Source organism: Maribacter sp. MMG018, from assembly GCF_018100785.1.
In the GTDB taxonomy this organism is placed as follows: Bacteria; Bacteroidota; Bacteroidia; order Flavobacteriales; family Flavobacteriaceae; genus Maribacter.
Window position 1 is genome coordinate 1,326,444 of sequence record NZ_JAGJEC010000001.1, and the last position, 57,671, is coordinate 1,384,114.

51 protein-coding genes and 1 tRNA gene (2 of these 52 cut by a window edge) are annotated in these 57,671 nt (G+C 37.8%); 33 read left to right on the plus strand and 19 right to left on the minus strand.

What is annotated here, in order from left to right; all coding sequences use genetic code 11:
- Together J8L85_RS05685 and J8L85_RS05690 are read right to left on the minus strand one after the other, a co-directional pair.
- Positions 1-429 carry the 5' end (the start) of a BspA family leucine-rich repeat surface protein gene (locus tag J8L85_RS05685; RefSeq protein WP_211015399.1) on the minus strand. Its footprint begins 3,009 nt before the window's first position, so the window shows 429 of its 3,438 coding nt (coding positions 1-429); it begins with the start codon at positions 427-429; its stop codon lies beyond the left edge, outside the window.
- A gap of 674 nt (positions 430-1,103) precedes the next feature.
- The gene (locus J8L85_RS05690) at positions 1,104-2,006 is read right to left on the minus strand and encodes a helix-turn-helix domain-containing protein (RefSeq protein ID WP_211015401.1); all 903 of its coding nucleotides are present in this window, start codon (positions 2,004-2,006) and stop codon (positions 1,104-1,106) included.
- Between the two features lie 709 nt (positions 2,007-2,715).
- Here J8L85_RS05690 and J8L85_RS05695 point away from each other — a divergent pair.
- From J8L85_RS05695 to J8L85_RS05760, 14 genes are all read left to right on the plus strand, one after another.
- Positions 2,716-3,702, plus strand: a complete 987-nt coding sequence (locus J8L85_RS05695) for a TIM barrel protein (protein WP_211015404.1) — start codon at positions 2,716-2,718, stop codon at positions 3,700-3,702.
- A 139-nt stretch (positions 3,703-3,841) separates the two neighbouring features.
- The gene (locus tag J8L85_RS05700) at positions 3,842-4,336 is read left to right on the plus strand and encodes a nuclear transport factor 2 family protein (RefSeq protein WP_211015406.1); all 495 of its coding nucleotides are present in this window, start codon (positions 3,842-3,844) and stop codon (positions 4,334-4,336) included.
- Between the two features lie 192 nt (positions 4,337-4,528).
- Positions 4,529-4,837, plus strand: coding sequence for a hypothetical protein (locus J8L85_RS05705; protein WP_211015407.1), 309 nt, complete (start codon positions 4,529-4,531; stop codon positions 4,835-4,837).
- 246 nt (positions 4,838-5,083) lie between these two features.
- Positions 5,084-7,459, plus strand: a complete 2,376-nt coding sequence (locus J8L85_RS05710) for a TonB-dependent receptor (protein WP_211015410.1) — start codon at positions 5,084-5,086, stop codon at positions 7,457-7,459.
- 60 nt (positions 7,460-7,519) lie between these two features.
- Entirely contained in the window at positions 7,520-8,296 is a 777-nt protein-coding gene (locus J8L85_RS05715) for a DUF4625 domain-containing protein (RefSeq protein ID WP_211015412.1), read from the plus strand.
- Positions 8,297-8,354: 58 nt separating this feature from the next.
- Positions 8,355-8,834, plus strand: coding sequence for a DUF4625 domain-containing protein (locus tag J8L85_RS05720; protein ID WP_211015414.1), 480 nt, complete (start codon positions 8,355-8,357; stop codon positions 8,832-8,834).
- A 395-nt stretch (positions 8,835-9,229) separates the two neighbouring features.
- Complete coding sequence (locus J8L85_RS05725; RefSeq protein WP_211015417.1) at positions 9,230-12,070, plus strand: helix-turn-helix domain-containing protein; 2,841 nt, start codon at positions 9,230-9,232, stop codon at positions 12,068-12,070.
- Positions 12,071-12,480: 410 nt separating this feature from the next.
- Complete coding sequence (locus tag J8L85_RS05730; RefSeq protein ID WP_211015419.1) at positions 12,481-12,990, plus strand: outer membrane beta-barrel protein; 510 nt, start codon at positions 12,481-12,483, stop codon at positions 12,988-12,990.
- Positions 12,991-13,011: 21 nt separating this feature from the next.
- Positions 13,012-13,887, plus strand: coding sequence for a DUF4412 domain-containing protein (locus J8L85_RS05735; RefSeq protein WP_211015421.1), 876 nt, complete (start codon positions 13,012-13,014; stop codon positions 13,885-13,887).
- 154 nt (positions 13,888-14,041) lie between these two features.
- Complete coding sequence (locus J8L85_RS05740) at positions 14,042-14,635, plus strand: hypothetical protein (RefSeq protein WP_211015423.1); 594 nt, start codon at positions 14,042-14,044, stop codon at positions 14,633-14,635.
- Positions 14,636-14,690: 55 nt separating this feature from the next.
- Positions 14,691-15,044 (plus strand): hypothetical protein, encoded by a 354-nt coding sequence (locus J8L85_RS05745; protein ID WP_211015425.1) that lies wholly within the window; start codon positions 14,691-14,693, stop codon positions 15,042-15,044.
- Between the two features lie 430 nt (positions 15,045-15,474).
- Positions 15,475-16,344 (plus strand): SMP-30/gluconolactonase/LRE family protein, encoded by an 870-nt coding sequence (locus J8L85_RS05750; protein WP_211015427.1) that lies wholly within the window; start codon positions 15,475-15,477, stop codon positions 16,342-16,344.
- 982 nt (positions 16,345-17,326) lie between these two features.
- Positions 17,327-20,524 (plus strand): TonB-dependent receptor, encoded by a 3,198-nt coding sequence (locus tag J8L85_RS05755; RefSeq protein ID WP_211015430.1) that lies wholly within the window; start codon positions 17,327-17,329, stop codon positions 20,522-20,524.
- Positions 20,525-20,575: 51 nt separating this feature from the next.
- Complete coding sequence (locus J8L85_RS05760; protein ID WP_211015431.1) at positions 20,576-22,339, plus strand: RagB/SusD family nutrient uptake outer membrane protein; 1,764 nt, start codon at positions 20,576-20,578, stop codon at positions 22,337-22,339.
- Between the two features lie 473 nt (positions 22,340-22,812).
- Here the strand turns inward: J8L85_RS05760 and J8L85_RS05765 are convergent, their stop codons facing one another.
- Positions 22,813-24,606, minus strand: a complete 1,794-nt coding sequence (locus tag J8L85_RS05765; protein ID WP_211015434.1) for a helix-turn-helix domain-containing protein — start codon at positions 24,604-24,606, stop codon at positions 22,813-22,815.
- A gap of 276 nt (positions 24,607-24,882) precedes the next feature.
- Between J8L85_RS05765 and J8L85_RS05770 the strand changes: the two genes are divergently transcribed.
- From J8L85_RS05770 to J8L85_RS05780, 3 genes are all read left to right on the plus strand, one after another.
- On the plus strand, positions 24,883-25,464 hold the full coding sequence (locus tag J8L85_RS05770) for a DUF4202 domain-containing protein (RefSeq protein ID WP_211015436.1): 582 nt from the start codon (positions 24,883-24,885) through the stop codon (positions 25,462-25,464).
- A gap of 87 nt (positions 25,465-25,551) precedes the next feature.
- Positions 25,552-26,145, plus strand: a complete 594-nt coding sequence (locus J8L85_RS05775) for a bifunctional precorrin-2 dehydrogenase/sirohydrochlorin ferrochelatase (RefSeq protein ID WP_211015438.1) — start codon at positions 25,552-25,554, stop codon at positions 26,143-26,145.
- Positions 26,135-26,506, plus strand: coding sequence for a hypothetical protein (locus J8L85_RS05780; RefSeq protein WP_211015440.1), 372 nt, complete (start codon positions 26,135-26,137; stop codon positions 26,504-26,506). Before J8L85_RS05775 ends, J8L85_RS05780 begins: the two co-directional genes overlap by 11 nt.
- Before the next feature lie 63 nt (positions 26,507-26,569).
- On the opposite strand, the gene J8L85_RS18050 is transcribed toward J8L85_RS05780, so the two are convergent.
- The 3 genes from J8L85_RS18050 to J8L85_RS05790 all read right to left on the minus strand — a co-directional run bounded on the left by J8L85_RS18050 (position 26,570) and on the right by J8L85_RS05790 (position 28,711).
- Entirely contained in the window at positions 26,570-26,692 is a 123-nt protein-coding gene (locus J8L85_RS18050; RefSeq protein ID WP_262493342.1) for a hypothetical protein, read from the minus strand.
- Between the two features lie 503 nt (positions 26,693-27,195).
- Entirely contained in the window at positions 27,196-27,459 is a 264-nt protein-coding gene (locus J8L85_RS05785) for a hypothetical protein (protein ID WP_211015442.1), read from the minus strand.
- 16 nt (positions 27,460-27,475) lie between these two features.
- Entirely contained in the window at positions 27,476-28,711 is a 1,236-nt protein-coding gene (locus J8L85_RS05790) for a glycosyltransferase N-terminal domain-containing protein (RefSeq protein WP_211015444.1), read from the minus strand.
- 92 nt (positions 28,712-28,803) lie between these two features.
- Here J8L85_RS05790 and J8L85_RS05795 point away from each other — a divergent pair, with 92 nt between their 5' ends.
- From J8L85_RS05795 to J8L85_RS05810, 4 genes are all read left to right on the plus strand, one after another.
- On the plus strand, positions 28,804-29,958 hold the full coding sequence (locus J8L85_RS05795) for a DegT/DnrJ/EryC1/StrS family aminotransferase (RefSeq protein WP_211015446.1): 1,155 nt from the start codon (positions 28,804-28,806) through the stop codon (positions 29,956-29,958).
- Positions 29,959-29,997: 39 nt separating this feature from the next.
- Positions 29,998-31,014, plus strand: coding sequence for a UDP-glucose 4-epimerase GalE (gene galE / locus J8L85_RS05800; protein ID WP_211015448.1), 1,017 nt, complete (start codon positions 29,998-30,000; stop codon positions 31,012-31,014).
- A gap of 78 nt (positions 31,015-31,092) precedes the next feature.
- Positions 31,093-32,364, plus strand: coding sequence for an amidohydrolase family protein (locus J8L85_RS05805; protein ID WP_211015450.1), 1,272 nt, complete (start codon positions 31,093-31,095; stop codon positions 32,362-32,364).
- A 60-nt stretch (positions 32,365-32,424) separates the two neighbouring features.
- Complete coding sequence (locus J8L85_RS05810) at positions 32,425-32,778, plus strand: hypothetical protein (protein ID WP_211015452.1); 354 nt, start codon at positions 32,425-32,427, stop codon at positions 32,776-32,778.
- Between the two features lie 45 nt (positions 32,779-32,823).
- Here the strand turns inward: J8L85_RS05810 and J8L85_RS05815 are convergent, their stop codons facing one another.
- Positions 32,824-33,927 (minus strand): heparan-alpha-glucosaminide N-acetyltransferase domain-containing protein, encoded by a 1,104-nt coding sequence (locus J8L85_RS05815; protein ID WP_211015454.1) that lies wholly within the window; start codon positions 33,925-33,927, stop codon positions 32,824-32,826.
- Between the two features lie 26 nt (positions 33,928-33,953).
- On the minus strand, positions 33,954-34,469 hold the full coding sequence (locus J8L85_RS05820; RefSeq protein ID WP_211015456.1) for an alpha-ketoglutarate decarboxylase: 516 nt from the start codon (positions 34,467-34,469) through the stop codon (positions 33,954-33,956).
- Between the two features lie 118 nt (positions 34,470-34,587).
- Here J8L85_RS05820 and J8L85_RS05825 point away from each other — a divergent pair, with 118 nt between their 5' ends.
- Positions 34,588-37,392, plus strand: coding sequence for a 2-oxoglutarate dehydrogenase E1 component (locus J8L85_RS05825; RefSeq protein WP_211015458.1), 2,805 nt, complete (start codon positions 34,588-34,590; stop codon positions 37,390-37,392).
- A gap of 20 nt (positions 37,393-37,412) precedes the next feature.
- Positions 37,413-38,654, plus strand: coding sequence for a 2-oxoglutarate dehydrogenase complex dihydrolipoyllysine-residue succinyltransferase (odhB, locus tag J8L85_RS05830; RefSeq protein ID WP_211015460.1), 1,242 nt, complete (start codon positions 37,413-37,415; stop codon positions 38,652-38,654).
- Positions 38,655-38,727: 73 nt separating this feature from the next.
- Here odhB and J8L85_RS05835 read toward each other — a convergent pair whose 3' ends face one another.
- Positions 38,728-39,171: a retropepsin-like aspartic protease gene (locus tag J8L85_RS05835; protein WP_211015462.1), complete on the minus strand. Its 444-nt coding sequence runs from the start codon at positions 39,169-39,171 to the stop codon at positions 38,728-38,730.
- A gap of 94 nt (positions 39,172-39,265) precedes the next feature.
- Between J8L85_RS05835 and J8L85_RS05840 the strand changes: the two genes are divergently transcribed.
- The 8 genes from J8L85_RS05840 to J8L85_RS05875 all read left to right on the plus strand — a co-directional run bounded on the left by J8L85_RS05840 (position 39,266) and on the right by J8L85_RS05875 (position 44,417).
- Positions 39,266-40,033 (plus strand): TatD family hydrolase, encoded by a 768-nt coding sequence (locus J8L85_RS05840; protein ID WP_211015464.1) that lies wholly within the window; start codon positions 39,266-39,268, stop codon positions 40,031-40,033.
- A 23-nt stretch (positions 40,034-40,056) separates the two neighbouring features.
- Complete coding sequence (locus J8L85_RS05845) at positions 40,057-41,085, plus strand: asparaginase (protein WP_211016315.1); 1,029 nt, start codon at positions 40,057-40,059, stop codon at positions 41,083-41,085.
- A 69-nt stretch (positions 41,086-41,154) separates the two neighbouring features.
- Positions 41,155-41,242 (plus strand) — tRNA-Ser (locus J8L85_RS05850).
- Positions 41,243-41,319: 77 nt separating this feature from the next.
- On the plus strand, positions 41,320-42,069 hold the full coding sequence (locus J8L85_RS05855; RefSeq protein WP_211015467.1) for a MotA/TolQ/ExbB proton channel family protein: 750 nt from the start codon (positions 41,320-41,322) through the stop codon (positions 42,067-42,069).
- Between the two features lie 24 nt (positions 42,070-42,093).
- Positions 42,094-42,525 carry a hypothetical protein gene (locus J8L85_RS05860; RefSeq protein WP_211015469.1) on the plus strand — a complete coding sequence of 144 codons (432 nt, stop codon included), beginning with the start codon at positions 42,094-42,096 and terminating at the stop codon, positions 42,523-42,525.
- Between the two features lie 14 nt (positions 42,526-42,539).
- Positions 42,540-43,145, plus strand: coding sequence for a biopolymer transporter ExbD (locus tag J8L85_RS05865; protein WP_211015472.1), 606 nt, complete (start codon positions 42,540-42,542; stop codon positions 43,143-43,145).
- Positions 43,146-43,168: 23 nt separating this feature from the next.
- A complete protein-coding gene (locus J8L85_RS05870; protein WP_211015473.1) occupies positions 43,169-43,651 on the plus strand; it encodes a biopolymer transporter ExbD in 483 nt (160 codons plus the stop codon).
- A gap of 76 nt (positions 43,652-43,727) precedes the next feature.
- Positions 43,728-44,417 carry a porin family protein gene (locus J8L85_RS05875; RefSeq protein WP_211015475.1) on the plus strand — a complete coding sequence of 230 codons (690 nt, stop codon included), beginning with the start codon at positions 43,728-43,730 and terminating at the stop codon, positions 44,415-44,417.
- Here J8L85_RS05875 and J8L85_RS05880 read toward each other — a convergent pair.
- From J8L85_RS05880 to pyrH, 6 genes are all read right to left on the minus strand, one after another.
- Positions 44,412-45,017 (minus strand): hypothetical protein, encoded by a 606-nt coding sequence (locus J8L85_RS05880; RefSeq protein WP_211015478.1) that lies wholly within the window; start codon positions 45,015-45,017, stop codon positions 44,412-44,414. The genes J8L85_RS05875 and J8L85_RS05880 overlap by 6 nt on opposite strands.
- Positions 45,017-46,474, minus strand: a complete 1,458-nt coding sequence (gene rpoN, locus J8L85_RS05885; RefSeq protein ID WP_211015480.1) for an RNA polymerase factor sigma-54 — start codon at positions 46,472-46,474, stop codon at positions 45,017-45,019. Before rpoN ends, J8L85_RS05880 begins: the two co-directional genes overlap by 1 nt.
- Before the next feature lie 38 nt (positions 46,475-46,512).
- Positions 46,513-47,946 (minus strand): asparagine--tRNA ligase, encoded by a 1,434-nt coding sequence (asnS, locus tag J8L85_RS05890; protein WP_211015482.1) that lies wholly within the window; start codon positions 47,944-47,946, stop codon positions 46,513-46,515.
- Positions 47,947-48,044: 98 nt separating this feature from the next.
- Positions 48,045-50,432 (minus strand): efflux RND transporter permease subunit, encoded by a 2,388-nt coding sequence (locus tag J8L85_RS05895; protein WP_211015483.1) that lies wholly within the window; start codon positions 50,430-50,432, stop codon positions 48,045-48,047.
- Positions 50,433-50,574: 142 nt separating this feature from the next.
- Positions 50,575-51,129: a ribosome recycling factor gene (frr, locus tag J8L85_RS05900; RefSeq protein WP_211015485.1), complete on the minus strand. Its 555-nt coding sequence runs from the start codon at positions 51,127-51,129 to the stop codon at positions 50,575-50,577.
- Between the two features lie 41 nt (positions 51,130-51,170).
- Positions 51,171-51,878: a UMP kinase gene (gene pyrH, locus J8L85_RS05905; protein ID WP_047246399.1), complete on the minus strand. Its 708-nt coding sequence runs from the start codon at positions 51,876-51,878 to the stop codon at positions 51,171-51,173.
- A 172-nt stretch (positions 51,879-52,050) separates the two neighbouring features.
- On the opposite strand from pyrH, the gene J8L85_RS05910 reads away from it, so the two are divergent.
- The gene (locus J8L85_RS05910; RefSeq protein WP_211015487.1) at positions 52,051-53,925 is read left to right on the plus strand and encodes a peptidase M61; all 1,875 of its coding nucleotides are present in this window, start codon (positions 52,051-52,053) and stop codon (positions 53,923-53,925) included.
- 81 nt (positions 53,926-54,006) lie between these two features.
- Here the strand turns inward: J8L85_RS05910 and tsf are convergent, their stop codons facing one another.
- The 4 genes from tsf to rplM all read right to left on the minus strand — a co-directional run bounded on the left by tsf (position 54,007) and on the right by rplM (position 57,029).
- Complete coding sequence (gene tsf / locus J8L85_RS05915) at positions 54,007-54,831, minus strand: translation elongation factor Ts (RefSeq protein WP_211015489.1); 825 nt, start codon at positions 54,829-54,831, stop codon at positions 54,007-54,009.
- A 59-nt stretch (positions 54,832-54,890) separates the two neighbouring features.
- Complete coding sequence (gene rpsB / locus J8L85_RS05920; RefSeq protein WP_211015491.1) at positions 54,891-55,943, minus strand: 30S ribosomal protein S2; 1,053 nt, start codon at positions 55,941-55,943, stop codon at positions 54,891-54,893.
- A 244-nt stretch (positions 55,944-56,187) separates the two neighbouring features.
- Positions 56,188-56,574, minus strand: coding sequence for a 30S ribosomal protein S9 (rpsI, locus tag J8L85_RS05925; protein WP_047246395.1), 387 nt, complete (start codon positions 56,572-56,574; stop codon positions 56,188-56,190).
- On the minus strand, positions 56,574-57,029 hold the full coding sequence (gene rplM, locus J8L85_RS05930) for a 50S ribosomal protein L13 (RefSeq protein ID WP_047246394.1): 456 nt from the start codon (positions 57,027-57,029) through the stop codon (positions 56,574-56,576). The genes rpsI and rplM overlap by 1 nt, the downstream gene beginning before the upstream one ends.
- 246 nt (positions 57,030-57,275) lie before the next feature.
- Between rplM and J8L85_RS05935 the strand changes: the two genes are divergently transcribed.
- Positions 57,276-57,671 carry the 5' portion of a DUF5916 domain-containing protein gene (locus J8L85_RS05935; RefSeq protein WP_211015493.1) on the plus strand. 2,235 nt of this gene lie beyond the right edge of the window, so only the first 396 of its 2,631 coding nucleotides appear in the window; its start codon is at positions 57,276-57,278; the stop codon falls past the right edge of the window.

The window sequence follows — 57,671 nt, forward strand, 5'->3', positions numbered from 1 at the left end:
GGTCACTTGCGTAAGATCGGGTGCGTCAGAAGCATTGACTATCATATTGGAACAATAGTAAAAACTCTTTTCCATGGATTCCCATACTTGATTTCCCCATTGCTCTACAGTAAGTAGTTTTTCACTATCTGTATTATAATCATTTCTTAAATGCGGAAAATCCCCGCTGATACTTACGGTATAGGTGCCTGCAGTTGCATACGTGTGGGTGGCATCACCCGTATACACGTTAGTATCGGTACTGCCATCGCCCCAATCTACGGTATAGGCAAAAGTGCCATTACCGGTAGGAATGGTAATTTGGTTGTTGTTAGATTCTCCATCATTATCCGTTTTCCAGGTGGTGATGAAGTCATCTTGTGCCTGCAGAAAGCCGAAGCTTAGAAACGCTAGCAGGATAAGCAAGGGGTGTGTAAAATTCTTTTTCATAAATGATTTAATTGGTTTTAATTGATAGGTACATACTTTATCGGCCGAACAAAATATGTAGGAAAAAACTTATATTGTTTTGCCGGATTTAGAACGGAACAAAAAAGAGAATGATATATAGAGGATTTGGCGAATATGTGCCTACATACGATTTGGACACTGTTTTTTACTTGGAAAAAGAAAATAAAGAAAGGAGTTTGATGTAGTATAATGGTTTGTAAACAAGCAGTTTAAATGCCTGTGTAATCAATTGTAAAAAAGCAATATTTTGATACGCGCCTAGTATAAAAAATCTTCTTTAAGCATGTGTCCAAATACGATTTGGACACATAATAAGGAAAATAAGAGTCGAAAAGTGGTGTGTTAACGTGGTTGTTTCATGTAGGGAGGGCGGTGATATGGGTTCTAATTTTGAGAATAGAGCAAATAACTAGTGCTCTTATAGGTATTCAATCGTGTACTTTTTTCGCTAAGGTTTTTAGTTTTCATTATAGGCTATCGCACAAACTTCGACCTATGATATTTGCTGGCATTGTTTTGTGTCCCTATATGTTTGGTCAAAATCACTCTTAAACCGATTTAAATCGGGAACGGAAAATTGATGGGGTCTCGACTGCGATAGACCTATTAAACTTCGACTGCATTTACTATCGAAAAGATATGGGAGATTATTTTCAACTATTAGAGCTAAACTCGGTAACATTCATAGTGGTTACCTTTTTAAAGGTCTTACTAAAAGAACTTCTATTGGCAAAACCACATTGTTGTGCGAGGGCCTCCATCGTATTCTTTTCCAAATAACCGAGGGTTATAAGTGTCTTTCCTTTTTCTATTCGCACATTGTTTCTGTACGCCGAAAAAGTGAGCCCTAATTGCTGATTTAGAAAATAGGATAAATGATGTGTGGGAATTTCCAATGCCTTGGCACAACTTGTCAAATCAAAATTCTGCTTATAAAACGATCCACTTTCCTTTATTTCAGCTAACCGACTTAACAATCCGTCAACATCCAGACCAAATTTCAATTCTTCTTCGTCTTTAGTAGTAACCGTTGAAGTTGATTTAGGTTTATTGGACCTAGGGTAACCATATAAAATTGAAGGAAAATAAATGGGCATTATACCTATGATAAATAGTACCACATAAAATACAAAATTAACGGTTCGTAATATTGGGCCGGTAGAACGTAAGAAATCGATATTCAGTAATTTTTCAAATGCGAACATGGTCGCCAATATTGACATTAAAATAAATAGGACATATAAAGAAATTACCCAGAAAAGCAACTTACGATCTTTTTCCTTCAATAGGTTTTTAATAAAATCCCACAATAAAGGCAATAGACCGATCAATGCTAAAAACTGCCATAGAAAGCGCATGGCATAATGTTGGTTTATATTAAAAAAACCATATTGCACAGCAAGTCTTTCGCCTGGTTTTAAATATGCATTGTGAATAATGGTATCATATACCTCTTGTGGTTTGGCATAAACAATCAACACATCAACAAAACCGATTATAAAGGGTACGAATAGGAGCAAATATCGCCAACGCCAAACAAATTCATCTTTGATCAAGGTTAAAAAATAAAAAAATATGGGTGCGGCTATTAAATTATAAAGGGGTAGGGGCCAAACATAAAACCAACTGAACTTTAAAAGTAAACCAGATTCAATAACGTAGGTTTGAAATGTATAAATAGAGAATATCGCATAAAATGCCCCTAAGAAAAAGGTGGAAATTTTGTTAACGGACTTTCTGGCAAAAAATGAAATTGCCAATACCATCCCGAAAACAGCTAGGATTAAGAAAAAATTTTGCAAAGTATCGGGTATTTCATGTTTGTGGGAAAATCCTCAAAATTAATTTTTTTATAATACATACGAGCTACCAGTTGAACTTTCTTACGTTTTTATGTAGTATTGCCATATTATTATTAACAAATTACCAATCTTATAAAATTCATGGCCCTTAAATACAGATGATAGAAACCATATCTTATATTTCTTTTTCATTAAATCCAAAAAGACATATAATCGACCCCAAGGGCCGGCCCAAATGGAACTACCTTAGCTTCTGTTGTTGTATAAAAATAGAGGCTACACATAACTGATCGTAATTTTGCGGATTAGACAATGTCCGAATCCACTATGAATAGCTATGGTGTACGCTAAACGGAAAATAAATGCTAATTTAACCCTTGACTGACGGTTACAAGACCAACTATAAACTGTTAGATAGCAATTGATGTGACCGTAAAACACCGTTAACTAAAAATCCTATAGAATGAAAAACAGAAGAAAATTTATAAAACAATTAGGTTTAGGTGCTGTTGGTACTGGTCTAATAACCGCATTGCCAGAATCTTTATATGCCAAAAGTACAACGGCGCTAAAGTATGATATTTCGTTGGCACAGTTTTCTTTGGCTTCCGAGTTTTTTACGGGCAAGCATAATACATTGGAGTTTCCGGCCAGGGCCAAAAATGAATTTGGAATTGATATCGTGGAGTATGTTTCTATGTTCTTTGCCGATAAAATAACCGATGCCTCTTTTCTTAAAGAGCTTAAGATGCGTACCGATGATCTTGGGGTAACAAATAATTTGATCATGGTAGATGATGAGAACATCGCCGATCTTGATAAGGCAAAAAGGGATCATGCCGTAGAAAGCCATTATAAATTTGTGGACGCGGCCAAGGTATTGGGGTGTACATCTATTCGGGTGAACCTGGGTAGTTTAGAACAAACGGGTACTGCCGAAGAAGTAAGGGATGCGGCTTTGGAAGGGTATAGTAAGTTACTTGAGTTTGGAGACCAAAATGAAATGGATATCATTGTAGAGAACCATGTGGGACACTCTTGTAATGGTAAGTGGTTGGCAAATATTATGAAAGAGGTAAACCATAAACGTGCCGGGGTACTGCCCGATTTCGGTAATTTTTGTGTGAATAGAACAAAGCCCGAAACAATGGATATTGAGGGCTTTATGAATACCAAATGTTTAGAGAAATATGATATGTACCTGGGTATAGAGGAATTAATGCCCTATGCAAAAGGGGTTAGTGCCAAAACGCATAAATTTGATGCTAATGGAAATGAAACCGAAATAGATTTTAATAGGGTTTTTGATATTATAGAAAAATCTGGTTTTAATGGTGTTGTAGGCATCGAGTATGAGGGAGGGCTTATGCATTTACAAGGTATGGAAGGCTATTTGAGCAACGAAGAGGGGATAAGGGCCACGAAGAAACTGATAGAGAAATCTGTATAGTACACGTTGGGTTTAAAAAATGGCGACAGAAGAACGGGTGTAGTCTTACAATATGCGTTAAATTATAATTTCAAAGTATATATTTGGTTTTTGTAATTGGCTAGATTAATAATAACGAAGCACTATTAAATAAAAGAAGATGAAAATTAAAATCGTATTACATGTACTGTTGGTAGGTATGTTGTTCAGTAGCAATGCTTTTTCGCAAGACAGGATTACAGAATTGAACACATATTGGAAGGTGGTGAAGGAAAAAGTGGAAGCTGGCGATGTTGATGGCTATGCGGCTACCTATCATGAAGATGGTATTTTGGTCTCCGATAATAACAAGTCTTGTTATTCTGTAAAGGAAGCGTTGGAGAACTGGAGAGATGGATTGGAAAAAACTAAAAAGGGAATAACAAAAGTAAACTTGGACTTTAGGTTTTCTGATCGTAGGGGAGATGCGGTTACAGCTTTTGAAAAGGGTATCTTTAGATATGATTTGGTAGACGAAAAAGGCCAACAATCAGTAAGGTTTGTTCATTTTGAAGGGCTTCTAACAAAAAAGAATGGTAAATGGCTGCTCATACTAGAGCATCAAAAACTGCCTGCTACAAAAGAAGAATGGCTTAGCTTGAGTCAACTGGACTAAAACAGCCGATTTAATAAATACATTTTTTAGGTTATTAAGAGTTGAAAAGAATAAGGTAACCCCATTAATCTACAGGCGATATTGCTTAAGTGACAGAAATAACCATAACATATTATATGGTCCGTAATTAGTACTTCAATTTTAGATTATATTAACATGGTGTTTGGTTTAATTTAGTAAGTTTGTTTTTCGATGAAAGACGGTCGCTTAAAAAATAGTATCAGCTATCTATTCATTGTCCTCTTACTTTCATTGAAAATAGCAGGGCTGCATGTCTTGTCGCATTCCGATGACAATGATCATGCCTTACATTGTGCAATTTGTGATCATGCTCTTGTGAATGGCATGACTCCGGCACTTGCTTCCGATATACAAGATTTTAAAATTGAAAATACCGAACCTGTTGTTCGGGGAGAGATAATAGAAAACTACAGTTTTGTTATCTCTAGCAACATAGCTTCAAATCAGCTTTTTTCACGTCCCCCTCCTTCTTTATTATAAGTTTCCCATACATTTTAATTATTTCGAAGCTCTGTCTGTTTGGTCTAAATGCCAAATTGTAGATCGATGATATGAGATAAGCTATACTGCTTCTTGCCAAGAATCATTTAAAACTTGGTAGTTGCTGGTTCGTAGCCAAAGTATATAATCAACATCAATTTATAGGCTTCTAAAATAATACTATGTATAGGGTTTGGTCAAGGTTCTTTTAAGTGAACAATTTTCAAAATCTTATAGTATCTCTATATGTTTTACAAAATACTGGGTGCATGGCTATGTTTTAGCCTTGGCTCTGTGGCTATTGCCCAAGATTCTTTTCAGATAAAAGGATCTGTAATCAACGCAAATACTTTACAACCTGTAGAAGGTGCCAATATTGTTGGTACAGGTTTTTATTCAATTTCATCGGCGACAGGCGCATTTAAAATAAATAATGTGCCTAGGGGTACATATTCACTTCGGGTGTCCCATATAAGTTATAGTCCCAAAACGATTGAGGTCCATGTTGGGCCAGATATGGAAGAGGTTCGGGTTTTATTGAGTGAGTCCACTACCGAGCTTAAGGAGGTAGAAGTGTATGGAGATTACGAGAAGGAGCAGGCCAAGAAACTTTCTACAGTGTCACAGTCTGTGTCTAAAGAGTTTCTTGATCAAAACAGGGAAAACAGTCTTATGCAAACCCTTAAAAAGATTCCGGGGGTAAGTACGATCAATATTGGCTCTGGGCAATCTAAACCGGTTATTCGTGGATTGGGTTTTAATAGGGTGGCCGTTGTGCAAAACGGAATAAAGCACGAGGCTCAGCAATGGGGCAATGATCATGGTCTGGAGATAGACCAATACGGAATCGAAAAAATACGGATCATAAAAGGCCCCGCCTCTTTGTTATATGGGTCAGATGCCATTGCGGGTGTGGTAGATATACAACCTTCGAAAATACCTTTCCCAAATTCCTTTAGCGGGGAAGTGAACGTTTTGGCAGAAAGCAACAACGATCTCTTGGGAGTTTCGGCTGGTGTTCAGGGGAGAAAGGAAAAATGGTACTATCGTGGACGTTTGACCTATAGGGATTATGGAGACTACAAAGTGCCCGTTGATCAAATCAATTACGAAAACTACATCTTTGAGCTATACGATAATCATTTAAGAAATACGGCAGGCAAGGAAGCCAATGCTAGTTTTAGTGTCGGATATGTTTCGGATAATGTAAAATCGGAAACCTTTTTTAGTAATGTAAATACTAAAAATGGCTTTTTTGCCAATGCACATGGTTTAGAGGTAAGAACTTCCAGTATTGATTATGATAGCTCCGATAGGGATGTGGACCTTCCTTACCAAAAGGTCAATCATTTTAAAGTGATAAATAACACCACTTTAGAATTGGGCGGTCATACTCTTCTCTTTGATGTAGGTTTTCAAAACAATCATAGAGAAGAACATACAGAGCCAACGGCCCACGGTTATATGCCAAAACCTTCAAGCACCAAAGAGCGGGTGTTCAATAAAAATACCTATGCCCTAAATATAAAGGACTCCTTTGAGCCTGATAAAAAACATGATGTAGTTGTTGGTCTGAACCTAGAGTTTCAAGATAATAATATAGGGGGGTGGGGCTTTTTGGTACCCGCGTACAACCGTTTTACCGTCGGTGCTTTTGCATATGACCAATTTGAGATAAATCCGGACTTGCATTTTTTGGCAGGAATAAGGTATGATTACGGATTTATGGAAACCAAGGCCTATTCCGATTGGTACCCGTCTACCATCAGTAACACTGATGGTTCCACTTCATATGTATATATACAAAGGGCATTGGACAAGACCTTGACTTTTGGAAATATCAGTGCATCTGCCGGGTTGAGCTATATAAACAAAAACACCACGTATAAAATAAATGTAGGCAAGAGTTTTAGAATGCCTTTAGCCAACGAATTGGCTTCTGACGGTGTTTTTTATCATATGTACCGTTATGAAAGGGGTAATTTAGACTTGGATCCCGAAGAGTCGTACCAATTGGATCTTGAGGTCGATCATTCATCTGGGATATTTAGTTTTGGTATCAGTCCTTTTGTGAATTTTTTCCAAAACTATATCTATTTAAATCCGACATCGGACTACTACGAAACCCAACAAATATATGAATATACACAGGCCAAGGTCTTTAGGTTCGGAGGGGAACTTCGAATTGGTGCAAGGGTGTTGCATAACCTGCAATTAGATGCGTCTGCAGAATATGTCTACTCTAGACAGACCAGTGGGCCCAAAAAGGATTTTACACTTCCTTTTTCACCTCCATTGTCGGGGTTGTTTTCAGCCAACTATCAGTTCAAGAATTTTTTCTTTTTAAACAAACCCCAGCTAATAGCGGATGTAAGGGTGACCGCGGCCCAGAACGAAATTGTTCCTCCAGAAGAAAAAACTGAAGGATACCAAGTATTGAACATGTCTCTATTAGCGGATATGAACATTTTTAAGAACAGTCCTCCGGTCTCACTTAGGGTAAAACTTAATAATGTGTTCAATACAAAATACTTTGACCATACCAGCTTTTATCGACTGATCGATGTGCCAGAGGCTGGTAGAAACCTATCTATATCGCTCACAATACCTTTTAATAAATAACAACTATTACGAATAACTAAAATGAAACAAATGAAAACAAACCTTTTTAAATCAAACATTATGAAATCAAATTTTAAATTTTTAGCGGCCATTACATTGCTGGGCCTTTTTTTACACTCATGTAGTAGTGACGATGACGGTTCTTCTGCGCTAAATGCGCCTGTAATCTCCAATTTTGAATATGGCGAGGGGGATGACCATTCAACAGAGCAGTTTGCCTATAAAGGATCAGATATTCACTTAGAGGCCGAAATTAGTGCAGAAGCGGTAGTAAGTAGTATTACTCTTGAAATTCATGCCCATGACCTTGCTCCTGGAGATGATGAAGTGGATTGGGAGTTTGAAAAAGTGTATACCGATTCTAAATATTTGGCGATCAACCCAACTTTTCACGAGCATGTAGATGTGCCTACAAACATACCGGCCGGGGAATATCATATAGAATTGGTCGTTACCGATGAACTTGGAAACAGTACAGAGGTAGAGGGCCATGTTCAAATCTTGGATCCAATTACCTTAAGTGATATTTCCGTTAGCGAAACGGCCGCTAGGGGAGATGATTTTCATGCGGAGTTTATGATAGATGCCGTTAACGGAATCCATAGTATTACAGTCGATGTACATACACACGAAGTAACACCTGGTGAGGGAGAAGTAGAGTGGGATTATGAAGAAGAATTCTTGGGAGACTACCATGAGCAAACATCGGTAGAGTTTCATGAGCACATAGATATTCCCGCAACCGCACCTGCTGGAGAATACCATGTTATTTTCACTGTGGAAGATGAAGATGGTAATACGGTTGAATATGAAACGCACATAGATATTACAGCTTAATAAATATAATTATACCGCATGGCGCTCTTGGGTGCCATGCGGTTTTAAATAGTTCTCAATGAAATTTATACCAAAATATTTTTACTTTTTGTTCTTTGCGTTAATACTAGCCTCGTGTTCTAGTGATGACGGTGTCGGAAAGGATGAAGAAAAGCCTGCTATTAGTATTAATTACAATGAAGGGTTTCCGCAGGCATGTGAACAATTAGTGAGGGGAGAAACCTACAATTTTAGAGCTCAGGTTACAGATAACGTGGCGTTGGCCTCTTATAGTTTGGACATACATCACAATTTTGACCATCATACCCATGATGATCAGGCTGGAGAATGTGATTTGGAGGAGAAAAAAGATGCTGTGAATCCTATGATATTCATAGAGAATTATACCATAGAAGGCGGGGTAACGAGCTACGAAATAAATATAAGTATCACAATTCCCGATGATGTGGATACGGGAGATTACCATTGTTCTTATTCCGTAACCGATGAGACGGGTTGGCAATCAAGAACATCGGTAGATATAAAAATTGTAGAGTAAATAGAAGTTATAGATTGTTTTTAGTAAAAGGAATTAGTGATTATACCCGACCGATATCACCTATATGGTGGGTGATGTATCTTTTGGGTATATGATTGAAAAAGCCGAAGATTGTTCTTCGGCTTTTTCAATTTTATAAAATCAGGAAGGTCTGTTTTTAGTTGGTTGTGTCTGTTCGATTTCACAAGAATTTTTTTTTGAATACTTATATTCTTTAATTTAGAACTGTAGCTTTCTGCTTTAAAAGAAGATGGTTGCTATCACATGCCTCGTCTGTGCAGAATGATTTTATAGGTAACGAGTAGTAAAATGTGATTTTGAAAATAGTTTACTTTTGGAAACCTAAAATAGGTTTTCCAATAATCTTCCCCCATAAAATTTAATAGGCTTTATAGATGGCTCTACGGATGGAACAATATGTTTTTTCGGGTAAGATAAAAGCAGTTTTATTGTTTGTGTTATGCCCATTGTTCCTATGTTGTCAAATTGTAGATGTAGAAACAGAAGTGGGGGATTGGAAAATATTGACCCAAAATGATTTATTGCATTTTGAGGACGACACTAGGTCTTTAACCTTTAGTGAGGTTCTTAAGAAAGAATTTACGGCGGCACAACAGGAAAACCAGAATAAGCAAGCAGTGCATTGGTATCGGTTTTCTTTGATCAACGAGAAAAACAAAGGCCAGTTGTTCATGAGCTTTCGGTTGGTTGATTATAGTGATGTATACGTTCCTGTAAAAGGAGAGGAAGGGTATCGTCACCATACAGTAGGGTTCTTTGCCAAAAAGAAAGAGAAGATTGTTGGAGGCGAACATCTTCAGATGTTGCGATTACAGACCGACGAAATTGACTTTTCGCGCCCTTTCTATTTTAATAGAAGGATGATAACACATTGGGCCAAAAATAATTGGGGACATTTGCTAGCATTTTTCTTTGCGGATGATAATGTTGCGTTAAGTCGAGATTTGTTATGGATTAATTATAAAGAAAGTGATATCTATTTTTATATAGGTGTTGTTTTTATTTCGTTTTTTCTGTTTTTGGTCAATTTTCTGATCAGTAAGAACAAAAGCTACTTAATATATGGACTATACCTATTAGGGGTTGCGCTATATTACGCCAACCGATTGCCGATTTTTTTAAATCTTTATCAAAACACCATTCCCGAGCTTTATTTTTATGTAAACCAGATCGCCCATATTGCCAACATCGGATGCTATACATGGTTTGTGTTTTATTTTCTCGATTTTAAAAATGCTTTTCCAAAGGCATATAAGTTTACCAAGAGGCTGCTGTTCGGGATTTTAATTTTTGGTATCCTCTATACATTGCAAATAATAGTGTTTCCGTATTTTTCATTACGATTCTTTGTAATAGATGCATTTCGGGTGGTAGTAATGTTGTTGTCCATAGGGTTATTTGTGTTTCTGATGTTTCAAAACCCAGATACCATAGCCAAAATTGTGCTCATTGGTAGCATGGTTCTTATAGCGGGCAATATATTGTCTCTTGTTATGGGGGATCATACCATGTTCTTAAAATTGATGGTTTTGGAAATTATTCTCTTTTCATTGGTGGTGGCCCTTCGTAATAAAGAAGTAAATGATGGGCGTCTTAGGTATAGGTATGATCTAGAGGTGGAGAAAATGAAACTTAAGACCTTAAAGGAACTGGACTCCGTTAAGACACGTTTTTATGAAAATATAACCCATGAGTTCCGCACCCCGCTAACACTTATAATTTCTCCTGTTGTTAAGAAACTGTCCGATCCTGAGCTATCACAGGAAGAAAGGGAAGAACTGGAGTTAATACAGCGAAATGCCGATAAATTGTTGGATTTGGTGAACCAAATATTGGATTTGTCAAAACTGGAAGAAGGTAATGTAAAGCTTACGGTAAGAAGGGGAGATCTAGGAGAAGTTATAGAACCATTAATAAACCCTTTTCGACAAGAGGCCAAGAATAAGAATATTGATTTTTTATGTCGTATAGAAGATATAGAAACAGCATGGTTTGATAAGGACATAATTGAGAAGGTGGTGGTTAACCTGCTTTCCAATGCGTTAAAGTATACACCCGAGAATGGGAGTGTACGTATTGAATCTTACTCTAAAAACGGGAATTGGATATTTATAATTACCAATACGGTCGATGGTGATGTAGCTATAGATGTATCAAAACTTTTTACCCGCTACTATAGGGCTAGTAAAAACATTCAGGGAACGGGTATTGGTCTCAATATAACCAAAGAACTGGTAGAGTTGGCCAAAGGGAATATAGTAGCCAATACCTTGCAAAACAATGAAATTCAATTCACCGTGTCGTTGCCCATAAAAAAATCATTGTTTATTGATAATATAGCCGATGATGTTGATGAAAAGATTATGGAGGTCAACCTTTCTACAGAAGTAGAAAACGGGAATAAAACTCTTTTGAAAGAGTCGAACAATACCTCTTTTATAAAAAACAAGTTAGAGGATGCTGAGTTGCCTAAATTATTAGTCGTTGAGGACAACCCTGAAATGAGGGCGTTTATTGTTTCAAACTTTAAAGGGGACTATCAAATAAAAGAAGCTGAAAACGGTCTTGTAGGAATAGATTTGGCAATAGAGTTTTTACCGGACCTAATCATTAGTGATATTATGATGCCGGTTAAAAATGGATTTGAACTTTGTGATGCCGTTAAGCAAAACATACAAACAAGCCATATTCCCGTAATATTGCTCACTGCCAAAGTAGGGGAAGAAAATGAACTACAAGGCTTTAAGACCGGGGCAGATGATTATATGACAAAACCCTTTAGTGTTAAAAAACTAAAAGTAAGGGTAAGGCAGTTGATTCAAAATCAAAAACAGTTGGGAGACTATTATGGAACCACCTTTAGCATAGATCCAGAGATGACGGTCTCAGAAACCGATTCAGAGTTTTTAAAATTACTTAAAGAGGTAATGGACGGGCATATAACCGATCCCGATTTTAATGTTGATGCTTTTGTCGGGGCTATGAATATGAGTCGAAGACAGTTACAGCGTAAATTGAAAACTATAATAGGAATGTCCCCGATAGAGTTCATCCGTAATGAACGGGTAAAATTGGCCGCCAAGCTTCTTAAGCTATCGGATGCTACTGTATCAGAAATTTCATATCAAGTAGGTTTTAAGACACCTTCGTATTTTATAAAGTGTTTTAAAGAAACCTATGGTTGTACACCTAGCGAGTTTTCTGAAAATCTTTAAACACCTTTTTTTTGGGCAACGTATATAATAGTTGTGTCAAGATTTTTCTCATTTTTAAATATATCATATTTATTTCGAGGGCTTTTGAAAGCCCTATAAAAACGAGTGTTCTCATGTGATGTCCAATTTGTGGCATCATTGGGTACATCTGTGGTATTACTTCATTCTTACCTCCATTAGTTTTACATCGGCTTACAGGTCATATAGGTTGTCCTGTAAACATACTAAGTAAACTGCCATGGATTCGAAATCAAATGATTCTTTAAATGAAAAGAAGATTTTTATGAGCATTGATCACTTAAAAAAAGGTATTTACATCTTGAGTGTTTTAGAAAATGGAAAGGTGATAAAATCAATAAGAATTAAGAAGCAATAATCGAAGTTTAATAATAATCAAAACCTTAATTAGAATGAAAACCACAAAAATTATTTTATGTATGACCCTATTGTTGTTGGGGGTTCAATATAGCAAGGCACAAGATGAAATGAGAATAGGAGGTATGCTTGCCTATGGCACCGAAGTAGAAAATATTGGTATAGGGGTTACCGCAGCTTTTCCTATCATGGACAAAATGACGATAGCACCTTCGTTCATATTCTATTTGCCAAAAGATGAGTTTGGTGTAAAGATCAATTGGTTTGAGTTGAATGCCAATGCCAATTATTATTTTCTTGATGAGGGAAACTTGGATGTATATGGATTGGGGGGACTTAACTTTAGTAGTGTGAGTGTGAAGTACGACAATGCCTCAATTTACGGAAGTGGACTTTCGGCAAGTGATGGTCGCGTCGGCCTGAACCTTGGGGGAGGAGCGAATTTTGATATTGGAACAAGCTTCTTGCTCTTTTCCGAATTAAAGTATGTGATCATAGACCAGGGACAGTTGGTAATTGCAGCAGGGGTGAAGTTTAGTCTGTAATCAATTAAAGAACTATATAAAATGAAAGCAAAAGCAATTGTACTAATTATTGTAATGTTCTGTTTTGCCCTGCCCATGAATGCGCAGTTTTTTGAGAAACTTGCAAAAAAGGCCGAAAAGGCAGCGGAACGTACAGTGCTGAACCGGACGGATAAGGAGGTTTCTAAAAAGACCGATAAGGCCATAGATGGTGTCGTTAAAGAGGGAGGTAAGAAAAAAAAGACAACTGATAAAGGCAATGCAACCACCAATGGAACTCTAGAGAAAGACTCTGGATTGCCTACAAGTATGTTCGGTGGTGCAAATATGGATATCGTACCGGACGAGTATAGATTTTCCTATGCGGTAAAGATGCTGATGACCACCGGTAAGGACAAGATGGATTTAACCTACTATTTAGAACCGGGGCAGACTTATTTTGGTAGTGAATTCGGTAATATGGATAATATAACGGTCATGGATTTTACAGCTAATATGATACTGATATTTGGTAATAGAGGTGGTCAAAAAACAGTTATGGGAATTAACAATAACAGTAAGTTGTATGAAAAATACCGCAGCAAAATGGTAAATGATACCAATTATGACCAAGCCAAGATAAAAGAGATAGGAAGCAAAAATCTCTTGGGGTATAACTGTTCTGGATATGAAGTTGTTACAGAAGAAGGAATTTCTAGAATATGGGTTACTAATGAGATACCTATAGGAAACATATATAGTGTATTTTATGATAATGAAGCCCCGGGTGGTCTGCCATTTGATAAAGAAGCAATGATCATGGAAATGGACTACAAATCAAATAAAGGAGCTAAGGGCAACTTTCATTTGATTTGTACGGACATTGTCAAGAAAGGCTTTTCAATTTATAAAAAGGACTATGCCTCAATGGGCTACTAGGCAGTTCCGGTAGCGGTAATCTTGTCAATTTAAATTCCCCTAAACAATACTAAAGAGCTATTACGGGCAATAATAATGTTCGTTGTAATAGAGAGGTGATGTAAACGGTCGCTCGCATACAACACCTTTAAGGTTAATCACTAAAGATAATATTATGAAAACAAAACAAAACAAATTGGCTTCAAGGGGAAAACCTATCTATTTTCTAGGTATGGTACTATTGACCTTAATATTTATGACAGGCTGTAGCGAAGATGATTCGGATGATGCTCAGACGGATGATCAGGTGAGTGGAGAGTATCCGGAATCATATGTGAAATTTACTATTTCAGGGTCAACGCTTAACGGGGATTATGAATTCTCCGATTTGAGTGAAGATGATGAATTTACAACATCGGGCCATCTTTATACAAAAGAGTCCGATCCTGATCTTCCCGAAGATCAAATACAGGTATCCGTGCGTAAGTCGTATACCGAATCCAATTTTTTGTTGGTAGCATCCCCCGAAACGGGTAGTCGCAATATTATCTACACCGGTGGACCCAATGATTTTGATGTGCGGGTATTGTTGTCTACAGAAGAAAACTATTATGCTAAAGAGGTGTCGGTAAATATTACAGAACTTGAGATTGCGGAAAGCGGTAGGGTGGTAAGTTGTAAAGGGACTTTTACTGGTGATTTCTATAGAAATAATTTAGTGGAAGATGATGTGCATGAAATAGAAGGCACATTCGAAATTAGACAATAACAGGTGCATCTTTGTTATAATGTCTCTATATAAACAATAGATCAAATAATGAGAAATGGAACAAGCGGAACAAAAAAATACGACAACAACAATAGAGGATGAAGGAAAGAAAATAGCGGTTATAGCATACCTTACATTTATTGGGCTCATAATCGCCTTTGTAATGAACAATGAGAAAAAATTACCTTTTGCCCAATATCATATTGCTCAATCCTTGGGGTTGGTGGTAACCGGAATCGGAATAGGGGTTATAGGTATGGTGCCTATTTTAGGGTGGTTCATTTCAATATTTGGAAGCTTTGTTGTTATTTATATGTGGATTATGGGGCTGTTGAACGCCGTTAACGGAAAAGAAAAACCTATTCCTATTTTAGGTAGGCAATATGAAAAATGGTTTGCGAACCTCTGATTCGGTTTTGACCTTTAATAGTGGGCAAGGGCGCAAGTGACCCCAATTAATTTCTTGGATCATCATTTTTGAGCGTTTTTATGATCGGATGAAGGACGTCTTTTTTAATTATTTCAGGGCGGGCATCGTACGTACGATGCCCGCCCTTATATTTTTCTTCCTTTTGGCGGATATTTCGATGGTTGGGCTATAAATGATGTTTGTTGTTAAATAATGAGAATTACCTGATAAACAATTTATGAACTAGGGCCATTGATGGGAAAATTTTTGTAAAATAAAGGAAATCAATATATCCTTTTTTGTTTAAGGGATTATAGATATTTTTAAAAGCCATTATAAAATTGGAAAGAGAACCCTATGAAGAAAGGAAGAGATACTAGTCCATATAAAGTTTAGTTGGCTTGTTCGTGAAAAATTTGATTATTGATTTATGAAAGCGGAACCAATATTTGAGATAAGACCAGTCCATGGAGAAGGCCCGGTTTGGTGCCCAATAGAGAAAAAATTCTATTGTGTAGATTTACTAAAGGGAACTTATTATAAGATTGATTTTCTAACAGGGTGTTTTTCTGAGTTTAGTGTTGGGCAAGAATTAGGTGTATTGGCACTTTGTACAAGTGGTAGAATAATAACAGGGGTGCGTGACGGGTTTGGTTTTTATGATGAGGAAAAAAAACAGTTGCGGTTAGTTGAAAATTCTCCTGAAATCAATGTTAAGAAAAGGCGAATGAATGATGGAGCCGTTGATCCTAAAGGCCGTTTTTTTGCAGGAACTATGGAATATGATGGGAAAAATGCTACCGGTAGTTTGTATCGGCTCAATACAGACCAAACTGTAACTTGTCTTGAGCGGAACATATTTATAACCAATGGTATGGGGTGGAGTCCGGATTGTAAAACCTATTATATGATAGACACAATGCGCAATGTTATGTATGCATATGATTATAATATAGAAACTGGTAATATTTCAAATAGGAGAAGACATATTCAATGGGGAAAAAATGAATTTCCAGATGGTATGACGGTTGATTCGGAAGGAGGTTTTTGGGTTGCCATGTGGAATGGTAAAAAAATCAGCCATTTTGATAGGGAAGGTATCTGGATAGAAGATATCAGTATTCCTGTGAGTTTTGTGACAAGTTGTTGTTTTGGAGGTGAAGAAAATAATACTTTGTTCATAACAACATCACGTTTGAACTTAACAGAAGAAGAGCAGAAAAAGAATCCTTTGGAGGGTAGATGCTTTGCGGTCAATACTAATACCAAGGGGCAAATAGAACCTAGATATAATGGATAGTTTAATTTATATAAACTCAATGTATTTAGCTTAGGTGTGCTTATGGGTTTGTGAAAATATTTTTTATCTCTTATTGCGTTTTAGTTCTATAAAATGATTCAATTATTGGGTCTGGGGTTTCATAAAACTAAATCCAATTTCAACGATCTTCATTTTTACAATATTTAAACTAAAATGAATTCTTCAAAGAATTATTGTTTCCCAATGCTTAATATATTAGAATAATATCGTTCATGTCAACCAATTTTTGGGCTGTATAGATTTTGGATATTTTTTAGCGCGAATTAACAGGTTTTTTGTTTTTCCTCACATATTTGACTAGTCATTTGATGGATTTTTGGGAATATTTTATTGTGAATCACTTAATAGGTGGCCGGACTGCACTTAATCTCAATTTCTTTTAAAAAATTAGTATAGGCCTAGGTGCTTTTTCTGTTGGGTTGCTTCAATGTCCGATAGTGGTATATAGTTTGGGTGAATTATTTGTTTTAGGTGTTAAGGGCATATGGTCTATGCGATATAATTCTTAGTATGGCCCTTGTTGTTATAAGTGTTTTGTAAGGTAGATTATTGACGTTTGATCAAGTTACAAAAGAACTTTTTTTTGCCATTTAAGTGGAGAGTTTATTGCGAATTTCTGCACTTTATCTTGAGTATTCAATAAATAATTACATAAAATTAACATAAAACATAAAGTATTTTGCTTAATTTTTTGCTAAAATTTGCATAATCCTTAATTTGCTGAAGAATTTATTTGCGATTTATGAAAATGAGATGTAAAGAATCCTTAAAATTCATGAATTTTAGAGTTTTTACGCTATTAAATAGTCAATAATTCATTTTTGATAATTTAATTTTAGCGATTATGAAATAATTAACATAAAATATTAATTGTAGGTGGGTCACTCAATTCAAATATCGCCTATGATTGATTTCTTTAATAACTAACAACAATCAATATTAACTTAAACTTTAATTATTTATGAAGAGTACTTTGTTGAAGGGGTTATTACTGGTCGGTGCATTTTTATGCGTCGGATTAGTAAAAGCTCAGACGGTAACGGGAACCGTTGCGGATGAAACTGGACCATTGCCTGGGGCCAGTGTTCTTATTAAGGGTACAACGAACGGAACCCAAACCGATTTTGATGGAAACTACACATTGGACAATGTGGAAGGTAATGCCGTATTGGTATTTAGTTACATTGGATATAAAACTGTTGAGATTCCCGTAAATGGTCAATCCACCATTAATGTAACGTTGGAAGAGGATGCGGCTGCTTTAGATGAAGTAGTGGTAACAGGTTATGGCTCACAATCTAAACGAGATGTAACAGGTTCCGTATCTACAGTAGATGTGGAGGAGCTTACGGCTGTGCCAGCGACCACTTTCGCCCAACAGTTACAGGGTAGGGCCGCCGGTATCGGAATTGTAAGTGATGCTACACCGGGTGGTGAGGCAAAAGTGCGTATCCGTGGGTACGGTACTATTGGTAATAACGACCCCCTATATATTATAGATGGAGTGCCTTCAAAGTCACAAGCTAATTTGAATCCTGGGGATATAGAATCGTTGCAGGTATTAAAAGATGCATCTGCGGCTTCCATATATGGTTCGCGAGCTGCGAATGGTGTAATTATCATTACCACCAAAAAAGGTAAAATGGGAAAACCTGTTATCAGTTATGAAACGTACTATGGTATGCAAACGGCTGCTAATGACGTTGAGGCCTTAAATGCGGAAGAATTGGGTCAATATTTGTATTTGGCCGATTTATATGCAGGTAAAACACCTAGCCATGGCCAATATACTTTTGGTCCTAACGGTGAAGTGACTATACCAGATTATGTGTTCCCAAGTGGGGCCATGGAAGGTGATTCTGGTACCGATCCAAGCCTGTATGCTTTAGAGCCTGGTAATATATATGCTATTACACGTTCTGCCGATACCAACTGGTGGGAAGAGTCTATTCGTTCGGCTCCGATCTTAAACCACCAGATAAGCGCGTCCGGAGCAACGGAAAATGCTAGATATGCGTTTACCCTAAGTTACTTTGAGCAAAAAGCGATTACCAAATTTGTAGGTTATAATAGAACATCTATTAGGGCCAATACAGAATTTAAGGCTTTGAACAAGAAATTGACCATAGGAGAGAATTTAACCGTAAACTTGGATAATAGAAAAGGTGGTTTTTCCAATGATGATGAGCAAAATACAGTTTCAGGTGCTTTTAAACACCATCCATTATTACCCGTTTACGATATTGCCGGTAATTTTGCCGGTAGTAGAGGAGCAAATTTAGGTAATAACTTTAACCCTGTGGCGGTTTTAACTAGGGATAAAGACGATAGAAGATACCGAGCAAGAGTCTTGGGTAATGTTTTTGCCAATTTGGATATTACCGATAATCTGGAACTTAAGACAAGTTTTGGTGTGGACGCGGAAAACGAAAGGGGAATAGACCTTCGTAGGCCTCAACCAGAATATGTAGAAGGTAACTTTATTAATGGTTCTACCTCGTCCAATGCCTATGAATATCAATGGCAATGGAATACGGTACTTACTTATACCAAAACATTTAATGAAAATCATAATGTTACTGCTTTTGTTGGTGTAGAAGGTATTCAGGCTTATGGTGAATTCTTTAACGCTAGTAGAAATCAGTTTGCCTTTGAAACTACCGATATATTAAGGTATCTAAGATTGGGTGATGCTACGACCGCTTCCAATGATGGGGCTTCTTATCTTGATTATACCTTGTTTTCTCAATTCGGGAAATTCAATTATGACTATAATGGTAAATATTTGGCGCAGGTCATATTAAGAAATGACTCCTCTTCTCGATTCCAATCGGCTTCTAGAAGTGCCTTTTTTCCTGCTTTTAGTTTAGGATGGAGGGTGTCTGATGAGAGTTTTATGGATAACATAGAATGGATAGACGAATTAAAGTTAAGATACGGATGGGGTAAAACGGGTAACCAAGAAATTGGGGATTACAATGCCTATACTACGTATCGTTCAAATATATTTAATGCCGGTTATCCTATAGACGGTTCTACAAGTGCGCCTACTATTGGTTTTGATGCTTCTGGTTTTGGTAACCCTGATGCAAAATGGGAGACTACCACATCAAACAACTTCGGTATTGATTTATCGATGTTCGATAGTAGGTTGAATATGAACGTTGACATATGGGATAGGGTAACATCGGATATGTTGTTTCAATCACCTATTACCTATAGTGCCGGTGATGCCAGTGCACCTTATTTTAATGTAGGGAAAATGACCAATAAAGGGGTTGATCTTTCTCTTAATTGGAATGAAAACAAAGGCGATTGGGGCTATGGAATCGGAGTTAATTTCTCACAATACAAAAATGAAGTAAACCAGTTAAGTGAAAGTGCCGATACTAGGTTATTTGGTGATGCATCTCGTGTGCCATCCTTAACGGTAACAGAGGCCGGTAGTCCAATATCATCATTTTATGGTTTTGTGACGGAAGGTATTTTCCAAAGTCAGGCCGAGGCTGATGCTTGGCCGACCTATGGAGATTATAACGCTCCGGGTAAATTGAAGGTTAAGGATATTAATGGCGACGGTGAAATTACAGATGATGACCGTACCATAATCGGAAGTCCACACCCTGATTTTACTTACGGTATTAATTTAGATTTTAATTATAAGAATTTGGCCTTGAATATTTTCGGTAACGGTTTTCAAGGAAATGACATCTATAATTATGTTCGTTATTTTGCTGATTTTAACACGTTTCAAGGTAATAGGTCCAAAAGAGCATTGTACGATGCTTGGCAACCAACAAACCCTACGGCTCCTCGAAGCGAGTGGGTAGCGGCAAACCCAAATGCCACCGTTCCTATTATGGATGCCAACGATCAGGTAAGTAGTAGACCTTCTTCTTATTTTATTGAAGATGGTAGCTATTTCCGATTAAAGAACGTTCAGTTGACATATAGTTTTCCAGAGGATATTTTGGAAGGTATAGGATTGTCTAGGGCACAAATTTATGTTCAAGGACAAAATTTAGCTACTTGGACTAAATATTCTGGTCTTAACCCCGAAATTAATTCTAGTAGAAGTGATGCGACCTTAGGGTTTGATGGTGGGTTTATGCCTGTTTCAAGAACCTATACTTTAGGGTTAAGGGTTAGCTTTGATTAAATATTTAAAGATATGATCGTGAAGAATTTGAAAATAAATAAATTATAGACAATGAAAAAGATTAGAATAATTTTCGCAGCACTAACAGGACTTTTAGTCTTGGTTACGGGCTGTAGCGATGAATTTTTGACCCGAGAGCCCGAAGGGCAGTTTGGTCAGCCAAGTTTGCAGACAGCGGATGGGGTAGAAGGTATACTCTTAGGTGCTTATGCAATGATCGATGGGGCGGGCCTAGACGGTACGGCCGATTGGAACGTAACTGTAGAGAACTGGGCCTTTAATATAGCGTCCGATGACGCTTTAAAGGGTACAGATGCAGGTGACCAACCAGAACAGTCCTTTATTGAGGCCTATGACTTTCAGGCTTTTAATGGGCATATTACGAACCGATGGAGATCTTTGTATAAAGGTATTGCAAGAACCAATGATGCCATTGTTTCTGCAAGAGCCGTAGAAGAGATCGATGATGCTAGAAGAGAGCAAATAATAGCGGAAGCTAGATTTTTGAGAGGCATTTTTCATATGGAGGCGCGCAAAATGTGGAAAAGACCACCATATATCAGTGATGAAGTATATGATATCAACGATGTAAACAGTACTTTGGTGCCGAACGATCGCGAGATCTGGCCAGATATTGAGGAGGATTTTAAGGCAGCAGCAGCTGTGCTGCCGGAAACTCAATCTCAGGTGGGTAGGCCTACAAGTTGGGCAGCCAAGGCCTTTTTAGCAAAATCCCTGGTATATCAAGGATGGAATGAGGATGGCTCTGCCAATATTGCAAAATTGGAAGAGGCCAAGCCTATTTTAGAAAATATACTTAACGATGGACCTTTTAGTTTGGCAGAAAAGTTTCAAGATAATTTCTTGGTAGCTACCCGTAACAATTCTGAATCTATTTTTGAAATTCAGTATGCAGTTAGTAGCGCTGCTGACCAGGCTTCTTCTAGAGGTATGGGATTGGCGCATCCGTATATTGATCCATGGGGTTGCTGTGGTTTTTATCAGGTTTCGCAAAACTTGGTAAATGCATATCAAACAGAGGATGGTTTACCATTGTTGGATAACTTTGATGATACCGATGTACCTGCAGATATAAACGAAGAAGACTATACTTCTCCGGTAACTACACCTTTAGATCCAAGAATAGACCATACCGTAGGTAGACCTGGTATCCTGTACAAAGGATTTAAAATTTATGATACTGACTTTGTACGTGATTTATCGTACGCCGGACCATTTTTCTCTAAAAAGCACGTAGCGGAACCAGAAGGTTTCGGTATTGGTGGATGGGGAAATTTAACCGCAAATAACTATCGTTATATGAGGTTGGATATGATTATTCTTTGGTTGGCCGAAGTAGAAGTTGAATTGGGTAACCTTGAACCAGCTAGGTTATTGGTGAATAGAATTAGGGAAAGGGCAGCAAACCCTGCGGATTTTGTACCTAAAGCTACAAAACCGGAAGACGGCGGAAGAAATGACTTTGTTATAGAAGAAGGTGTTCCTGCTGCCAATTATCAAATTTCCACCTATGAAGATGCTTGGACAGATCAAGATTTTGCCCGTAAGGCGGTTCGGTTTGAAACAAGGTTGGAGTTTGCTATGGAAGGACATCGTTTCTGGGACTTAGTAAGATGGGGTATTGCCGCAGAAACTTTGAATGCATATATCGCGAGCGAATCAGAGCATAGGAGTTACCTTAGTGGAAGATCTTTTGTTGAAGGGAAAAATGAATACTTCCCGATACCTTCACAGGCTATAGATAGATCTTTTAAAGAGGGTACTGCAACGTTAACACAAGATCCAGCTTATTAATTAATAGGATCAATAGCCTATGAGTTAAAGGCTTTGTAATAATTATAATTTAAAAGGCCATGGTGTATTTACACCATGGCCTTTTTTGTTATTGTAATCATCTTACCTAATTGTGGGAAACTAGTTTTATGAAAAAAAGGACCTTTTATAACAGGGTTATGTTGCTCTAGAGAAGTTTAGAATAGATACAAGAATGATTACAATCGTTGTTTTGTACTCTGATTATAAGTAAAGGAGAAAGTTCAATATTTTTTGATTGTACAGTTCATGTAAAATTCATGAATTTTAAGGGTTTTTCGTTTGTAATTGGATGTAATCGCTTGATTATAAGTGTATATTGTAATGGTGATATAGAGGGTAACTATATTGAAAGTTTAGAGTTAGTTTTATTTTAATTTTCAGAGAAGGTAATATTTTAAAAGGTATTGCCTTTTTCTATGAATATAAAAGTATGGAATTCCGCTTGTGGAGGGTTAAGATTCTTCGTTCAATTGTTTTATGAAGAAAGAGGGTAAAATACCTTGCCTTTTTTTGAAGGCGGCATTAAAAGTATTTAGATTGTTGTATCCTACAGATGAGGCAATATAGCTGAGTTTGCTGTTTCTGAATTCTTCGTCCTGAACTAGTTTGGTCAACAAGAAGTTAATGCGTAGTTCGTTTATGTAATTGTTGAAATTAGAACCTTTTTCAACATTTATTACCTGTGATAAATATTTCGGGTTGGTTTTAAGTTTCTCGGCTAATTGGTGCAAATTACAATCGGAATCTATAAAGAAATTTTCGTTTTCAAGTTTTTCGAGCCTATTTAAAATAATCGTTTTTACATTGTCATCAATAGTCGGATTGGTTTTTTCCTTGGTACTTTTAGATTTTGTTTTAAGCGGGAGTTTTTTGTCTTCGGTTTTTAGTTGGGTTTCCAGGTTTTCAATGGTCCTTCGATATAAGACCTTGTTTTTTTCCTTGATCTTTACATAAGATAGAACAAAGAAGAAACCAATAACAAGAATAGATCCAAGAATAGCGATGATGGTAGTCAACTTAGATCGCTGTGCTAAATTTTCCAATTCTAGAGCCTGCTGTTTTTGGGTGGCCTCCTTTATTTTTCGTCTTGTTTCCAAGATAATAATTTGTTGTTCTTTTTCATTATTGAAAAGAGAATCTCGTATGGCTTCATGTAGGGCCTTATATTCGTTAACTTTAGAGGGCTGATTCGTTTTTTCGTACAAATCTATTAGTATTTGGCTATTCGTCTTTATAACATCGAATGCGTTAATATTTTCAGCTGCCTCAATGCTTTTTTCGTATGTACTTATTGCATTTAATGTGTCTTTTGTTTTTAGGTAAAGTTCAGATTGTAGGGTAAGCGCCCTGGGAATTCTGAACCTATAGTTGTTTTCGTTGTTTAAAGTCAGAGCTTGGGTTAAATAGTTTTGGGCTTTTTCGAATTCTCCAATGGCCATATGAAGATCGGCCATGTTCATATAAACGATACTTTGAATATAACTACCTGGAGAATATAGCTCTTTTTCTATTTTAAGGTAGAATGCATATGCCTTTAAGGAGGTTTTGGTATCCCCTAATTTTGCTGTCATGCGGGCTATTTCGTCCACTTTTTGAAAAATATAGTGCACATTTTTTTGGTCGATGATGAAATCAAGCTCCAATAGGCAATGTTCAAGTGCCTTTTTATAGTTTTTTGTTCGCAAATAGTAATGGGAAAGAGCGGCATGCGATTTCATGAGTATATACTCATTTTGGATATTTTCCCCTATGTCCAAAAGTTTAAGGCCGGTTTCCAAAGCCTTGTCGTATTCCCCTTTTTCTGTATGTATATCAGATTTTAAGGTTTGAACATCCGCGTAGTTTTTAGGAAATCTTTTGTAGTTTATTCTTTTTTCCAAACTTTTTATCACCGTCATGGCCCTGTTGAAATCACCTTGTATAAATTGTAGGTAGGCATGGTTGTAGGTGGCGCTGTATATACCTTTTAAGTAGTTTATATCGTTAGAGAGATCAAAAGCCTTTTTATTGTAATTTTCTGCTACCTTGATACTTTTGTATTTATTAAGGTGGCATAGCTCTAATAGAACATCCACCTTTTCCGTGCCATAGGTATTTTCGTTTCTCTTTAGTAAAATGTCCTGTTTTGGGTATTCATCCGCAGACTTGATGTCTGTAACTAATTTCTCTATTCTATTAAAATAATCGTTTATACTGTCTCCTTTTTTTTCTTGAGAAAAAGCGGTAGAATAAAATAAGGTTGACAAGGGGAAGAATAATATTAAGAATCTTTTTTTCAAACCGTTATGCTCAATTTTAATAGGTACCTAAATTAGGGAATATACTTGGTATAGTTATGATGAACAAAGGGTTGTGTCTTAAAATTTACGATCAAAATGATTTAAAGTTTTTAAAATCAGGTAATTGAAGTAAATGACGTTTTTTATTTTCACAAAAAACATTTTAGTTTCTTTTTATGAACGTACATCTAGTATTGCACTTTAGCTTTGTTGTATATTAGTTTTAAATTTTACTGACCTTAGATGAACAGATTAGAGAAGGCATTTGAGCTTTTTGACGAAGAGAACTCAATGGATCCCAATAAAGAGGACTTTAATGGTAAGATGTACCCGAAGGAGTTGTTATATTCGATGAGAATGACCGATAAATTGAATGAATATGCCCCTGACGCCAGTGACTCTCTTAAATTAGCGGCTCGGTGCCAACATATTTGTAGGTGGAAAATTCCAAGGGAATCTTACGATATGGATCGCACAGGCTATTTAAGATGGAGGAACGAGCTTAAAAAGTTTCATGCGGAAGAGGCATCAAAAATTCTCGAAAAAGTGGGGTACAGTGATGAAACGATTTCACAAGTAAGGTTTCTTTTGCAAAAAAAGCAGTTAAAAAAGAGCGGGGATACCCAACTATTGGAAGATGTAATTTGTTTGGTTTTTTTGGAGCATTATTTTGAACCTTTTGCACTGCGACATTCAGAGGAGAAGGTTATTGGGATACTTCAAAAAACTTGGGGAAAAATGTCTGAAAAAGGTCAAAAGGCAGCTCTTGGACTTACACTGTCCAAAAAATCGCTCTCTATTTTAAATAAAGCGTTGGAAGCATAGCCGATTATAGAAATTGTATTGTTGATGGCATAAAATTTAAAGTAATACCATCGATGATTCTGTATTAATTATAAAGAAAGTTTTTAGATGAAGCAAAACGAACTGTATCCCGTTTTTTTAAAGGTGTCCGAATTAAATATTTTAATTGTAGGAGGTGGAAACGTGGCATTGGAAAAACTTACTTTCTTATTAAAATCTAGTCCAAGTGCAAAAGTAGAAATGGTCTCCCCTACGTTTCGTGAAGAGATTGTTGAAATGGCCAAGCAGTATAATATAGAAATGCACAAGGCCCTGTATAATACCGATTTTTTATCAGGAAAACATATGGTGGTGGCAACTACCGATAATGTTACGGTAAACGAACAGGTATATAGTGATTGTAAAAAGCGACACATATTGGTGAACGTTGCGGACAATCCGCCATTTTGTGATTTTTACATGGGCGGAATCGTAACAAAGGGCAATGTAAAAGTGGCTATATCAACTAATGGGAAATCGCCAACTACGGCCAAGAGATTGCGCCAGTTCTTTGAAGATGTAATACCTGATAATATTGATGACTTGGTGCAAAACCTTAATGAATATAGAAAAACCATTAAAGGTGATTTTGAAGAAAAAGTTCAAACTTTGAACGAGTTTACTAAAGGACTGGTAAATAGCAAACAGACAGATGAAAATTAGAATTAGGGGAAACTCCATCCGTTATAGGTTGACGAAGACAGAGGTTAATACATTATCCGATATTGGGTATTATGAGAACAGTACTGATTTTGGCGACCAAAAATTTATTTATGCCGTAAAGGCTATCGATGATGTTGAAGTGCTCAATGTCGATTTTAAGGATAATGCCATCACTCTATATATGAACAGGGCCAAAAGCTTAACATGGCCGAAAAGTAGAAAGGTTGGGTTTAGTAATGTTGTTAAGACAAAAAACGGAAACGAACTTTCTTTGCTGTTAGAAAAAGACTTTGTGTGTATGGACGAAACTGTGGAAGACCAGTCGGATAACTACCCAAATCCGAAATCATTGAAAAAATAGGTAAAAATAAAAGCCCCTTTATAAGGGGCTTTTCAAAGTAAATTTTAATCGATAATCTAAAGTTTAAATTAATCCCAATAGGGACAATAAAGATCCTGTTGCAACTACCGCCAAGAAGGCGTTCATTGCGATGATTAATACTGATAGATAAGAATCTACCCCCGTTTTAAATGATAAATTGTTCATAACATTACCTACTTTAAAGTTATACACAATAAATTACGGAATCTTAAAGCAGGAACAATATTAATTGTTGTATACTCTTACAATATGAGCGCGAATGACGTTGTTTTTGTGGTGTAAAATTTTGAAAATGTGCATTTTAACGGTAAAAAATAGCAAATGGTCGGATAAATATGAAAAAGAAAGGGCCTACATTTTCGTAAACCCTTGTGATAACTATCAACTTGTTTATTTGAATATTCCCAGCCAATCAAGAATGAGGGCTATAGGAATGGCAATTAGAATACCTATCAAACAGATAATCATTAATCTTAAAAAGCCATTAAGGATTTTGGTCCCTAACGTAAGTTCTTGTTCCATAATCATATAGTGTTGTTTACTACAATATATGTATTATAAAATAAAGTGATTGAAAAACAAGTGTTTGGATCGATTAAAAGCTTGAAAAATCTATTAAAGCTATATATGAACTTATAGGGAGGTTAAAGGGGGTAAATAGAAAAAAATTATTCTGTGGTTCGCTCTTCCGAACCAAGCATTTCTTCCGAATCCAAATACCCGGCCATTTTGGGTTTTAGAGTGTCGATCGCATTGCCTTTTGGAGCTTTTTGGGGCTTGTTGGGTTTTAATAATGTATCGTTTCTTTCTTGGTAATCTTTTTTTGGGGTTTCCGAAGGGTGCAATTCTTTGTGTTTTTCATGAGAGCCCCAACAAGAAGAAAACAAAAGAACTAATGTTAAAGTGAGTGTAAATATAAGAGAACGTTTCATTTATAATGCCTTTGGATTATAATAATGTACGTATATCCTCTATGATTTGGATGCTGGCACCTTTGTTGTCAACAATATATTTTGTGTTGATTTTTCCTATTTTTTCGCGCATAGTATCCTCGGCAATCAGTTTGTCCGTAATTTTGAAAAACTCGTTTTTATTGGAGATGGATAGTAGTCCGCCCAATTGAACCAAGTCTTCCGCTTCTAGAAAACCTTTGTATCTAGGGCCTATGATTACGGGAATACCAAATACTGCCGGTTCTAAGGTGTTGTGCAATCCGGTAGCGAATCCTCCTCCTACATATGCAATGTCTCCATAACTATAAATTTTGGTCAAAAGACCAATGGTGTCGACTATAATGACCTGGGTCTCAGCTGGTATATTTTTTGGTAGTTCAGAATATAGAAGGGTGTTTTTGTTGATCGATGCCTTTAGGGATGTTATGTGGTCGTACTTTATGTTATGTGGCGCAATTACATATTTTACGTTTGATGTTGATTCGTTTATGTAGTCTACAAGAATATTTTCATCTTCGGGCCAAGTGCTACCTGCTATAAAGCAAAGGGCGTCTTGGCAGAACTGATTCATAAAGGGCAAGGAATTATCCTGCTCCAGTATTTCTGAAACCCTGTCTAAGCGGGTGTCCCCGGCAATTTTTACGTTATCGATATGAATAGAGTTTAAAAGCCTTTTAGAATTGTAGTCCTGTACGTATAAAAATGAAAAGTTTGAAAGGGCCTTGCGCATAAAGCCTCCGTAACTCTTGAAGAATATTTTATCTTTTTTAAATCGGGCAGAGATCAATATGGCCGGAATTTTCCTTTTCCCAATTTCGGACAAGTAATTTGGCCAAATTTCATACTTTATAAAAATCACCAATTTAGGTTGAACCGTGTTAAGAAAACGAATGGCCTTTTTCTTGACATCAAAAGGTAAATAGGTGATTATGTCGGCCGGCGAAGAATTTTTTTTCACTTCATATCCAGAAGGGGAAAAGAATGTTACCAAGGTTTTATGGTCCGGATATTCCTTTTTTAGTTTTTCCAGCACCGGTAGTCCTTGTTCATATTCCCCTAAAGAGGCGGCGTGGATCCAGATAATCTTATCGTTTGGGGAAATGTGTTCGTTTAATATGTCAAAAGTATTTTTTCGTCCCTTTACAAAGAGTGATATTTTGGGGTTTATTAAGCCTATCAGTTTTAAAAACTGCCAAACTATGGAAACGATTATATTGTAGATACTTCGCAATTTGTTTTATTTGGGACTAAATTACATTTCTTTCACTAAAATCATTGTGGTGCGTTTCGTATTTTTGCACTACTTCAAATAATCCAAAAAAGATGAAAAAAATTCAAATGGTAGACCTTGGAGGTCAATACCAGGATATTAAAGAGCAAGTAAATGCTTCGATCTCTCAAATAATGGAAACGTCTGCTTTCGTCAACGGGCCTGAAGTACATGCCTTTCAAAAAGAATTGGAGGATTATTTGGGGGTAAAACATGTAATACCTTGTGCCAATGGTACAGATGCACTTCAAATTGCCATGATGGGGTTGGGATTAAAACCAGGCGATGAGGTTATAACGGCCGATTTTACTTTCGCCGCTACCGTTGAGGTTATAGCCCTGTTGCAGCTGACACCAGTTTTGGTCGATGTGGATATGGATACCTTTAATATAAATGTAGATGCGGTCAAAAAGGCCATAACACCTAGAACAAAGGCGATAGTGCCGGTTCATTTGTTCGGCCAGTGTGCAAATATGGATGCTATTTTGAAGTTGGCAGAGGAGCATAATTTGTTTGTAATAGAGGATAATGCCCAAGCTATTGGGGCCAAATATTTGTCTAGAACGGGGGAAAAGTACATGGCCGGATCAATGGGCCATGTAGGGGCAACTTCTTTTTTTCCTTCCAAAAATTTAGGCTGCTATGGTGACGGTGGTGCTATTTTTACGAACGATGATGCCTTAGCGCATACCATTAGAGGTATTGTAAATCATGGTATGTACGAGCGTTACCATCACGATGTGGTAGGGGTGAATTCTAGGTTAGATTCTATCCAAGCCGCAGTTTTAAGGGCAAAGCTTCCAAGATTGGACGCTTATTGCGAAGCAAGAAGAACCGCGGCCCGCAAATATTCCGAGGCATTAAAGGGGCAAAAGCATATTATCGTTCCGGTTACCGTGAACGATTGTGAAGATATATGTGACACTTGCGATTGTCATGTTTTTCATCAGTATACATTGCGTATTACCAATGGTAAACGAGATGGCCTTGTGAAATACCTGAACGAAAATGATATTCCTTGTGGTGTGTACTATCCTATTCCGCTACACCGTCAAAAGGCATATTTGGACGATGGGTACAACGAAGCGGATTTTCCGGTTACCAACCAATTGGTGCAGGAAGTGATTTCCCTTCCTATGCATACCGAGTTAGATGATGAGCAAATTGCCTTTATTACGGATAAGGTTATCGAGTTTGTTAACTCTTAACTTTATATAGTACTACTTTTAGATACCAATTAAATTATTATGAAGATATTAGTTACAGGTGGATTGGGCTTTATCGGTTCACATACCGTTGTTGAACTTCAGAACAAAGGTTTTGAAGTCATTATTATTGATGATTGCTCAAATTCCAATGAAAATGTGCTGGACGGTATTGAGCGCATAACTGGCAAAAGACCACTTTTTGTAAAGTTGGATCTAAAAGAAAGGGATAAAGTTGAGGAGTTTTTTAAAGACTATTCAGACGTAGAGGGTGTTATTCACTTTGCAGCATCAAAGGCTGTAGGTGAAAGCGTAGAAAAACCATTGTTATATTATGAAAATAATATAGGTACATTGGTGTATATACTAAAGGAATTAAGCCGTAAGAACAAAGCTAGTTTTATTTTTAGTTCTTCTTGCACTGTTTACGGTCAGGCCGATAAAATGCCGATTACAGAAAATGCTCCTGTAAAAGAAGCGGAGTCCCCTTACGGCAATACCAAGCAAATGGGAGAGGAGATTATAAGGGATACTTGTAAGGTCACTCCTAATTTGAATGCCATTGCACTTAGATATTTTAATCCTATGGGGGCGCATCCAAGCGCTGAAATTGGTGAGCTGCCAATTGGGGTACCCCAAAATTTGGTTCCGTTTATTACTCAAACTGGGGTTGGCTTAAGAGAAGAATTGTCAGTGTTTGGCGATGACTATCCAACACCTGACGGTACCTGTATTAGAGATTATATATATGTAGTTGATCTGGCCAAGGCACATGTGGTGGCGCTGGAACGTTTGTTGGAAGGCAGGAACAAAGAAAATTACGAAGTGTTCAACGTAGGTACGGGTAAAGGAAGTTCTGTGTTGGAGGTAATCAAGAGTTTTGAGAAGGTTTCCGGAAAAAAATTAAACTATAAAATAGTAGACAGAAGGCCCGGGGATATTACCGAGGCTTATGCCGATACGACCAAGGCGAATGAAGTATTGGGGTGGAAAGCTGAATATACTTTAGATGAGGCCATGAAGTCTGCATGGGTATGGGAGCAAAAGATCAGAAGCTGATATTGTATACATAACACATTGAAAATAAAGGGAAATATGGTTATATTTCCCTTTATTTAATTTAGCGCAGCACATCTTATGAAAAATCTCTTATTGTTTTTATTCCTTTTGGCCGTCGGCATTGTTAGTGCACAGGATACCTATATTCAGTGTGGTAAGGTTTTGGACGTGGAATCTGGAAAAATGTTATCCGAAAAGACCATTGTTGTTTCGGGTGGTAAGATTAAAAGTATCGTCAACGGTTATGTTTCGGGAACGGAAGGCGACAAGGTTATCGATCTAAGGTCAAAAACCATATTGCCCGGTTTTATAGATATGCATGTTCATATAGAGAGTGAATCTAGTCCATCTAGATATTTAGAAAGGTTTACCATGAATGAGGCGGATGTTGCATTGCAGTCTACCATATATGCAAAAAGAACTTTAATGGCCGGTTTTACTACCGTTAGGGACTTAGGTGGTTCTGGAGTGAATATTTCTTTAAGAAACGCCATTAATAAAGGTACGGTGGTAGGCCCAAGAATTTTTACGGCCGGCAAGTCATTGGCCTCTACTGGTGGCCATGCAGATCCTACCAACGGTACAAGAAAAGACCTAATGGGTGATCCAGGACCTAAAGAGGGGGTCGTAAACTCGCCGGAAGATGGTAGAAAAGCTGTGCGCCAAAGATATAAAGAGGGGGCCGATGTAATTAAGATCACCGCTACCGGTGGTGTTTTAAGTGTGGCGAAAAGTGGACAGAATCCACAATTTACAATAGAAGAGATCAAGGCGATTACAGAAACCGCCGATGATTATGGAATGCTTACCGCCGCACATGCCCATGGGGATGAAGGTATGAGAAGGGCTATTCTAGGAGGTATTAAAACCATTGAGCACGGCACATTGATGTCAGAAGAAACAATGGATTTAATGATAGAGCATAACACCTATATGGTGCCTACTATTTCTGCAGGACAAGAAGCGGCCAGGTTGGCCAAAATACCAAATTATTTGCCAGCTGTTGTAGCAAAGAAGGCGTTAGAAATTGGGCCTAAATTGAATGCTACGTTTGCCAAAGCATACAAGAAAGGGGTTAATATTGCTTTTGGAACGGATTCCGGAGTATCGCCACATGGCGATAATGGCAAAGAATTCGTGTATATGCACAAAGCGGGAATGCCCGTTATAGATGCTATACGGTCTGCTACGATAACCAATGCAAAATTATTGGGGCTGGATAAATTGGGGCAATTGAAAGAAGGGTATGTAGCCGACATAGTTGCTGTGAACGATAACCCCTTAAAAAAGGTGGAAGCACTTACCGATGTGGTGTTTGTAATGAAAGAGGGCGTTGTTTATAAACAATAATTTCTCGCGGTAGGCAACAGTTGTAAAGGGTGTGAAGTTATAGAAAATACAATAGGTATTATGGGGTCGGATATTGTTGATACTAACGGATTGTTGCTCGTTGCGAAAGAAAAGTTACTTACCGATAAGTTGGTGGCCCAAGTGGCAAAAGATTTTAGTCTCGCCAATATTTCATTGCAACTGCCCATAACATTTGAGGCAAATACTTTTATTTCCGTTATTCGTGACCGGGTGTATCGTTTAATTACCGAACATTTTTCAGAATATCTGAATCTATTGTATATAATTGATGTGCCGGAAAGGGAACTCGAGAATATGCAGGTTACCGATGCTGCTGAAATAGCGGACCAAGTAACTTTTTTGATTCTAAAAAGAGAGTTTCAAAAGGTGATGTATAAAACCTTGTATGGATAGGTGTTCTTTTTAGGTTTAGTGTTATTATAAAATTGAAGGTTTTGGTCAAACCTTGATGTAAATACCTTTTTTGTCCATAATGTATCCTACAAACCAGCATGTTAACATAATCCAAAGCGCAAACAAGAAGGATCCGTTATAGTCGCCCGCGAACGCTATGAATATATTGTCGGCGATCCAAGTATAGGCGTTGGTCCCCTTTACGGATATTTCGGCCAAAGAAATGATGAACAATTCCGATAGTAAATAGATGAAAAGGGTGTTTTTTCCAAAAACTTCAAAAAAATAGGTCCATTTAACAGCTTTGGACATGTCCAATAAATACACCAAAATGGCTATGACGAACAGGTCTATTCCAGAGGTCAATAGTACGAATGAGCTGGTCCAAAGCTTTTTGTTAATAGGTAATAATAGATCCCATGCCAATCCGGCAAAGACCAAAAGGCAGCCGACTATCATCAGTTTGGCAATGGTCTCATAGTTTTGGCCGTTTTTCTGAATGAATTTTCCTGTAAAATATCCGGCAATCACATTTACAATGGCCGGTAGGGTGCTTAGCAGGCCTTCGGGGTCAAAGGCCACCCCGCCGTTGCCGTGGTACATATGGTCTGCCCCAATAAGTAATTTGTCCAATTTTAGAACCGCATTGCCGGTCAGTGTTAAGTCGCCGAATACCAATAGTATTATGTGGTAACCTATCAGGGCTATAGCGCTGAATATAAGAACACTTTTAGTTTTAAAATAGTGGATTAATAAAGAGGCGAAAAGATAGCACAGGGCTATACGCTGGAGTACTCCGAATATGCGGGTTTCAGCAATTGGTTTTAGGTGTCCGTTCTCAAAAAAAGGAAACCAATACATTAAAAAGCCCAAAAGAAAAATAATGACGAACCTTTTTAGTACTTTTTTTAAAAATGCCCCGTCGCCCATAGTCTCGTATTTTTTTATACTAAAGCTCATAGCGTTGCCGACGACAAATAAAAAAGTTGGAAAAACCAGATCGGTCAGTGTAAAGTCGTTCCATACGGCGTGTTTTAGAGGTCCGTAACTCAAGTCGCCGTTGCCTGGGGAGTTTACAATGATCATAAGGGCAACATCCATGCCCCTGAATACATCAAGAGAGAGGTACCTGTTTTTTAATTTTTTCATAAAGGGTTGGTTTGGTTGTGGTCAATTTAAAAATAAACGCGGACAAATGGCATCAGTGCGTCTGCGTATATACTTTTATTGTTGTCGAAAAGTAGGTCGTAACGTACTCCAAAGGTAACATTGTAGGTGCTATAACCCAATCCTACGAACAATGCGGGAGACCAATAATTATCTTTCCAGTAAGTTGTAGGTGTATCTATTGTTCTGTTGATTCTGAGTTGTTCGAACTCTGCAGAAATTTGTAACTGGGGTATAGGGTTGAACAGGGATAGGATGCTGCCCCCGTAGGCTACTAATTTTTGGTCGTCATATTTGGCGTAATTAAAACTTAAACTGGTTCCTGTGGCAAATTGTTCGTTGAACTGATAAAGAGCGCTTGGGGAAATAGAGGCATTAAAGCCTCCATTGCTAAAACCAAGCCCAAGGTTTCCGCCGTAACGAACATTGCTCCAAAAATTTTCATTTGCAGCGCTGTTCTGCGAAAAAATAGAAGTGGAAAGTAAAGCCAAAAAGGATAGAAGAATAGTTTTTTTTAATAGCATTTAGTCAAATTTGTTTTAAACGTTATTTTTTTTCAATAATACGGGTGAACTTTCCGTTAGATATTGTAAATGTTGTATTTTTGTTCAAATTTCTTCTTAAAGATACAGAAAGTTATCCATGGATAAATATTCCTTTTTGAACGCTGTTCATACCTCTTATTTTTCCGAGTTATATGACAGATATTTGTTAAACCCAGACAGTATAGAGCCAAGTTGGAGAGCCTTTTTTCAAGGATTCGATTTTGGTGTAGAGAGCTCATTGGATGGGCTCGACATTGATTCTGGTAACCCTACTGCCGTTACGGTCAACGGAAATACGGTAATGATGCCCGAATCTTTGCAGAAAGAGTTTCAGGTTATAAGGCTTATAGATGGTTACAGAAGTAGGGGACACCTTTTTACAAAAACCAATCCGGTAAGGGACAGAAGAAAGTACGAGCCTAGTTTGTCTCTTGAGAATTTTGGTTTGAGTTCTTCTGATTTGGATACCGTTTTTAGTGCCGGCGACATACTGGGCATAGGTCCTCGTACCTTAAAAGAGATTATCAAGTACCTGACCGATGTTTATTGTGATGCTATCGGGGTCGAGTACATGTATATTAGAAAACCGGAAAGAATTAAGTGGATCCAAGAATGGATCGGTGTTAATAACAACAAGCCTAATTTTACGCCAGAAAGAAAGAAGCACATCCTTAAAAAATTGAACCAAGCGGTTTCGTTCGAGGCTTTTTTGCATACTAAATATGTTGGGCAAAAACGATTCTCTTTGGAAGGTAACGAATCTTTGATACCGGCATTGGACGTTATCGTAGAACGTGCGGCCGAAATGGGAGTGGAGCAATTTGTTATGGGTATGGCCCATAGAGGTAGGTTGAATGTGCTTACCAATATATTCGGCAAGTCTGCAAAAGATATCTTTAGTGAATTTGATGGTAAGGATTATGAGCAGGAAATATTCGATGGTGATGTAAAATACCACTTGGGTTGGACATCCGATAGAATGTCCGATAATGGAAATAAAATTCGAATGAACATAGCCCCTAATCCATCTCACCTAGAAACCGTTGGTGCAGTGGTAGAGGGTATAGCTAGGGCAAAACAAGATGCACAATATGAGGATGATTTCTCTAAGGTGCTACCCATCGTAGTTCATGGCGATGCGGCTATCGCGGGTCAGGGATTGGTCTATGAGGTTATTCAAATGGCCGCTTTAGATGGTTATAAGACCGGGGGTACCATACATATTGTAGTGAACAACCAAATAGGGTTCACGACCAACTACTTGGATGCAAGGTCGTCTACCTACTGTACAGATGTGAGCAAGGTTACCTTGAGCCCTGTGTTGCATGTAAATGCCGATGATGCCGAGGCTGTGGTACACGCTTCCTTGTTCGCATTGGAATATAGAATGCGATTTGATAGGGATGTATTCATCGATTTGTTGGGGTATAGAAAATATGGGCATAACGAGGGTGATGAACCGCGTTTTACCCAGCCAAAACTATACAAGGCCATATCAAAGCATAAAAATGCAAGGGATATATATGCGGAAAGGTTGATCCAAGAAGGTATTATCAACGAAGGTTATGTTGCCCAGTTAGAAAAGGAATATAAAGATTCGTTGGAAGAGAAGTTGGAAGACTCTAGAAAAGAGGACAAGACGGTGATTACCCCATTTATGGCAGATGAATGGAAAGGTTTTGACAATGTTCGCGAATGGGAAATGATGGAGCCGGTAGATACAACCTATGATAGGGAGAAACTGACCGAAATTGCGAAAGTCATTACCGAGTTACCAGCAGGGAAAAAATTCTTGAGAAAGATAGAGAAGTTGATAAAAGACCGTAAAAAGATGTTCTTTGAGACCAATTCTTTGGATTGGGCCATGGGCGAATTATTGGCTTATGGAACTTTGCTTCAAGAAGGGTACGGTGTTCGTATGTCGGGTCAAGATGTGGAGCGTGGTACTTTTTCTCACAGGCATGCGGTAATGAAAGTAGAGGAGAGTGAAGAGGAAGTATTGTTACTTAATAATATTTCTGAAGACCAAGGTAAGTTTCAGATATACAATTCTCTTTTGTCTGAATATGGTGTGGTAGGTTTTGATTATGGTTATGCCATGGCAAGCCCTAATACATTGACTATTTGGGAGGCACAGTTTGGGGATTTCAGTAATGGGGCCCAGATTATGATCGACCAATATATTTCGTCTGCCGAAGATAAATGGAAACTGCAGAATGGTTTGGTAATGTTATTGCCCCATGGTTATGAAGGCCAGGGTGCAGAGCACTCTTCCGCTAGAATGGAGCGTTACCTTCAACTTTGTGCAAGAGATAATATGTACATTGCCGATGTGACCACACCTGCACAAATGTTTCATATACTTAGGCGTCAAATGAAGGTGAGCTTTAGAAAACCGCTCATAATATTTACGCCCAAGAGTTTGTTAAGGCATCCAAGGGCCGTATCCAGTATAGATGATTTGGTTTCCGGTAGTTTTAAAGAAGTGATAGACGACGAAACGGCCAAGGTGAGCAAGGTTAAAAGTTTAGTATTCTGTACCGGTAAATTTTATTACGATTTGTTGGCGGCGAAAGAGGAATTGAAGCGTGATGATGTTGCCCTGGTAAGGGTAGAGCAACTTTTTCCTTTGCCAGATCAGCAAATGAAAGACATTATTGCTAAATACAGTAATGCGGATGATATTGTTTGGGCACAAGAGGAGCCCAGAAATATGGGGGCTTGGAGTCATTTATTGATGCATTTTAGCGAAGTGGATAAATTTAGGGTGGCCTCGAGAAGATATTATGCCGCACCTGCAGCAGGTAGTTCGGTCAGGTCCAAAGCAAGGCACCAGCAGGTTATCGATTATGTCTTCGATAAGACAAAGGACAACATGACAAGACCAAAAAATAAGAAGTAAAATATCAAATTATAGAAAGAATGATTCTAGAAATGAAAGTTCCCTCTCCTGGGGAGTCTATAACAGAAGTCGAAATTGCCGAGTGGTTGGTTGAAGATGGGGATTACGTAGAAAAAGATCAGGCCATTGCAGAAGTTGATTCTGACAAGGCAACGTTGGAATTGCCTGCGGAGGCCAGCGGAACAATAACCCTAAAGGCAGAGGTAGGCGATGCTGTTGAGGTAGGTGCCGTGGTGTGTCTGATAGATACTGGTGCCGCAAAACCAGAAGGGGCTTCTTCAGATGCGGATAAAGCTTCTGCCGATAGTGCTAAAAAGGAAGAGGTAAAAGAAGAAGTAAAAGCTGAAAAAGAGCCTCAGGCTTCTCAAACAAAAGAAACATATGCAACAGGTGCCGCGTCACCTGCCGCAAAAAAAATATTGGCAGAAAAAGGTATCGACGCTTCCAGTATATCAGGTACGGGAAGGGATGGTAGAATTACCAAGTCAGATGCTATGAACGCTAAACCTTCTATGGGGTCTCCGGTGACCGGAGGTAATAGAGGTGAGAAGAGGTCTAAGCTTTCTATGTTAAGAAGAAAGGTTGCCGAACGTTTGGTTTCCGCAAAAAATGAAACGGCCATGTTGACCACTTTTAATGAAGTGGATATGAGTGCTATATTCGAATTAAGAAATCAATATAAAGAAGATTTTAAATTGAGACACGGGGTTAGCCTTGGTTTTATGTCCTTCTTTACCCGTGCGGTTGTACGTGCTCTGGAAATGTATCCGGCAGTAAACTCAATGATAGACGGTAAAGAAATGATTTCATATGATTTCTGTGATATTAGTATTGCCGTTTCCGGACCTAAAGGTCTGATGGTGCCCGTAATTAGAAATGCCGAAAACTTAAGTTTCAGGGGCATCGAGGCAGAGGTGAAAAGATTGGCGATAAGAGCACGCGAAGGGGAGATTACAGTAGATGAGATGACCGGAGGAACGTTTACCATTACCAATGGTGGTGTGTTCGGATCTATGTTGTCCACACCTATTATAAATCCACCACAAAGTGCCATACTGGGTATGCATAATATTGTAGAAAGACCGGTAGCCAGAGATGGGGCCATTGCAATAGCGCCTATTATGTATGTTGCCTTGTCTTATGACCATAGAATAATTGATGGTAAAGAATCTGTTGGATTTTTGGTAGCCGTAAAAGAGGCTCTCGAAAATCCTGTTGAGCTATTAATGGACAACGACGTAAAAAGAGCGTTGGAGATGTAGCAAATAGGTTATTATAGCATATAAGAATAAAGAAGCGCCGGATTTTTCCGGTGCTTCTTTATTTTAGATAGGATTATTTCGCCTTTAGATATAGTTTTTTCTTGTTGTAATCTATGATGGCCTTGGCTTTTTTAAGGATGTCGGCGCCTATAATACCGTCTACCGGATGTGCGTTGTGTGCTGTAAGGGCCGTATTTACGTGAATTAGGTCAAAGAGTACGATTTTAAGTTTTTTGTTCGTCCATTTTCCTATCTCAATGTGGTTTTTGCTAGAGGTAGAAGTTTCCATGTCTGTGGCACCTGCTCCCGCCGCCTTAATATCAGAGGTTTTAGAGGTTAATTTAAATTGGTCTATTTTGTCTAGCCCTATACATGTGTTCGAGGCTCCAGTATCCAAAATGAACCTGCCCTGTATTCCGTTAATTTTGGCCGTAAGCTCAAAGTGATTGGTAGATGTATATACCAGATCAACGCTGTAATAATTTTTGTTTTTTAAAAACTTCTTGAGTGATGACATATATCAATGTTAATCGATAATCCCATTTTTGTAGGATTAAATTTGAATTAGAGACTATGGTAATAAAAATCAAAGATAAGCCTATTTTTGTCCTATGAACATTACAGATACCCATACACATTTATATAGTGAGGCTTTTGATGAGGACAGAAGTCAGGTTGTAGAAAGGGCGATTGCCCAAGGTGTAAAAAGATTCTTTATTCCGGCGATAGATTCAACCTATACGGACGGTATGCTGAAGTTGGAAAGTGCATATCCGGAAAATGTTTTTTTGATGACCGGCTTGCATCCGACACATGTAAAGGCCGATTATGAACAAGAATTAGAGCATGTAAGGGATTTATTGGCCCAACGTAAATTTTATGCGATAGGGGAAATTGGAATAGATCTATATTGGGACAAGACCTTTTTGATTCAACAACAAGAAGCTTTTAAAAAGCAGATCCATTTGGCAAAGGAGCATCAACTACCTATAGTTATACACTGTAGAGACGCCTTTGATGAGGTTTTTGAAATTTTAGAAGAAGAGAAAGGGGAAGATTTGAGAGGTATTTTTCATTGTTTCACCGGTACTTTTGAACAAGCGAAAAAAGCGATTTCATATAATATGAAACTGGGTATCGGCGGAGTGGTTACTTTTAAGAACGGAAAAATAGACACCTTTTTAAATCAGATATCCCTAGATCATATTGTTCTTGAGACAGATTCGCCTTATCTGGCTCCCGTTCCTTACCGGGGCAAGCGCAACGAAAGCTCATACATTGTAAATGTTTTGAATAAGGTAGCTGCGATTTATGAAAAAGAAGCGGATGAAGTGGCTCAAATTACTACTAGAAATTCGGAAGAGGTTTTTGGTGTATAGGTGTATAATAGTTTGGTAAAATAATAACTGTGGAAAGAAGAATACTATTAGTGTATACTGGGGGTACCATTGGTATGGTAAAGGATTATGGGTCCGGGGCCCTTAAAGCTTTTGATTTTAAAAAACTCTTAAAGCATATTCCAGAATTAAATCAATTGGATTGTTCTATTGATACCGTCTCTTTTGATGAGCCTATAGATTCTTCCGATATGACACCGGCCCAATGGGTGAAAATAGCTACTATTATAGAAGGCAATTATGATGCTTATGACGGTTTTGTGGTATTGCATGGTAGTGATACAATGAGTTACACGGCCTCTGCGCTAAGTTTTTTGCTTGAAAATTTAGGTAAACCCGTTATTTTGACCGGTTCGCAGTTGCCTATCGGTGATTTGCGTACAGATGCCAAAGAAAATCTGATAACATCGATCCAAATTGCCGCACTTCATAAAAAAGGAGTTCCAGTTATTAGGGAGGTAGGGCTGTATTTCGAGTATAAATTGTATCGAGGTAACAGAACCACCAAGATAAATGCCGAGAACTTTCAGGCATTTGCTTCACTGAATTACCCTTTTTTGATCGAATCTGGGGTGCATCTTAATGTGTACGAAGAATATTTGCTTCCTTATAAAAAGAATAAAAAATTAATTGTCCATAAAAAAATGGACGAGAATGTGGCCGTTTTAAAACTTTTTCCGGGAATAACCCAGTCTTTATTGGAAAGTGTGTTGCATAGTAAAGGCTTAAAAGCTTTGATTCTTGAAACATATGGTTCTGGGAACGCCTCTACGGAAACATGGTTTTTAAAAAGTCTTAAAAAAATTATAAATCAGGGTTTACATGTAATTAATGTAACTCAGTGTTCTGGAGGTAGTGTGATGATGGGGCAGTACGAAACAAGCTCCGCATTAAAGAAGATGCAAGTCATTAACGGTAAGGATATTACCACTGAGGCCGCCATTTCAAAAGCAATGTACATGTTGGGGAGCGGAGTGTCACAGAAACACTTTAAAACGGTTTTTGAAACTTCTTTGCGTGGGGAAATGCGCTAAAATTAACCAGTATAATTTTATTGTGTAATATTTTTTTTGTTATTTGGTCCACCCTAAAAAGGTTCAACTAGAGAGGTGGCCGAGTGGTCGAAGGCGCACGCCTGGAAAGTGTGTATACACCAAAAGTGTATCGAGGGTTCGAATCCCTTCCTCTCTGCAAGTAAGTTTTACTTTTTTTATATTGTTTTTTTTTTATCTTTAACCCTATTAACTAACTAATTTAAGTTTGAAAAAATGAAAAAATTATTTCCAAGCCTAGCAGTTGCTGGGGCATTTGTAGCAGGTACAAATATGGTAAGTGCGAAAGTAGCAGCAGTAGCTTTGCTAGTGCAAGATGCGGCTCCTGAGGCGGAGAAAGGTTTTACACAAGTATTAAAAGAGATGTTTATTACAGGTGGTGCCGGATTTATGGGTATCGTTCTTTTGTGTTTAATTCTTGGTCTTGCCGTAGCTATTGAAAGAATCATATTCCTTAATATGGCTAGCACTAACAGTGCAAAATTAAAACAAAAAGTAGAAGATGCATTGGCTTCCGGTGGTGTTGAGGCTGCAAAAGAGGTGTGTAGAAACACTAAAGGTCCTGTTGCTTCTATCTACTATCAAGGTTTGGATAGAGCAGGGGAGAGCATAGAGTCTGCTGAAAAAGCGGTTGTTGCATATGGTGGCGTTCAAATGGGTCAGTTAGAGAAAAACGTTTCTTGGTTGTCTTTGTTTATCGCTATTGCACCAATGCTTGGTTTCATGGGTACGGTAATTGGTATGATTCAGGCCTTCCAGAAGATTGCGGCCGTTGGTAACTTGAGTGCTTCTCTTATTGCAGGCGATATTCAGGTAGCGTTATTGACTACGGTATTCGGTCTTATTACAGCGATTATCCTTCAAATTTTCTATAACTATATTATTGCTAAGATAGATAGTATCGTAAACGATATGGAAGATTCTTCGATTACTTTGATCGATATGTTGGTAGACCACAAAAAATAAGTATCACCTAAATACCTAAAAATTATGCAAAAAATTATAAAAATAGCATTAATTGCTATAGGTGTGCTAAGTGCTATACTATGGTATATGCTACCAAGTTCCGATATGCCAGTTGACGAGGCTGCACAAAGTGGGGCGATGAATACCATGTTTATGATAACTTATTTACTATTGGGAATAGCAGTAGTGGCAAGTTTGATTTTTACATTAAAGAATTTATTTTCTAACCCACAAGGACTTAAAAAGACCTTGTTCGTTGTTGGTGGATTTTTGTTGGTGGTAGTTATTTCTTACGTCCTTGCTAGTGGAACTGATGTAGATCCAGAGTACTTGGCAATGTCGGATGAAAGTACTGTGAAGAAAATCGGGATGGGATTAAACGTATTTTTTATCCTTACGATTATAGCTGTGGCCTCCTTGGTTATACCAGCGATTAAAAATATGTTTAGTAAATAAAAAAATAAGTAATTATGGCTAGAAGAGCAGGAGCACCAGAAGTAAGTGCTGGTTCCATGGCGGATATAGCTTTCCTACTGCTTATCTTTTTCTTGGTAACTACTACCATTGAGACAGATGCAGGTTTGGATCGTATGCTACCGCCAATTGAGCCGCCCGATACAGATGTTATTATTAAACAGAAAAACATCTTTCAGGTAAATATTAACAAGAACGGTCAGTTGTTGGCCGATGATGAGTTAATCGATCTTAAAGATTTGAGGTCAAAGGCAATGGCCTTTTTAGATAACGGTGGAGACGGTACATGTTCTTACTGTCAAGGGGTAAAGAATCCTGAATCATCGGATAATCCTACAAAGGCGATTATATCGTTGAAGAACGATAGGGAGACTAAGTATAGTACGTACATAACGGTTCAAAATGAATTGGTTGGTGCATACAATGATCTTAGGAATAGAGAGGCCCAGAGGTTGTTCGGTAGAAAATTCGTGGACATGGAAGCGGAATATCTTAACCCTGAAACGCCTGATGATGTTAAGGAGCAATTAAAGGAAAAGGTGAAGAAGATTCAAGAGTTGTTCCCTCAAAAACTGTCAGAAGCAGAAACCTCTTCCAATTAATAATAAAACATAAATAAAACACTATGTCAAAATTTGCAAAGAAAAAAGATGGAGAGGTGCCAGCGGTGTCAACTGCCTCACTTCCTGACATTGTATTTATGCTTTTGTTTTTCTTTATGACGGTTACGGTTATGAAGGATAGTTCCTTAAAAGTAGAGAACGTACTTCCAAACGCCAGTGAAATCAAAAAGCTGGAAAAAAAGGATAGGGTTATCTATATTTATGTCGGTAAACCTACCAAAGAATATCAAAAGGTTTTCGGTACGGAGCCTAAGATTCAATTAAACGATAAGTTTGCCAACCCTTCAGAGGTTGGGGATTATGTGTTAATGGAAAGGGCTAAGAAACCTCAAGAGCTTCAAAACGTTCTTACCACAGCTTTAAAAGTGGATAAGAATGCGAAGATGGGGTTGATTTCCGATATTAAGGAAGAACTTAGAAAAGTAAATGCATTAAAGGTTAATTATACAACTTACGAAGGAGACGCTTTTAGAAACCTTCAGTAGTTAAAATTTTTTCAAACTTTTTAAGACGCTTCAAATTTATTTGAAGCGTTTTTTATTTCATTAACTTTACCTGAATATGAAGGGTGTTTTTTTTATTTTGGTTCTTTTGTTTTCTTTTTGTGCGCAGGCACAATTAGAAACTTCGGCAGATAGCTTGGCTAACGATAAATATTTTGAGGATCAATTCTATATTGGTGTTTCGTATAATTTTGTCAGACATAAACCCGATGATTTTAAACAGAGAAATTTGTCGTATGGCTTACAGGCGGGACTTATTAAAGATATTCCCTTAAACAAGAACAGTACAAGGGCCATAGGTATTGGTATGGGTTTGGCATTGAATACCTATTACTCCAATTTAAAGGTTGTAGAGGCTTCAGACGGATTTTCTTATAGTATTGATAGTGGTAGTTCGGATTTTAAGAGAAGTAAGCTAGAAACACATTTAGTTGAGTTTCCATTAGAGTTTAGATGGCGAAATTCTACGCGTCAAGATTATAAGTTCTGGAGGGTGTATGCAGGTGTAAAGGCGGCTTATGTAATCGGGGCAAGATCAAAGTTGGTTACTACGGAGTATAGGGATGGTTTTTTTAATACCGATGTGGCTAAATTTCAATATGGTTTAACATTAAATTTCGGTTACAATACTTTTAACGTGCATGCATATTATGCTCTTAGCGATTTATTTGATAATGCTGCTCAAATAGATGGTAATCCGATTGGTTTTAGACCTTTGCGCATAGGAATAATATTCTATATTCTATAACCAAAATCTCACGGTTAAAAGTTGGGATAGCAAACCTATCAACAGGCCTATGATCACTTCGGGTCTTGTGTGTGCCTTTAAATATAGTCTCGACGATGCTACCAAGCCCATTATTAAGGCAAAAAGACTAATTCCTATCAGTAAGTTTATTTCAAAGTGAACGCTCAAGTTTATTAGGTACATAAACAGGCTGCTTACCCCAATTAAATGTAAGCTTGTTTTAAAATTGAAAAAAAGCAAAATTAGACCGGCAAAGGCAGCACCGGTGAGTCCCACAAAGAAGAAATAAAGTTCTGCAATGTAATTGTTTGGAATTACCTTTAAGAGAACGAGCAATAATAGGGTTATGTATGTGTATATAGGATATTTTCTTTCTCGTATGGATGAAAAAAATATTGATTTTACTACTCCTAGATTTCTTAGTATCAGATAAGATACAATGGGTATGATTATCGTTAGAATGAAGATGGGCAATATATTGCCACTTTGAGCCTCTAATGGAGTATACTTCGGTGTACATAGGAAGTAGGCTACTGTTCCGTATACTGGAATTAAAATAGGGTGGAAGATATACGAGATGACATTGAAAAAAAGCTTCATTAAATCTGTTTTCTCAATCTTGCGACCGGTATACCTAACTGTTCTCTGTATTTGGCAACCGTACGGCGTGCGATCGGATAGCCCTTTTCTTTTAAAATAGCGGCTAATTTATCGTCTGTCAAAGGTTTTCGTTTTTCTTCTTCGGCGATAACGGTTTCCAGTATTTTCTTTATCTCTTTGGTGGAAACATCTTCTCCCTGTTCATTTTTCATGGATTCAGAGAAGTAATCCTTGATCAACTTCGTGCCATAGGGTGTATCTACATATTTGCTGTTGGCTACCCTGGATACGGTAGAGACATCCATATTTATTTGATCTGCGATATCTTTTAGGATCATGGGCCTGAGATTGCGTTCATCGCCGGTTAAAAAATATTCCTTTTGATATTGCATTATGGCGTTCATGGTAATATAAAGCGTTTGTTGTCTTTGTCTAATGGCATCTATGAACCATTTGGCTGCATCCAACTTTTGCTTTATAAAAAGAACAGTGTCTTTCTGTGATTTTGATTTATCTTTCGATTCTTTGTAGCCTTTGAGCATATTGCTATACTCTTTTGATACATGAAGCTCTGGTGCATTTCTTCCGTTAAGGCTAAGTTCTAGTTCCCCTTCTACGATTCTAATGGAGAAGTCGGGCACTACATGTTCTATAATTCTATTGTTGCCCGAGTAAGAGCCTCCTGGTTTTGGGTTTAATTTTTCTATTTCTGAAATAGCTTCCTTTAACTCCTCTTCGGTAACATTGTGTTTTTGGATGAGTTTTTTATAGTGCTTTTTAGTAAACTGATCAAAAGATTTTTTTAAAATGGAAATGGCCAGCTCTATAATTGGTGTTAGCTCTTTTCTTTCCAATTGAATTATTAAGCATTCCTCTAGGGATCTAGCCGCTACCCCGGGCGGGTCAAGACTTTGTACAATAGAAAGTACTCTTTTAATGGTCTCTTCGTCCGTGTACACGTTTTGCGTAAAAGCAAGATCGTCCAGTATATCGGTAATAGGCCTTCTTATATATCCGCTTTCGTCAACACTTCCCACAAGAAATTCCGCTATGGCCCACTCGTCATCGTTAAGGTAAACCGTATTTAATTGATTTAGTAAATACTGGTTAAATGTGGTGCCAGCTGCGTACGGAACACTTTTTTCATCATCGTCAGAACTGTAATTGTTCGCTTGTGTTCTGTAATCGGGTACTTCATCGTCACTTAGATAATCGTCAATGTTTATGTCTTCAGCAGCTATAGTTTCACTATCCGACTCGTTATCGTAAAGATCCTCGAACTCGTCGTTCGTGTTATCCAAATCCTCTTTGCCGCTTTCTAGGGCAGGGTTTTCCTCCAATTCTTGTTTTAAACGTTGTTCAAAAGCTTGTGTAGGCAATTGAATCAACTTCATCAACTGAATTTGTTGTGGAGAGAGTTTTTGAGATAATTTAAACTGTAGGTGCTGTTTTAACATTCTTTTCTTTTGCTATTTATAAAAATAACGAAATACGATTAAAACTCAGCATTTTGTGGTGTTCTAGGGAAAGGTATAACATCCCTGATATTTCCCATACCCGTTGCAAATAGCACTAAACGTTCGAAACCGAGTCCGAAACCACTATGTACGGCCGTACCGAATTTTCTTAGGTCTAGGTACCACCATAGCTCCTCTTCCGGTATTTGTAAAGCAGCCATTTTTTCCTTTAGTACATCTAAGCGCTCTTCTCTTTGTGAACCGCCAACAATTTCTCCAATTCCTGGGAATAATATATCCATGGCCCTGACCGTTTTGCCGTCTTCGTTCAGCCTCATGTAAAAGGCCTTTATTTTGGCGGGGTAATCAAATAGGATAACCGGACATTTAAAATGTTTCTCCACTAAATAACGTTCGTGCTCGCTTTGTAGGTCAGCACCCCATTCATTGATCGGGTATTGGAATTTTTTCTTTTTGTTAGGCTTACTGTTTCTTAATATCTCTATTGCCTCGGTATAGGTAACACGTTTAAAGTTATTCTCGGTTATGAACTTCAACTTTTCTATCAAAGGCATTTCGCTTCGCTCTGCTTGCGGCTTTGTTTTTTCTTCGTCAAGCAAGCGCTTTTCTAAGAATACAAGGTCTTCTTTGCAGTTTTCCAATACATAGCTTAATACATTTTTTATAAAGTCTTCGGCCAAGTCCATATTGGCATCCAGGTCGTAAAAGGCCATTTCTGGCTCTATCATCCAAAATTCGGCCAAGTGCCTCGATGTGTTGGAGTTTTCCGCTCTAAAAGTAGGGCCAAAAGTATATACTTTACCAAGGGCCATAGCGTAAGCTTCGGCCTCTAATTGTCCAGAAACCGTAAGATTGGTCTCTTTTCCGAAAAAATCTTCTTTATGGTCCACTTCTCCATCCTCTGTCAATGGAGGGTTCTTGGCGTCCAAGGTAGTTACCCTGAACATTTCTCCGGCTCCCTCTGCATCTGAACCGGTTATAATGGGTGAATGAAAATAGTAGAATCCGTTATTTCTAAAATATTCGTGTATGGCAAACGCCAAGGCGGCACGTACGCGCATAACAGCGGAGAAAGTATTGGTTCTTACCCTTAAATGAGCTTTTTCCCGTAAAAATTCCAAAGAGTGTTTCTTCGGTTGTATAGGGTAGGTCTCAGGGTCGGCACCACCATGAACGAATATATCGTTCACCTGTATTTCTACATTTTGTCCTTTACCTTGACTTTCTACTAAAGTTCCGGAAATTTTTAATGCCGCTCCGGTATTTATTTGTTTTAAAATGTTTTCTTCAAATTTCTCAAAGTCTACTACACATTGAATGTTGCTTAAGCAAGATCCATCGTTTAGTGCAATAAAACGGTTACTTCTAAAGGTTCTTACCCATCCGTTTACCGTTACTTCCTGAAGTAATTTTTTTCCTGTAAGTAGTTCTTTTATGCTTACTGAGCGCATTTTAAATCTATTGAAAATTAGAAAGCCAAAGATAGCTTTTTGGTCAAAAAGAATGAATGAATACCTCGCTTAAAACAATATAAACGCTAAAAAAGTGTCTAGTCGTTTTCTTCTTCTTTAGGTAATATGTCTATCTGCGGTTTTTTTAACGTTTTTTTGTTGGCGATACTCTTCTCTAGCGATAGCAAAAGAGAGGGGAGTAAAATAAGATTCGCGAGCATGGCAAAGAGAAGTGTTGCCGATACAAGTGCCCCAAGGGCCACGGTACCTCCAAAATTGGAAATAATAAAAACCGAAAAACCAAAGAACAATACAATAGAGGTGTAGAACATACTAACACCTGTTTCTCTTAAGGCGGCATAGACCGATCTTTTTATGTGCCATTTTTTGGAAGCAAGTTCTTGCCTATATTTTGCCAAGAAATGTATGGTGTCGTCTACAGATATACCAAAAGCAATACTAAATACCAAAATGGTAGAAGGTTTTATGGGAACCCCTACAAAACCCATGATACCGGCCGTTATGATAAGGGGTAGCAGGTTTGGTATAAGTGATATTACGATCATTCTGAACGAGCGGAACAAATAGGCCATAAACAGGGCAATAAGCCCAATGGCCAGAGCTAACGATGAGATTAGATTGTTTACTAGGTATTTGGTTCCTTTTAAAAATATGAGCGCGCTACCGGTCATATAAACATTGTATCGTTCGGCCGGAAAAATTTTGGCAATGTTCTCTTTAAGACGGCCCTCGATGTCTTCCATGCGATCTGTCTTAACATCTTGCATGTATGTGGTAATACGTGCTATCTGGCCCGTACTGTCCACAAAACTTTTAAGAAGGTTGTTGTCGTCCGTAGATTTTCGGGCAACATCCATGATAAAGGTGTTCTCTTGACTTGTAGGTAGTTGGTAATATTTTGGTATTCCGTTGTAGAATGCCTGTTTTGAATATTTTACCAGATTTACAATAGATAGGGGAGGGGACAGCTCGGGTATTTCTTCTATAACTTCACCAAGGCGGTCCATTCTTTTTAAGGTCGCGGGCTTTAATACCCCTTTTGGGTTTTTGGTATCCACTACGATTTCTACGGGCATAATGCCGTCGAACTCTTTTTCGAAAAAACGGATATCCTTAAAGAATTCTGCCTTTTTGGGCATGTCCTCTATAGGGCTTCCGGATATTTCAATTTGGTAGATACCAATAATGCTTATGACCAATAGGCAAATAGAGACGGTGTAAACGGTTATTCTTTTATGGCGAACAATGTTTTCCATCCAGCTAACAAAAGTATCGATCCATCTTTTGTTCAAATGTTTTAAATGCCTTGTTTTGGGTAACGAAAGGAAACTGTATACGATTGGTATTATCAACAGTGATAAAACAAAAATGCCGATAATATTTATAGAGGCGACAATACCAAACTCTTTTAAGAGTTTACTGTCGGTAATTATAAATGTGGCAAAACCAGAAGCGGTTGTAATATTGGTCATTAAGGTCGCATTTCCAATTTTTGAGATTACCCGTTGAAGTGAAAGTGCTTGGTTGCCATGTTTTTTAACCTCTTGTTGGTATTTGTTGATAAGGAAAATACAATTGGGAATTCCGATTACAATGATCAATGGCGGTATTAATGCCGTAAGTACCGTTATTTCATATTGTAATAACCCTAAGACACCAAATGCCCACATAACCCCTATGATTACCACGCACATAGAAATGAAGGTGGCTCTGAAGCTTCTAAAGAAAAAGAAGAATATCAAAGAGGTAACGCCCAGGGCTGCCAGAATAAATTTGCCGATCTCATCGATGATGTTCTGTGAGTTCATAGTACGCACATAAGGCATACCTGATATATGAACATTAAGGTTTGTTTCGTTCTCAAACCTTTTTATCAAATGGTTAAGGTCTTGTAAAATAAAATCTTTTCTAACGCTGGTGTTAACGATATCCTTGTCAAGGTACATGACCGTTCTTACGGTCTTGCTTTCTTTGTTGTAGATCAGATTTTCATAAAAGGGCATTTCATTGAACAGGTGTTGGGTAACGCTGTCAACCTCCTTAATAGTCTTTAGCTCCCCTGTGATAAGGGGTTTCATGACAAACTGTTGTTTTTGGTTGTCTTTTATGAGTTCTTGAAGGTTGTCGGTAGAAAGAACAAAATCGACTTCTGGGAAAGCACTAAGTTGTTTGCTTAATTTGTTCCATCTGTTAAAGATAACAGGGTTAAAGAGTGCACTGTCCTTTATGGCTAATACCACAGCATTGCCTTCTTCTCCAAATTGGGTTAAAAAGTGTTGGTATTCTATATTTACCGGATGGTGGTCTGGAAGTAGATTTGCCTGCGAACTAGAGAAGCGCATATTCTTCCATTGCATGGCAAGAAATACTGTGAAGGCAGCCACTAGCAACAAAATCAATATTCTGTTTCTTAATATTATTCTAGCTGTTTTAGCCCAAAATCCTGTGGTAAGTTTAGCAACCATACTTATTTTTAGAAGAATGCAAAGTTAACCAATGTGGATAACTGTACCTAAAAATGTAGTTTAAAAAGAATATGGATCTGAACAAAAAAAGCAGCTTTCAATAGCTGCTTTTTTAAATGTTCTTGAATTAAGTCTGAAACTTTTAAACTTTCATGATTTCAGCTTCTTTCGCTGCTAAGAAATCATCTATTTTTTTTACGTACTTATCTGTAAGTTCTTGTACGTCCACCAAAGCCTTTTTTTCCAAGTCTTCGGATACTTCCAAATCTTTAATGTCTTTATTGGCATCTTGCCTTGCGCTTCGTACACCTACCTTGGCGTGCTCTGCCTCTGCTTTTGCTTGTTTGGTCAATTGAATTCTACGCTCTTCTGTCAATGGAGGAACGTTGATAATTATTAGGTCTCCGTTGTTCATGGGGTTAAACCCTAGATTGGAGTTCATGATGGCTTTTTCAATCTCTGACAGCATACCTTTTTCCCATGGTTGAACAGAGATGGTTCTACCGTCTGGGGTGTTTATATTGGCCACTTGCGACAAGGGTGTTTGAGATCCATAGTATTCAACCATTACAGAGGAAAGCATAGCGGGGCTTGCTTTTCCTGCTCTAATTTTAACGAACGCTCTTTCTAAATGAGCAATAGCGGCATTCATACTTTCTTGTGCGGCGTCTAAAACAAATTGTATCTCTTCGTTCATAGTGAAATTTTCTTTAGGGAAACATTAATTGTGCCAAAAAACTACATGTTTACAGTAGTTCCGATGGTTTCGCCTTCGATTATTTTTAAAAGATTTCCTTTTCTGTTCATATCGAACACAACAATGGGTAGTTCGTTTTCTTGGCTAAGGGTAAAAGCGGTGGTATCCATCACTTTAAGTCCTTTTTGCAATACATCTTGAAAAGAAATGGTGTCGAACTTTGTTGCGTTTTTGTCCTTTTCGGGGTCCGAAGTGTATATACCATCTACCCTTGTGCCTTTTAAGATGACGTCTGCTTCAATTTCGATGGCCCTTAAAACTGCGGCAGAATCGGTGGTGAAATATGGATTGCCGGTACCGCCACCAAATATGACCACCCTTCCTTTTTCTAAATGTCTTAGTGCTCTTCTTCGAATAAAAGGTTCGGCAACTTCATTGATGTGTATGGCAGATTGCAACCTGGTCTGCACATCTTTCATCTCTAAGGCGCTTTGTAGGGCCAAGCCATTTATTACCGTTGCCAACATTCCCATATGGTCTCCTTGTACACGGTCCATTCCGGTAGCTGCTCCAGCTAAGCCCCTGAAAATATTTCCTCCGCCAATTACTATGGCTACTTGGATTCCTTTTTCAACTACCTGTTTTATTTCTTCCGCATACTCGGCCAATCTTTTGGGGTCGATTCCATATTGGTTTTCGCCCATTAATGCTTCGCCGCTGAGTTTTAGGAGTATCCTTTTATATTGCATCGTTGATATATTTCGGAGCAAAAATAATGAAAAAAATCCATGGGGTACAAAGTCAAATGGTGGACTTGTAAAAGATAATTATTTGCCAATAATGAAGATTGGGTGTTTTATTTTTGATATTCTTGCAGATTATTGTGTTGTAAACAATTCTTCAATTAATAATAAAACTTAAATGAAAAAGATTATAGGGTACGTAATCGTACTATTTGTTATTTATAGTTGTGGCGGTGGCAAATCGTTGGTCGCGCTAGATAAGTCGCCGATTATGGTGCATATGGATTTGGTGGATGTTACCGATGATAAAGTAGCTGTAATAATAGATCCTGGTGCTTTTAGTCAAGATGAGATTTCTTTTAGGATACCTAAAACTGTACCTGGTACCTATAGTTCTGATGATTATGGGAAATATGTGGAGAATTTTGTGGCATATGATTATAAGGGTAAAGAAATGATGGTGTCTAAATTGGATGCAAACACCTGGAAAATTGCGGATGCCAGAAACTTGGATAAGGTCAATTATTTTGTAAATGATACCTATGACACGGAAAATGAAGTTTCCGATGCTGTTTTTTCCCCTGCGGGCACCAATATATTAGAGGGAGAGAACTATATGTTGAACCTACATGGGTTTGTTGGTTATTTTGATGGGTATAAAGAAGTGCCTTATTTTATAAATATTAAAAAACCGGAAGATTTGATTGCTACAACCACGCTTGCCAACGAGTCGGATATAAAGCCCGACCCCCTTTGGGATAGCTTTGTGGCCAGTAGATATTTTGAGGTTATCGACAATCCCATTATGTATGCCAAACCTAATACCGAAACTTTTAATGCAGGTGATATAGAAGTGACCATTAGTGTGTATTCGCCGAACGGTGTTTATAAAGCTTCTGATCTAAAAGATAGGATGTATAAGATGATGAATGCCCAAAATGCCTTTCTTGGGGAAATGGATACAACCAATAAGTATAATGTTCTATTGTATCTGTCTACTATGGAGGAAGATGATGCCATGGGATTTGGAGCACTGGAGCACCATACTTCTACGGTGGTGGTGTTGCCAGAGGCAATGTCGGTAGAAAGGCTGGGGCAGGCAATGGTGGATGTTGTTTCACATGAGTTTTTTCATATAGTTACCCCGTTGTCGGTACATTCGAGGGAAATTCAGTTTTTTGATTTTAACGATCCACAAATGTCACAACATTTGTGGATGTATGAAGGTACAACAGAGTACTTTGCCAATCTCTTTCAAATTCAACAAGGTCTTATTGCCGAAGATGAATTTTACAATCGCCTAATGGGAAAAGTAAACAATGCAAAGAGTTATGACGATGCGATGTCTTTTACTACAATGAGCCAACATATATTGGAAGAACCTTATGAATCCAATTATGCCAATGTGTACGAAAAAGGAACTTTGATAAATATGGCCTTGGATATTTTGTTGCGGGAAAAAAGTAATGGGGAAAAAGGGGTGTTATGGCTGATGAAAGAGTTGTCTAAAAAATATGGAAAAGAAACCCCGTTCGAAGATGATAAGCTTATTGATGAGATAGTGGCTCTTACCTATCCAGAGGTGAGAACCTTTTTTGATACCCATGTGATCGGAAATACTCCTATCGATTATAAAATGTATTTGTCAAAGGTTGGGTTGACTATGGGTGAGGTAATGGAAGAGACAGGATATTTTTTACAAGGTGAAATGCCGTATATTGATATAGCTCAAGAGGATGGTAAAACCATTTTTGTGCGTAAGGGGGTTGCCTTGAATAGTTTTTTCACTGATTTAAATGTGCAGGGTGGGGATGTAATAAAAAGTATCAACGATACACCTATTAATTTAGATACTATGCGACAGGTTATTGGTCAAAGTTTTGGCTGGAGCCCGGAGACCCGCATAAAAATGGTATTGATAAGGGATGGAGAGGAGTACACCGTAGAAGGCCCAGTAGGGACTCCTGTTGTTAAGGTGTATAAAATTGCCCCAGCAGCAGGGGCTTCACAAATAGAGGTAAGTCTAAGAAAAAAATGGTTGGGTATTGAATAGAAAGGTGTAGAAAAGAAAAGGAGTAAATAAAAACGCCAGGCTATGCCTGGCGTTTTTTATTGTTAAGGGTTAATTTATAAATTAACCTAAAGCAACTCTTTTAAAACCGGTTACTTTTAAATCCGCGTCTACAGACTTAACGTAGTCGGCAACACTTTGCTTGTTATCTTTAATAAAAGCTTGGTTTACCAATGTGTTGTCTTTAAAGAAACGCTTTAGTTTTCCTTTAGCGATATTGTCTAACATAGCTTCTGGTTTTCCTTCTTGGCGAAGTTGGTCTTTGGCTATTTCGATTTCTTTATCGATTACAGATTGGTCTACGCCATCTTCGTTCAAAGCAACAGGATTCATTGCCGCAGCTTGCATTGCAACATCTTTGGCTGCAGTTTCAGCACCGTCAACAGCAGCTGACAATCCGGTAAGAACAGCAATTTTGTTTCCCGCATGTATGTATGAACCAACAAAAGGAGCGCTTAATTTTTCAAAACCGCCGATCTCTATTTTCTCACCTATAACACCGGTTTGCTCTGTTAACTTGTCCTGTACGGTCATACCGTTAAAGTCGGCAGCTAAAAAAGCTTCTTTGTTGTCGTAGTTAAGGGCCAAATCGGCTAGATCGTTCGCCAATGTAACGAAAGTGTCATTTTTGGCAACGAAATCTGTTTCGCAATTCAATGAGATGATTACACCTTCGGTTTTGTCTGCGTTCACCTTGGCTATGGCAGCGCCTTCAGATGAATCTCTGTCGGCTCTTTTGGCTGCAACTTTTTGTCCTTTCTTACGAAGAATTTCGATTGCTTTATCGAAATCGCCTTCAGCTTCGACCAAAGCTTTTTTGCAATCCATCATACCGGCACCGGTAGTCTTTCTTAATTTGTTTACTTCTGCAGCAGTTATTTTTGCCATTTTATTATTTTTTTATCCTCCTTTAAAAAGGAATTATTTTTTTAATTCTTAAAAGTATATTATTCTACTCCTCCCTTAACGTTGTCTTGCCATTCCTTTAACTCGTCCCATTTACCGTCTGCGGCCATTTGGGCTTGTTTTGGCCAAGAAGTAGGGTCTAAATGAGCCATTCTTGAGCTAGCTTCCGTTAAGATTTCTTTCATTTTTTCGGCATCCGCTTTGGCAACTTTTTCATAAGTGTCTATACCGGCGTTAACAAGCGCTTCTGCTGCTTTTGGGCCTACACCTTCGATTTTGGTTAAATCGACAGCTTCTGCTTTTGCTTCCGTTTTTTCTGCTTTTGGGGCGGCTTCAGGAGCTTCTTTTGCTTCTTGTTTTTTAGGGGCTTTTTCCTTTTTGCTTTCGGCAGCTTCCGCTTTTTCAGATTTGCGCTCTGCAAGACCTTGTGCAACAGCATCGGTAACCTGTGTCATGATGATGTCTATAGATTTTGAAGCGTCATCGTTTGAAGGGATCAAGTAATCTACATCTCTTGGATCAGAGTTTGTATCTACCATCGCAAAAATAGGAATGTTCAATTTTTGGGCCTCTTTTACCGCGATGTGCTCTCTCATTGTATCAACGATGAACAAGGCACCTGGTAAACGGGTCATTTCAGAAATAGAACCTAAGTTCTTTTCTAATTTAGCTCTTAAACGGTCTACTTGTAAACGTTCCTTTTTTGATAGGGTAAGGAAAGTTCCATCTTTTTTCATTCTATCGATAGAAGCCATTTTTTTAACGGCTTTACGGATAGTTACAAAGTTGGTCAACATTCCACCTGGCCATCTTTCTGTGATGTAAGGCATGTTTACTTTTGCTGCTTTTTCAGCAACAATGTCCTTTGCTTGCTTTTTTGTTGCTACAAAAAGAATTTTTCTTCCAGATGCTGCAATTTTGCTCAACGCTTCATTTGCCTCATCTAATTTTGCAACTGTTTTGTAAAGATTGATAACGTGAATACCGTTACGCTCCATGTAGATGTAAGGAGCCATGTTTGGGTTCCACTTTCTGGTAAGGTGGCCAAAATGCACACCTGCTTCTAATAATTGTTTTACTTCGACTTTCGCCATTTTAAATTTAGTTTACGTTCTTTTGAATTAGCAATAACAAAGTGGTATTCCGAAATAACGAAAAGCCTTTGCTATTTAGATGCTAAACTAATTTACCTTTATTCGTAAGTGTACGATGTAAAGGGTTTTTAAGTGTCCTGAAAAAAGGACTTTCAATGAACTTGTTAAAATACCGAACTCGTTTCGGTACGAAAAAAATATAAAGAAGCATCCGCCAATTGACGGATGCTTTAAAAACTCTTGATTAACGTTTAGAGAACTGGAATTTCTTACGGGCTTTCTTCTGACCGAATTTCTTACGTTCTACCATTCTTGGATCCCTGGTCAATAAACCTTCGGGCTTAAGAATTGTTCTGTTTTCGGCATCAACTTCGCACATTGCACGAGAAATGGCCAACCTGATAGCTTCAGCTTGCCCAGTGATACCTCCACCATATACGTTTACCTTAACGTCGTAATTGTCCGCTGTATCGGTAAGTGTAAATGGTTGCTTTACTTTATATTGTAAAGTCGCTGTTGGAAAATAATCGTTTAAATCTTTATTGTTTATAGTGATCGTTCCATTTCCTTGAGAAAGATAAACTCTGGCAACAGCCGTTTTTCTTCTACCTATTTTGTGAATTATTTCCATTACTTAAGGTCTTTTATATTTACTGCAGTAGGTTTTTGAGCTTCTTGTCCGTGCTCAGGACCAACATAAACTTTTAAGTTTCTAAAAAGATCTGCTCCCAATCTGTTTTTTGGCAACATTCCTTTTACGGCTCTCTCAACAATGGATGCAGGATTTTTTTCCAACAACTCTTTTGCTGAAGTATAACGCTGGCCGCCTGGGTAGCCCGTGTACCTTTGATACGTTTTGTCTGACCATTTGTTACCGCTCAAAGTAACTTTCTCAGCATTGATGACAATTACGTTGTCACCGCAATCAACATGTGGGGTAAAACTTGGTTTGTGTTTTCCTCTCAACAAATTAGCCACTTTAGAGGATAAACGACCTAGCGTTTCTCCTTCGGCATCAACCAACAACCACTCTTTGCTTACGGTCGATTTATTGGCAGATATGGTTTTATAACTTAATGTATCCACTGCTACTATATTTTAACTATTATTCTTTTCAATTCCGTGAAATGGGCTGCAAATGTACAACTATAAACTTGAATTGCAAATAGTTGTTTCTTATTATTTCCAGTTTTTTTTAAAGCCGGTCAATTCTATAAATTCTTTCTGCCTATTTTTTTACTTATGACCGTTAAAAACCGAATAAAATACATTATTGTTGTAACAACCCTCCGTTTTTTAAGTCATTGAATTAAATCAAAACTACGATCAATCATGATAGACCGTCTTTGTATGGTGTTTATTTTAATGACATCCTTCAGTATTATTGGACAAAAAGATTCTGCAAACATAGTCAAAAGAACATATACAACGGCGGTATTGCCCCATGATATACATATTGTTATAGATGGGGATCTAAGTGATGATGGTTGGAATGTTGTGGAATGGGATGGTGGTTTTACGGTTTTTGATCCGAACAATGGCGAACCACCAAGTCAGCGAACTAAATTTAAAATAACCTATGATGATAGGTTTTTATATGTAGCGGTGCGCTGTTACGATAGTGTGCCTTCCAATATAGAGAAACGATTGGCCCGTAGAGATAATTTTGCGGGGGATTGGATAGAGATTAATATAGATAGTTATAATGATAAACGAACAGGTTTTTCT

Bases quoted from the DNA above. Each gene is read 5' to 3' on its own strand.
- asnS (WP_211015482.1), bottom strand. From the start codon at position 47,946: ATGCGCTCAGTAAGCATAAAAGAACTACTTACAGGAAAAAAATTACTT.
- rpsB (WP_211015491.1), bottom strand. From the start codon at position 55,943: ATGGCGAAAGTCGAAGTAAAACAATTATTAGAAGCAGGTGTGCATTTT.
- J8L85_RS05755 (WP_211015430.1), top strand. From the start codon at position 17,327: ATGAAGAGTACTTTGTTGAAGGGGTTATTACTGGTCGGTGCATTTTTA.
- J8L85_RS05775 (WP_211015438.1), top strand. From the start codon at position 25,552: ATGAAGCAAAACGAACTGTATCCCGTTTTTTTAAAGGTGTCCGAATTA.
- J8L85_RS05820 (WP_211015456.1), bottom strand. From the start codon at position 34,469: ATGCTATTAAAAAAAACTATTCTTCTATCCTTTTTGGCTTTACTTTCC.
- J8L85_RS05700 (WP_211015406.1), top strand. From the start codon at position 3,842: ATGAAAATTAAAATCGTATTACATGTACTGTTGGTAGGTATGTTGTTC.
- rpsI (WP_047246395.1), bottom strand. From the start codon at position 56,574: ATGGAAATAATTCACAAAATAGGTAGAAGAAAAACGGCTGTTGCCAGA.
- J8L85_RS05815 (WP_211015454.1), bottom strand. From the start codon at position 33,927: ATGAAAAAATTAAAAAACAGGTACCTCTCTCTTGATGTATTCAGGGGC.
- J8L85_RS05805 (WP_211015450.1), top strand. From the start codon at position 31,093: ATGAAAAATCTCTTATTGTTTTTATTCCTTTTGGCCGTCGGCATTGTT.
- J8L85_RS18050 (WP_262493342.1), bottom strand. From the start codon at position 26,692: ATGAACAATTTATCATTTAAAACGGGGGTAGATTCTTATCTATCAGTA.
- frr (WP_211015485.1), bottom strand. From the start codon at position 51,129: ATGAACGAAGAGATACAATTTGTTTTAGACGCCGCACAAGAAAGTATG.
- J8L85_RS05870 (WP_211015473.1), top strand. From the start codon at position 43,169: ATGTCAAAATTTGCAAAGAAAAAAGATGGAGAGGTGCCAGCGGTGTCA.
- tsf (WP_211015489.1), bottom strand. From the start codon at position 54,831: ATGGCAAAAATAACTGCTGCAGAAGTAAACAAATTAAGAAAGACTACC.
- J8L85_RS05715 (WP_211015412.1), top strand. From the start codon at position 7,520: ATGAAATCAAATTTTAAATTTTTAGCGGCCATTACATTGCTGGGCCTT.
- pyrH (WP_047246399.1), bottom strand. From the start codon at position 51,878: ATGCAATATAAAAGGATACTCCTAAAACTCAGCGGCGAAGCATTAATG.
- J8L85_RS05835 (WP_211015462.1), bottom strand. From the start codon at position 39,171: ATGTCATCACTCAAGAAGTTTTTAAAAAACAAAAATTATTACAGCGTT.
- J8L85_RS05875 (WP_211015475.1), top strand. From the start codon at position 43,728: ATGAAGGGTGTTTTTTTTATTTTGGTTCTTTTGTTTTCTTTTTGTGCG.
- J8L85_RS05725 (WP_211015417.1), top strand. From the start codon at position 9,230: ATGGCTCTACGGATGGAACAATATGTTTTTTCGGGTAAGATAAAAGCA.
- J8L85_RS05695 (WP_211015404.1), top strand. From the start codon at position 2,716: ATGAAAAACAGAAGAAAATTTATAAAACAATTAGGTTTAGGTGCTGTT.
- J8L85_RS05910 (WP_211015487.1), top strand. From the start codon at position 52,051: ATGAAAAAGATTATAGGGTACGTAATCGTACTATTTGTTATTTATAGT.
- J8L85_RS05780 (WP_211015440.1), top strand. From the start codon at position 26,135: ATGAAAATTAGAATTAGGGGAAACTCCATCCGTTATAGGTTGACGAAG.
- J8L85_RS05740 (WP_211015423.1), top strand. From the start codon at position 14,042: ATGAAAACAAAACAAAACAAATTGGCTTCAAGGGGAAAACCTATCTAT.
- J8L85_RS05865 (WP_211015472.1), top strand. From the start codon at position 42,540: ATGGCTAGAAGAGCAGGAGCACCAGAAGTAAGTGCTGGTTCCATGGCG.
- J8L85_RS05730 (WP_211015419.1), top strand. From the start codon at position 12,481: ATGAAAACCACAAAAATTATTTTATGTATGACCCTATTGTTGTTGGGG.
- J8L85_RS05880 (WP_211015478.1), bottom strand. From the start codon at position 45,017: ATGAAGCTTTTTTTCAATGTCATCTCGTATATCTTCCACCCTATTTTA.
- J8L85_RS05710 (WP_211015410.1), top strand. From the start codon at position 5,084: ATGTTTTACAAAATACTGGGTGCATGGCTATGTTTTAGCCTTGGCTCT.
- J8L85_RS05720 (WP_211015414.1), top strand. From the start codon at position 8,355: ATGAAATTTATACCAAAATATTTTTACTTTTTGTTCTTTGCGTTAATA.
- J8L85_RS05895 (WP_211015483.1), bottom strand. From the start codon at position 50,432: ATGGTTGCTAAACTTACCACAGGATTTTGGGCTAAAACAGCTAGAATA.
- J8L85_RS05860 (WP_211015469.1), top strand. From the start codon at position 42,094: ATGCAAAAAATTATAAAAATAGCATTAATTGCTATAGGTGTGCTAAGT.
- J8L85_RS05750 (WP_211015427.1), top strand. From the start codon at position 15,475: ATGAAAGCGGAACCAATATTTGAGATAAGACCAGTCCATGGAGAAGGC.
- J8L85_RS05795 (WP_211015446.1), top strand. From the start codon at position 28,804: ATGAAAAAAATTCAAATGGTAGACCTTGGAGGTCAATACCAGGATATT.
- J8L85_RS05855 (WP_211015467.1), top strand. From the start codon at position 41,320: ATGAAAAAATTATTTCCAAGCCTAGCAGTTGCTGGGGCATTTGTAGCA.
- J8L85_RS05840 (WP_211015464.1), top strand. From the start codon at position 39,266: ATGAACATTACAGATACCCATACACATTTATATAGTGAGGCTTTTGAT.
- J8L85_RS05810 (WP_211015452.1), top strand. From the start codon at position 32,425: ATGGGGTCGGATATTGTTGATACTAACGGATTGTTGCTCGTTGCGAAA.
- J8L85_RS05705 (WP_211015407.1), top strand. From the start codon at position 4,529: ATGAAAGACGGTCGCTTAAAAAATAGTATCAGCTATCTATTCATTGTC.
- J8L85_RS05760 (WP_211015431.1), top strand. From the start codon at position 20,576: ATGAAAAAGATTAGAATAATTTTCGCAGCACTAACAGGACTTTTAGTC.
- J8L85_RS05825 (WP_211015458.1), top strand. From the start codon at position 34,588: ATGGATAAATATTCCTTTTTGAACGCTGTTCATACCTCTTATTTTTCC.
- galE (WP_211015448.1), top strand. From the start codon at position 29,998: ATGAAGATATTAGTTACAGGTGGATTGGGCTTTATCGGTTCACATACC.
- J8L85_RS05745 (WP_211015425.1), top strand. From the start codon at position 14,691: ATGGAACAAGCGGAACAAAAAAATACGACAACAACAATAGAGGATGAA.
- odhB (WP_211015460.1), top strand. From the start codon at position 37,413: ATGATTCTAGAAATGAAAGTTCCCTCTCCTGGGGAGTCTATAACAGAA.
- J8L85_RS05785 (WP_211015442.1), bottom strand. From the start codon at position 27,459: ATGAAACGTTCTCTTATATTTACACTCACTTTAACATTAGTTCTTTTG.
- J8L85_RS05735 (WP_211015421.1), top strand. From the start codon at position 13,012: ATGAAAGCAAAAGCAATTGTACTAATTATTGTAATGTTCTGTTTTGCC.
- rpoN (WP_211015480.1), bottom strand. From the start codon at position 46,474: ATGTTAAAACAGCACCTACAGTTTAAATTATCTCAAAAACTCTCTCCA.
- J8L85_RS05770 (WP_211015436.1), top strand. From the start codon at position 24,883: ATGAACAGATTAGAGAAGGCATTTGAGCTTTTTGACGAAGAGAACTCA.